We start from the raw sequence: 57,671 nt of genomic DNA on the forward strand, positions 1-57,671 counted from the left end.
TATCGCTGGGTGGAAGTCACGCTGAATCCCCAGGCGCGTTACCAGGACGGTTCATCCATCACCGCAGAAGATGTTGCTTTTACCTTTAATAAATTTATGCAGCAGGGCGTACCGCAGTTTCGGGTGTTCTACAAAGGCGTCACGGTCAAAGCCATTGCGCAGCTGACGGTGCGCTTTGAGCTGCCGGTCGGCAACAAAGATATGATGCTTTCGCTGCTTACGCTGCCCGTTTTCCCGCAGAGCTTCTGGAAGGATCATAATCTCAGCGAGCCGTTACCTGCGCCGCCACCCGGCAGCGGGCCGTATCGCGTGTCGGCCTATAAAGTCGGTCAGTCCGTGACCTGGTCACGGGTCAAAGATTATTGGGCCGCTAATTTGCCTGTCAATAAAGGCCGTTTTAATTTCGATACGCTGCGCTACGACTACTATCTGGATGACAATGTGGCTTTCGAGGCGTTTAAAGCGGGCGCGTTTGACTTTCGTGCCGAAGGCTCCGCCAAAAAGTGGGCCACCCAGTATCGCGGCCGGAATTTCGACAGCCATTACATCGTGAAAGACGCAAAGCCGAATACCGTGGCTACCTCCTCAAACTGGCTGGCGTTTAACGTACAGAAACCCCTGTTTGCCGATCGCCGCGTGCGCGAAGCAGTTTCGCTGGCGTTCGATTTTGAGTGGATGAATAAGGCGTTATTTTACGGCGCTTATAAGCGCACCCGCAGCTATTTTCAGAACACGGACTATGCCGCTACCGACTATCCCGACGCTAAAGAACTGGAAATTCTGGCGCCCTTTAAGGGCAAAATTCCTGATGAGGTTTTCTCGCAGATTTATCAGCCGCCTCACACCGACGGCAGCGGGTACGATCGCGCCAATCTGCTGAAGGCCACGGCGCTGCTGGAGCAGGCCGGCTGGACGTTGAAAAATCAGCGCCTGGTCAACGCCAGCGGCCAGCCTTTCACCTTTGAACTGCTGCTGCGCAGCGGCGGCAACGATCAGTGGGTGCTGCCTTTTCAGCACAATCTGGCGCGCCTGGGCATCAACCTGGTCATCCGGCAGGTAGACAGCTCGCAATATCTGGCCCGCATGCGCAAAAGCGACTTTGATATGCTGGTTTCCCCCTACCCGGCTATCCCCTACCCCGACAGCAACCTGCAAATTTACTGGTCAAGCGCCTATGTAAATTCCACCTACAACCGGCCGCATGTCGCCAGCCCGGTAATCGACCAGCTGATTGAAAAGATAAATCAGCATCAGAGCGATGAAGCCGCGCTGCTGCCGCTGGGTCGCGCGCTGGATCGGGTGCTGCTGTGGAACTATTACATGATACCGATGTGGTATGGTGCCAGCGATCGCTATGCCTGGTGGGATAAATTTTCGATGCCCGCCACGCGACCGACTTATTCTTTAGGCTTCGACAGCTGGTGGTATGACGTTAATAAAGCCGCGCAGCTGCCGGCCCAGCGTCGTTAAGGAGAGCAGTTTGGGCGCCTATTTGCTACGCAGACTTCTATTAATCATTCCCACGCTGTGGGCGATTATTACGATTAACTTTTTTATCGTGCAGATTGCGCCGGGCGGCCCGGTCGATCAGGCGCTGGCCAATATCGAATTCGGCCAGACTACCGGAATGCCGGGCGCCGGCAATACGCCGCAGGCGCAGGGACGCAGCGCGCTGCATGCTCAGCCCGGTGACAGCCAATATCGCGGGTCGCGCGGGCTGGATCCGGAAGTGGTGGCGGAAATCACCAAACGTTACGGTTTCGACAAGCCGATGTATCAGCGCTACCTGGATATGCTGTGGAACTATGTGCGCTTCGATTTTGGCGACAGCCTGTTCCGCAGCAGCTCGGTTGTGCAGCTGATTAAAGAGAGCCTGCCGGTTTCCGTCTCGCTGGGGCTGTGGAGCACGCTGATTATCTATCTGGTCTCTATCCCGCTTGGCATCCGCAAAGCCGTGCATAACGGCAGCGCCTTCGATATCTGGAGCAGCTCGCTGATTATCATCGGCTACGCCATTCCCTCGTTCCTGTTCGCCACGCTGCTGATCGTGCTGTTTGCAGGCGGCAGCTATCTGGACTGGTTTCCGCTGCGCGGGCTGGTGTCGGCGCAGTTCGACTCGCTGCCCTGGTACGGCAAAATCACGGACTATCTCTGGCATATTACCCTGCCGGTGCTGGCGACGGTGATCGGCGGCTTCGCCACGCTGACTATGCTGACCAAAAACTCGTTTCTTGATGAAATCCGCAAGCAGTACGTGGTCACGGCGCGGGCCAAAGGACTGGACGAGAGCAAAATTCTCTACCGTCATGTTTTCCGCAACGCCATGCTGCTGGTGATCGCCGGTTTCCCGGCCACCTTTATCAGCATGTTCTTTACCGGATCGCTGCTGATTGAGGTGATGTTCTCTCTGAACGGGCTGGGCCTGCTGGGCTACGACGCCACCATTCAGCGTGACTATCCGGTTATGTTCGGCACGCTTTATATTTTCACCCTGATCGGCCTGCTGCTGAATATCCTCAGCGATATCACCTATACGCTGGTCGATCCGCGCATTGATTTTGAAGGTCGCTGATGAGCCGATTAAGCCCCGTTAATCACGCGCGCTGGCAGCGTTTTCGACATAACCGTCGTGGCTACTGGTCGCTGTGGATTTTTGCCGTTCTGTTTGTGCTCTGCCTTGGCTCCGAGCTGCTGGCTAACGATAAGCCGCTGCTGGTGCGCTACGATCATCGCTTCTATTTTCCGCTGCTGGTGGACTACAGCGAAACCGATTTTGGCGGCCAGCTGGCGACCAAAGCCGACTATCAGGATCCGTGGCTGAAATCTCGCCTGGATAAGGAAGGCTGGGCCATCTGGGCGCCGATCAAATTTGGCGACGGCACCATCAATTTCGCCTCCAGCGTCCCCTTCCCTTCGCCACCCTCGCTGCAAAACTGGCTGGGCACCGATGCTAACGGCGGCGACGTGCTGGCAAGGATCCTCTACGGCGCGCGTATTTCGCTGCTGTTTGGCCTGATGCTGACGCTGATGTCCAGCGTAGTCGGCATCATCGTCGGCGCCTGTCAGGGCTATTATGGCGGGCGGGTAGATTTGTGGGGCCAGCGCTTTATCGAAGTCTGGTCGGGTATGCCTACGCTGTTTCTGATTATTTTGTTGTCGAGCGTGGTGCAGCCCGGCTTCTGGTGGCTGCTGGCCATTAACGTGCTGTTTGGCTGGATGCAGCTGGTCGGCGTGGTGCGCGCTGAATTCTTACGCGCGCGCAACTTTGACTATATTCGCGCCGCGCAGGCGCTGGGCGTCGGCGACCGGACTATTATGCTGCGCCATATGCTGCCGAATGCGATGGTGGCGACGCTGACCTATCTGCCCTTTATTCTGTGCGGCTCTATTACTACGCTGACCTCGCTGGATTTCCTCGGCTTCGGGCTGCCGATGGGGTCGCCTTCGCTGGGCGAGCTGCTGCTACAGGGCAAAAATAACCTTCAGGCGCCCTGGCTCGGCATGGCGGCCTTTTTCTCGCTGGCGATCCTGCTGTCGCTGTTGATCTTTATCGGTGAGGCGGTTCGTGACGCCTTCGATCCCAGTAAGGTGCACTGATGTCGTTGCTGACCGTCAAAAACTTAAGCATTGCCTTTCGCCAGGCCGGCGTTGAGCGTCAGGTTGTCGATAATTTGTCGCTGAGCGTCGCAGCGGGCGAGACGCTGGCGCTGGTGGGCGAATCCGGCTCGGGCAAAAGCGTGACCGCCCTGTCGATGATGCGCCTGCTGCCCACGCCGCCGGTGGTCTATCCGCAGGGCGAAATTCTGTTCGCCGGTCAGGATGTACTGAAGGCCGATGAGCGCACGCTGCGCGGCCTGCGCGGCAACCGTATGGCGATGATTTTTCAGGAGCCGATGGTGTCGCTGAATCCGCTGCACAGCATTGAAAAACAGCTGTATGAGGTGTTATCGCTGCACCGTGGCATGCGCGCGGCGGCGGCGAAGGCCGAGATCCTTAGCTGTCTGGATCGCGTGGGCATTCGGCAGCCCGCCAGGCGAATGGGCGATTTTCCGCATCAGCTTTCCGGCGGCGAACGGCAGCGGGTAATGATTGCGATGGCGCTGCTGACGCGGCCTCAGCTGCTGATTGCCGATGAGCCGACCACCGCGCTGGACGTTACCGTGCAGGCGCAGATCCTGGTTCTGCTGAAGGAGCTGAAGCAGGAGATGAATATGGGCCTGCTGTTTATCACCCACAACCTGAATATTGTGCGGCAGCTGGCCGACAACGTGCTGGTGATGCGTAACGGCCAGGGCGTGGAGCGCAATACCAGTCGCCAGCTGTTCAGCGCGCCCGAACATCCCTATACCCGCACGCTGCTGGATGCGGAGCCGGAAGGCAGCCCCGATCCTGTTGACAGCGCGGCGCCACCACTGCTGAAGGTCAGCAACCTCAGCGTCGCTTTTTCCCTGAAAAAGGGTCTGATGCGCCGCGTAGTGGGTGCGCATCAGGCGCTGAAGTCGCTGAGTTTTGAGCTACGTCCGGGCGAAAGCCTGGGGCTGGTCGGGGAATCCGGCTCGGGCAAAAGCACCACCGGCCTGGCGCTGCTGCGGCTAATCGAGGCCAAAGGCGAAATCTGGCTGGGCGACAGACCGCTGCACCAGTGGGATCGCAGGCAAATGCTGCCGGTACGTCGGGAAATGCAGGTGGTTTTTCAGGATCCGAATTCTGCGCTCAATCCCCGGCTGAACGTGCAGCAGATCATTGCGGAAGGCTTGCAGGTGCACCAGCCTGAACTGAGCGCGGAACAGCGCGAGGCGCTGGTGATCCAGGCAATGCAGGAAGTGGGACTGGATGCGGAAACCCGTCATCGTTACCCATCGGAGTTTTCCGGCGGACAGCGGCAGCGCATCGCCATCGCGCGCGCGCTGATCCTTCAGCCGCAGCTGATCGTGCTGGATGAACCAACCTCTTCACTGGATCGTTCCGTACAAAAACAGATCCTGGCGCTGCTGAAAAAGCTCCAACGGGATCGTCAGCTGGCCTATATTTTTATCAGCCACGATCTGCGCGTAGTCAGATCGCTGTGCCACCAGGTGGTGGTGCTGCGCCAGGGAGAAGTCGTGGAGCAAGGCGATTGCGAAACTATTTTTACCGCGCCGAAAGCGCGCTATACGCAGGAGCTAATTGCGCTTGCCTGAGGCCTGGCTCAGGCAGGTATATTTTTAAAGGCTTCAGCAATGCCGACGCCAAAGTTTTTCAGGCGGCAGGTAGTGGCGCATTCATCATTACGCGCCACGAACAGGCACGGCTCGCCTTCCCACTCGACCACGGCGCAGTCGAGCTGAATTTCCGCCAGCGCCTCTTTCAGCATCTGCATGATATCCCAGGCCTGTACGCCCTGATGACTGAGCAGGCTCAGGCCTACCAGGTCATCCTCCGCCTCTGTACCACTGAGCGCACGCGGCTCCAGCCGCTTTCCGGCTCCCCAGCGATAGCTTTGCGGCAGGCGATGCACCACCGAATGTTGTAATCTGTTCACCCCTACTCCCCAGCCCGTAGCCATCATCATTTCTGCCTGTTTCTGGTCGTGGACATACCCCATCTGCGAGGGCTTAGTACCGCCAGTTCGTGATTTTGTTCTCATTTTTACCGCGTCGGCGCCGTAATAACAATCAATTTTGTTGCACAAAAGTAATTTAAGCTTAGTTATTTTTACAATAAGGCAACATTATAGCGTGTATCAGCAGAAAAGCCGGGAAGCAAGGCTTCAGAAAAGCCGGGAAGCAAGGCTTCCCGTTTTGGCGAGGATTAAGCGGGTCAGGCTATTACGCGGATGCGGGCGTCGATGTTATGGCAAGCTGCGCTGACGGCTTTTACGCGGGCGCGTGGCGTAGATAAACAGCAGCACGGAAAACGCGGCGCAGATAAAAATGGAGCCAACCATCGGCCAGGCGCTGGTAAAGGTCATGGTGGAGAGCAGCGCGCCGACCAGCGCGCCCACGCCAAAGCGCAGCGTGCCCGCCAGCGAGGAAGCGGTGCCCGCCATATGCGGAAACTCTTCCAGGATCACCGCCATGGCGTTAGAAGAAACCATCGCCACGCAGCCGATAAACATTGCCACGCCAAACACCAGCGGCAGGAAACCGAGGTTCAGTGCGCTGACCACCACCAGCCAGATGCCCATCGTAAACTGGATCAGCAGCCCCAGACGGAACATCGCCAGCGGGCCGAAGCGGCGCACGCAGCGGCTGTTCAGCAGCGTCATCAGGAACAGGAAAACCACGTTCAGCGCAAAGTAGTAGCCAAAATCCTGCGGCGAAATATGGTTCAGCTCGATATACACAAAGGGGCCGGCGTTAAGGAAAGAGAACATCCCGGCAAAGGAAAAGCCGCTGGCCAGCATATAGCTGAACACGCGCTTGTGGCGAAACAGCGACAGAAAGTTGCGCAGCGTGGTGCGCATATTGAATTTTTGCCGCTTATCGTGCGGCAGCGTCTCTTTGATCTGCGTGACCACCAGCAGCGTGGTGACCACGGCGGCCAGCGAGATAGCCCAGAAGATGGCGTGCCAGTTCCACAGCAGCAGCATCCAGCCGCCCAGGATAGGCGCCAGCAGCGGCGCGATGGTGGTGACCAGCATGACAAAGGACATCATGCGCGAGAACTCCTCTTTCGAGTAGCTGTCGCGCATCAGGGCGCTGATCACCACGCTGCCCGCCGCCGCCGACAGGCCGTGCAGCAAACGCATAAAGATCAGCTGATCGATGGTTTGCGCCAGCGCGCAGGCCGCCGCCGCGACGGCGAAAATCAGCGTGCCCACGGCTATCACTGGCTTGCGGCCAAAGCTGTCGGCCAGCGGGCCGTAGATTAACTGCCCCAGCGCAAAGCCCAGGATATAGAGGTTCAGCGTCATCTGCACGCTGCCGGCCGACACGCCAAATTCGCGGGCGATTTGCGGAAGCGCAGGCAAATACATGTCGATCGACAACGGCATTAGCATAGCCAGCAGGCCAAGAATAACGACCAGTCCCGCCGACGAGTTCTTTTCCTTACGCATCCCTGTTTCCTTATTTTAATTCTGCGGGCAGTCTCACGCTGGCGATCTCTTCCGCCGTCAGGGCGCGATACTCGCCCGGCTCCAGTTCCTCATCGAGCACGATATCGCCAATACGCTCGCGATGCAGCGCCACCACGTGGTTACCCACCGCAGCGAACATCCGTTTTACCTGGTGATAGCGCCCTTCGCTGATGGTCAGCCGCACCTGATTTTCACTGATGACTTCCAGGCTGGCTGGCTTAGTGAGGTCTTTTTCGTTATGCAGCTGCACGCCTGCGGCGAACTGCTCCGCCGTATCCTCGGCCAGCGCGTTTTCCAGCGTCACCAGGTAGGTTTTTTCACAGTGATGGCGCGGCGAGGTGATGCGGTGCGACCACTGGCCATCATCGGTCATCAGCACCAGGCCGGTGGTGTCGATATCAAGCCGCCCTGCCGCGTGCAGTTTATACGCGGTGGGCTCTTCCAGAAAATAGAGCACCGTTGGGTGATCCGGATCGTCGGTGGAGCAGACGTAGCCCTGCGGCTTGTTCAGCATAAAATAGCGCGGGCCGATCTGCAGCCGTAACGGATTGCCGTCATATTCCACTTCGCTTTCCGGGCTGAGCTTAAAAGAACCTTCGCGCACCACTTCCCCATCAACCGTCACCTTACGCGCGCGCAGCTCGCGAGCGGCAATCGCCCGGCTGACTTCCAGTTGCTGAGATAAAAATTTATCAAGTCGCATTAAATCTGCACTGCCTGTTTCAATGAATGAATTCACCGTTCCTGTAGGGAACGTCAGAAGAGAGTAACAGCAGAAGTATATCGGGAGTTGCGGCTCAGGCACAGAGGCGCGCGCGCACGGAGCGGACTTTCGTGGCATAATGCGGCTTTGCTCGCGGATTTAATCATGTCCTTTACCCTGCGCCCCTACCAACAGGAAGCCGTTGACGCCACGCTCAGCTACTTCCGTCGCTCTCACCAGCCCGCCGTGATTGTCCTGCCGACCGGCGCGGGCAAAAGCCTGGTGATCGCCGAACTGGCGCGGCTGGCGCGCGGACGCGTGCTGGTGCTGGCGCACGTCAAAGAGCTGGTGGCGCAGAACCACAGCAAATATCAGGCTTACGGCCTGCAGGCCGATATCTTTGCCGCCGGTCTGCAAAAGAAAGAGAGCCGCAGCAAGGTGGTGTTCGGCAGCGTACAGTCGGTGGCCCGCAATCTGGCGCAGTTCGACAGCGAGTTTTCGCTGCTGATTGTGGATGAGTGTCACCGCATTGGCGACGCCGAAGACAGCCAGTACCAGCAGATCCTCAACCATCTGCGCCAGCGCAATCCGCAGCTGCGCCTGCTGGGCCTGACCGCCACGCCCTATCGCCTGGGCAAGGGCTGGATCTATCAGTTCCACTATCACGGCATGGTGCGCGGCGACGAGCGGGCGCTGTTTCGCGACTGCATCTACGAGCTGCCGCTGCGCTATATGATCAAACACGGCTTTCTGGTGCCGCCGGAAAGGCTGGATATGCCGGTGGTGCAGTACGATTTCAGCCGCCTGACCGCCAGGGAAAACGGCCTGTTCAGCGAGGCGGATCTCAACCTGGAGCTGAAGCAGCAGCAGCGCATTACGCCGCATATTATTCAGCAGATCGTTGAGTTTGCGCAGGATCGCCAGGGCGTGATGATTTTTGCCGCCACGGTCGAGCATGCCAAAGAGGTGCTGGGCCTGCTGCCCGACAGCAAGGCGCTGATCAGTGCCACCACGCCCGCCGCCGAGCGCGATGCCCTTATTACCGCCTTTAAAGCGCGCGAGCTGCGCTACATGGTTAACGTGGCGGTCTTGACTACCGGCTTTGACGCGCCGCACGTCGATCTTATCGCCATCCTTCGCCCTACGGAATCGGTCAGCCTGTATCAGCAGATTGTCGGACGCGGGCTGCGGCTGTGCCCTGGCAAAACCGACTGCCTGATCCTGGACTACGCGGGTAATCCGCACGATATCTTTACGCCGGAAGTGGGCGCGCCCAAGGGCAAAAGCGACAATAAACCGGTGCAGGTTTTCTGCCCGGCCTGCGGCTTTGCCAATACGTTCTGGGGCAAAACCACCGCCGACGGCACCATCATTGAGCACTTTGGCCGCCGTTGTCAGGGCGTGATGGAAGACGACGACGGCGAACGCGAGCAGTGCGACTTCCGCTTCCGCTTTAAAAGCTGCCCGCACTGCAACGCCGAGAACGATATCGCCGCCCGCCGCTGCCATCAGTGCGACGCGGTGCTGGTCGATCCCGACGATATGCTGAAAGCGGCGCTAAAGCTGAAGGATGCGCTGGTGCTGCGCTGCGCTGCGATGGTGCTGGAAAACGGTCGTGATGAGAAAGGCGAGTGGCTGAAGGCGCGCTATTTCGATGAGGAAGCAACCGAAGTGAGTGAGCGCTTCCGCCTGAGCACGCCCGCGCAGCGCAAAGCCTTCGAGCAGCTGTTCATGCGGCCGCATCAGCGAGCGCCCGGCGTGCCGCTCGGCTGGGAAAACGCGGCGGATATCGTAGCGATGCAGCCGCTGCTACGCCATCCCGATTTTGTGGTGGCCCGCAAACAGCGCAATTTCTGGCAGATCCGTGAAAAAGTGTTCGATTATCAGGGCCGTTTTCGACGCGCTAATGAGATCCGTTAGGGCACACGGTGTTTAATGCGTTGCCCGCACCGGCCTTGCCTGCTACAATGCGCCCCGCTTTTGCCGCTGGCGAAAGCTGAACAATCCAACCTGTTGCTGGGTCGCCTGTAGCAGGATAATTACTTAGAAAGAGACTGAACAATGTTCACTATCAATGCAGAAGAACGTAAAGAGCAGGGTAAGGGTGCGAGCCGCCGCCTGCGTACAGCTAACAAATTCCCGGCCATCATCTATGGCGGTAACGAAGCAGCTGTAGCTATCGAACTGGATCACGACTACGTGATGAACATGCAGGTTAAGCCTGAGTTCTACACCGACGTGCTGACTCTGGTTGTTGACGGTAAAGAAACTAAGGTAAAAGTGCAGGCTGTACAGCGTCACCCGTTCAAGCCAAAACTGCACCACATCGACTTCGTTCGCGCTTAATCGCCGACCGATCTCTGTGTGAAGAAAACGCCGCTTAATGCGGCGTTTTTTTATGGGCGTTTGTCAGCAGCGGGCATCCCTGCCGCTGCGCTTATTTGCCGCCGCTGCGACGCTGTAGCTGGTCGCGCAGATTAGGCGGCGTGCCTTTGATGGTCAGCGTATCGGTAGCCGGATCCCAGAAAATGCGCTCGCCCAGCAGCATGGCGTCAAAGTTAATGGTCAGCCCGCCGCCGCTGCCGGCGAACTTCGTCAGCTGGCGCAGCGTGCTGCGATCCGCCGGGAAGCTCTCTTCCAGCTCGTAGCCCTGCTCCTGGGTGAAATCCTGAAAGGTTTTTTCGCCCAGCGGCGCCAGCTCTTTCGACAGGCCTTCCAGCTCAATCTCTTCGCCCGACTGCAGCTGTTCGTTACAGTAGCTGTAAACCTGCTGGCGATAGTTCTGACGCTCGTTTTTATCCAGCGCCGCCTCGGCACAGTAGTCGTCCACCGCCTGGAGCAGACCACGGTTTTGCGCTTTGGTATCCAGGCCCACGCTGGCACCAAGGAAATCCATAAAGAAGTCGGCGACCTTGCGCCCTACTCTGCCACGCAGGAAGGTCAGGTAGCGAGTTGATTCCGTATTGGTTTCCCATTCGGTCAGATCGATACGCGCCACGATATCCGCATGGTTGATATCCAGATAGTGCGTGGTGCTGATATCCAGCTCTTCGTTAACGCGCATGCTGTTCTGGCTGTTCAGCACCGCAACCAGCAAATACTCCACCGCCAGATAGCGATAGTGGGCAAACAGCACGACGCCGCCGTCCGCAAAGGGATACTTAGCGAGTTCGTCGCGTAAACGTCCGGTCGCCGCGCGGCTGAAGGCCAGAAAATCATCCTGGCCCTTCCGGCAGTTGCGCAGCGCGTCGGCCAGCTCGCTCTCTTCATTAAACAGGCCGTAAGCCTTGCTTTTGGCGCTGTAGACGCGATGCAGCTCCTCCATCATCGCCGTAACCGGGCCAGTGGCCGGCAGCAGCGACTCCCGCAGCACCAGCTCCAGCGTCTGCTCGTCACGCTTAATCATCTGATGAAGGGCAATCTGCTCGATATCCAGACTCATGTAAACTCTCCTTTAAACTTAAGCGCGTATTCAATCACCGAGCGTGGTCGGGATCAACAGGCAACAACATTAACCTTTTCCACATGATAAAATTGCAGAAAGAATCGCGCTTTTACGGTAAGATGCCGCCTTTTAATACTCGATAAATTTGACGCTATGCCACAATCATCCCGTTACAGCGACGACCGCGTGGAAAAACTCCTCGCCGAAATGGTCAACGTGCTTGAAAAAGACAAGGCGCCCACCGATCTCTCTTTGATGGTGCTGGGCAATATGGTGACTAACCTGCTGAACACCAGCGTTGCTCCGGAGCAACGCCGCGCGCTTGCGCGTTCATTTGCCGAGGCGCTTCAGGCTTCGGTACGTGAAGATAAAGCACACTGATGTGATCCCGCTATGGTAACAAGTCAGCCGCGCTACCGTGATAAAGTCTCCCAGATGATTGGCTGGGGGCACTGGTTCGCCCTGTTTAACATTATCTTTGCCCTTATCCTGGGTAGTCGCTATCTGATTGTTGCCGACTGGCCTGCCTCGCTGGTCGGGCGTATCTATGCGTTTACCAGCTGGACAGGCCATTTTAGCTTTATTGTTTTCGCCGCCTATCTGCTGATTGTTTTTCCCCTGACGTTTGTGGTGATGTCGCAAAGACTGCTGCGCTTTCTTTCCGCCATCATCGCTACCACCGGGTTGACGCTGCTGCTTATTGACAGCGCGGTGTTCGCCCGCTTCCACCTGCACCTTAACCCGGTCGTCTGGGAGCTGGTGGTCAATCCCGATCAAAGCGAAATGGCGCGTGACTGGCAGCTGATGTTTATCAGCGTACCGGCTATTTTCCTGGTCGAGATGCTGTTCGCTACCTGGAGCTGGCAAAAGCTGCGCAGCCTGAACCGCCGCAGCTTTGGCAAGCCGCTGGCCGTGCTGTTTATCGTAACGTTCTTTGCCAGCCATTTGATGTATATCTGGGCCGATGCGAATTTCTATCGGCCTGTCACCATGCAGCGTTCCAACCTGCCGCTCTCTTATCCAATGACGGCCCGCCGCTTTCTGGAGCGCCACGGCCTGCTGGATGCGCAGGAGTATCAGCGCAGGCTGGTGCAGCAGGGTAATCCGGAGGCGCTTTCGGTCGCCTATCCGCTGAACGATATTACTTTCCGCGATGGCGGCGCCCGCAGCAATCTGCTGATCGTCACCGTGGACGGCCTGAACGAGGCCACGATGCCGAAACAGCTGCCGCATCTGGCCCGGTTCGCTCAGGACAACGTGCGTTTTACGCAGCATTTCAGCGCGGGCAGCCAGGCCGACAGCGGTCTGTTCGGCCTCTTTTACGGTATTTCGGCAGGCTATATGGACGGCGTGCTCTCTTCGCGCGTGCCTTCGGCGCTGACGGAGGCGCTGGCGAAACAGGGTTACCAGTTTGGCCTGTTTGCCAGCGACGGCTTTGCCTCGCCGCTCTATCGTCAGGCGCTGCTGGCGGACTATTCGCTGCCCACTTCAGAAAGCCAGTCCGATGCACAAACCGTTGCGCAGTGGCAACGCTGGCTGGAGACGCAGAAAGCGAAAAGCGCGCCCTGGTTCTCCTATCTTTCTTTGTCCGGCGGCAAAAACGCTGGCGTGGCGAAAGAAGCGGCACGGCGCTACGCGCGCAGTGCGGCAGAGGTGGATGGGCAAATCCAGAACGTGCTCGCCACGTTACAGGAGAAAGGCCTGCTGGATAATACGGTGGTGGTGATCACGGCGCAGCACGGCGTGGCGTTGAACGACGATGACGATATGGGCAACCGTGCAAACCTACAGGTGCCGCTGGTGATCCACTGGCCGAATACGCCATCGCAGCAGATTGATAAGCTGACCAGCCATCAGGATATTATGACTACGCTGATGCAGCGGCTGCTGCACGTGCGTACGCCAGCTTCTGATTATTCGCAGGGCGAAGATCTGTTTGCCGTGCGCCGCAGCCATAACTGGATAACCAGTATGCATGACGGCCAGCTGGTGGTGACTACGCCGAACCTGACGCTGGAGCTGAACAGCAACGGCAGCTATACCGCCTGGGATGCTCAGGGCCAGCGGTTGAAAGATCACAAGCCGCAGCTGACGCTGCTGTTGCAGGTGCTGACGGAAGAGAAACGCTTTATCGCTAACTGAGGCGTGGGTTTTAAAGATTATTTCCCGCGCCCTGCTCTGCGTAAACCAGACGGCAACGTTGGCTATTTTCATAGCAGTCAACGTGTTAGCCGCTTGCAATCGTAGCGAATTTGCGTACTATTAGCTCACGCGTCGGCACGTAGCGCAGCCTGGTAGCGCACCGTCATGGGGTGTCGGGGGTCGGAGGTTCAAATCCTCTCGTGCCGACCAAATACCTATTCTGTCAGTACCGGTTACTGATGGAAACCCCGCAAGAACCCGCATTCTCTTTGAGTTTGCGGGTTTTTTGTTGCCTGTAGGTAGCGGGATTTAACGTATACAAATGGATTTTTTAAGATTGGTCTGGAGAGGCTCACAACTCTGTCCGACCGGGCAACGAACTGTTCCTGACAGGTGTAAGTCGCTTCGTTAATAATCACTATATGTACACTCATCGCCACGCTGTAAGGATTTATTTGCATTGTGATGCACAAAAAGTAAGCCTTATTTGCGGTCAATCCACAGTAGTTATGGCCTGGCAAAGGCATCACTACTGAGTCTGTCAGTCAGGGACTCATTTTGGGATCAGGATAGTACAGAGCGCTTGATAAGCCTGTCCTCGTATGATGTACATTTCCCCAAATGCCCCATAAAAAAGAGGCTCATCAGCCCTTCCTGGTCAGCTTTTCTTCAAATAGCCTACAAACTGCCCTTGCTTCATCAAAGCGACTTTACCGCTCTTATAGATGATCACACTAAACAGCCCTTGCTGATAGGCTGTAGCCTTCTCTGTGATTTCATCCACAGCCGCTGGTTTTCCGTCAACAGTGACAATCCCTAAGCTGTCCCTCTTAACAATGACATCATACCCTTTCCACTGCGCAACCTTACCAGCAGGAACGGTGTGATTGGGTGTAGGAGACGCACAGGCAAAGTTAACTATATTCATGGAAATAGCGACTATAAGTAAAAGTTTCTTCATTTTTTATCCATCCACTCTCTGACAAGATGAGAAGCAGCAAAGCCAGCAATACCACATACGGCAAAAGCTATCCAACAGAAGCTAAGATCCGCGCTGCCCTCTCAACAATAGACAGATCCTGTCCTCACGCTGAAACCTGTCCGCAGGCCTACGGACTGATGCCCCGGGCTGGCTATGATACCGGGCCTGATTTCAGAGCACTTCAATGTAATCGAAGATATCGGCGCGGGCCAGATCGCGAGTTTTGTAGATCCTTTTCTTATACGCTCTTTTTTCAGTAAATCGAAGAACGACTCGGCCACCACATTATCCCAAATATTGTCATGCCGGCTCATACCCGGTGCAAGGCTGTTAGCCCGGCGGCGCTCTGTGTTATGAGAAAATCCTGACATATTAATTTCATTAACTGAATGATATCTTTGAGAATCCCTGAGCCAACGTGACTGATAGCAATGGCCAGCTATACGGGCGGTTACAACAGTGGCCGGGCACAGGGAAAACTAAAGCGGTTTTAACTCTCATTCTTTCAGGAAAACTGACTATGACGGTGAATATAAGCGGCAAGAATACCCAACGGCACGTGGCCATTTTTAACTGCGCTGAACAAGGACACGTCAACCCGACCCTCGGGCTGGTCAAGGCACTGGTCGTGCGGGGCTACAGGGTCAGCTATACCACCTCGCCAGAGTTTTCCTCTCTTGTCGCTTCCTGCGGCGCCACGCCGGTTCTGTTTGAACCCACTTTTACTAAAGAGCAGCCACGACCAGAGGAGATGGGCTACGTTGTCCGCGAGCTGGCACGGGAAGCACAGGCGACCTGTCGCCCTTTGCTGGCGGCCTTTGAGAACGACCGGCCCGACATTATCGCCTACGGCCCGCTTAGCTGGCTGGGCAAGATATTCGCCCATCTTTGGCAAGTTCCGGCCATCAGCCTTAATCCCACCCACGTCAGCTATCAGGGGCAGTCCGAGGAGTGGCTGGGCCTGTCGGGCGAAGAGTGGCCCTGCATACCGATTCTGGAAAAAATGCTGCACGACAATAATTTGAACGTGGATCTTCGTGCCATCCTGGCTGCCCGCGATACTGCCATTGCCTTTATTCCGCGCTCTTTTCAGGAAAAACCAGACACTATTCCCCCTGGCGTAACCTTTGTCGGGCCCGAAATCAGGCCACTGGCCGCGCAGCCTGGCTGGCGACTAAAAACAGCAGGACGGCCGGTTGTCGTCATCTCGCTGGGCTCGGTTTATACGCATCAGACCGCTTTTTTCCGCACCTGCATTCAGGCTTTCACCAATAGCGAGTGGCATGTCGTAATGGCTATTGGCCGCTATGTCGATTCTGCCCAGCTGGGAGAGCTGCCCGCCAATATTGAAATTCACCGTCAGATACCCCAGCTTGATGTGCTACAGGCGGCAAGCCTGTTTATCACCCATGCCGGAATGAACAGCCTGATGGAGGCCGTTTATTTCGGGGTGCCGATGATAGCCGTACCGCAGCAGGCCGAACAACGCCTCAATGCCCGGCGGATTCAGGCGCTGGGCATAGGAAAATATTTGCCTCGGGAAACCCTTTCTGCAACCAGTCTGCTTATGGCATCGCAGGAGATAAGCGCCGATCCGGCCTGTCAGAGAAACCTGGCCGTCTTACAGCAAGAAATCTCTCAGGCAGGCGGTGCCAGCGCTGCCGTAGACGTGTTCGATCGGATCATGGCAGCAGGTCAACACGCCGCCTGACTGGCTTTTAAACCGCTGGTGATGGCCCGCAACGGTGTGAGGGCCTGAACTGATGGGCAGACGTCAGGCTTTTATAGATAGATCAAAGCCCCTCACAGGGCTGTTTTATCGCAAATGCATTCAGGGGCTGAAAATGACCAGAAGGGAAAAGCCAAAAGCGTGCGGCTGATATCAACGAGGTGGTAAACGCAGCGTAACCAAGACTGTCCTCGGCCCCCCCGTTAGCGCCTCTCTTTATGCTTATCTGTTTCCTCCTTTGCTGAACATCTACGCCTGACCGCATGCTGCTACCTGCCCGCAAATAACTCCCCAGGTCTGTTGGCCAGCGACGTCGTAGCAGGATATAGCCTTTTCTAAACCTTCAAACTATGTAAAAAGTGTGATGACGATCACTTTCGGATTGAATTTTATGCGGCCGGCTCTAGAATGACGCGTTTTGAGTTTTGCGGAGCAGAAGCCTATGACTGATATGAACACCGTTACCGTTTCACGCAAAGTTGCCTGGTCACGCGTTCTGGCTTTGGCTGTTGCTGCGTTTATCTTTAATACCACGGAATATATGCCTGTCGGCCTGCTGTCCGATATCGGCCATAGCTTCGGCATGGAATCGGCGCAGGCGGGCATTATGCTGACCATCTATGCGTGGATTGTGGCGCTAATGTCGCTGCCGCTGATGCTGATGACCAGCAATACCGATCGGCGCGTGCTGCTGATTGCGATCTTTGGCCTGTTTACCTTTAGCCATGTATTGGCCTTTTTCGCCTGGAGTTTCGACGTGCTGCTGCTGAGCCGCGCGGGCGTAGCGCTGGCCCATGCGCTGTTCTGGTCTATCACCGCATCGCTGGCGGTCAGGCTGGCCCCGCCGGGTAAAAGAGCGCAGGCGCTGAGCCTGATTGCGACCGCTACCGCGCTGGCTTCCGTGCTGGGCCTGCCGTTGGGCAGAATTATCGGTCAGGCATTCGGCTGGCGCAGCACCTTCCTGGCCATTGGCGTCGGGGCTTTAGTGCTGCTGGGTCTGATTTTAAAAATTATGCCGCGCGTGCCGTCGGAGCATACCGGTTCGCTGAAAAGCCTGCCGGACCTGCTGCGCCGCCCTGCGCTGGTAGGCCTTTACGTGCTGGCCGTCGCCGTGGTGACCGCGCACTTTACCGCGTTTACCTACATTGAACCTTTTGTCGAGAAAGTAGCCGGATTTGACCAAAGCTTCGCCACGCTTCTGCTGCTGATTTTCGGCATTGCGGGCATTACCGGCAGCATTATTTTTGGCAAGAGCGGCGAAAAACGCCTGTCGCCGCTGCTGACCGGCTCTATCGCACTGCTGTCGATCTGCCTGCTGCTGCTGGCGTCGGTAGCGGCCAGCAAGGCCGGCCTGATTGTGCTGGGGCTGTTCTGGGGCATGGCCTTTATGATGATCGGCATGGGGATGCAGATGAAAGTGCTGACGCTGGCACCGGACGCCACCGATGTTGCTATGGCGATGTTCTCCGGTATTTTCAATATTGGCATCGGCGCGGGCGCGCTGCTGGGCAATAAGGTTAGCCTGGATCTTTCCATGTCCTCGGTGGGCTATATCGGCGCTATACCTGCCGTCGCGGCGCTGGTGCTGGCGGTGGCGATCTTCCGCAAGACAAAAGAGCAGCCGTCCACCCATGAAGGCAGCGTGATTACCGAAGTGAAATAAACTCAGGGCGCAGTCATCTGCGCCCTTTTTTTTACGGCTTTACGGCCGCTGTGCCCTCTCTGCCAGCAACCGCCCTGCCCGTTCGCGCTTAGCCGTTGGGCAGTGCCTTCTTTTTCCCTCGGAACAGAATAAGGTTCCTCAGCGTATCTCTGACGGCCGGTTCAATGTATTTAGTGATCAGCCAGGCAACCAGGTAAAGCGCGGCGACTACCGCTATCGGCATAAAGACCATCACGTAATCGCTGCTGATATGGCGCTCCAGCTTCCTTAACGTAGCGATCAGCATGTTTTCATGCAGCAGATAGATGGTGTAGCTGATAAAGCCGGTGAGCGTCAGGAACTTTCCTGACAGCAGTCGTTCCACGAGCCGGCTGTAAAAGCTGACGATAAACAGCGCCAGCATCAGCAGCAGCGGTAAAATAACGATATAGCCATTGTTTTTGATGTAATAACTGAAGTTAATCAACACCGCCACCAGCACCAGTGCGTAATGGAATTTGGCGTCGCGCTGATGCAGCCGCTCATACACCAGGCAACCGATCATAAACCATGAGTAGTGGATAAAGCCGAACTTGGAGATAAAATCCGCAATGGCCGGATGACCAATCATTTTGAAGGCGGAGGCGCCCGCCACCAGAAACATCGGCACCAGCAGCGAAGGCAGGCAGTATTTTCTGCCCAGCGTAAAGTAGACGGCACCGATAAAGATATAAAACGCGGCTTCAACGTAAAGCGACCAGAACGATCCTTCCAGCGGTTTAAAGGTCACACCGGTCAAATACTGGAGTATCTCCGGACTGATAAAAGTCAGGCCCGGAATGGCATTGGCCGGATGCGGGACGCCGAGCGGTCTTTCGCTAAATAAGCTGGCCGTAGCGAAGATCAGCAGCGTTACTATCAGCATGGCCGGGAAGAGCCGCAGCCAGCGCTTAAACATAAAATTTATAAAGCTTTTTGATTTATCCAGGGTCATAAAAATAACGAACCCGGAAATCATAAAGAACAGCGGCACGCCCAGATAGCCCCAGGCGAATAAAGGAAAATCCTTAGTAAACGAAACGTACCCCAGGTATTCAGGCCATCTGGCCCAGGCATGAAAGCCGATCACCAGCAGTATTGCCAGTCCCCGCATTCCATCCAGGTGTTTTATTCGCGTTTCCATGGTGACCTCTGATAGCCTAAAACAACAAAAGCGGCAACATAGCACTCATAAACAACACTTCACACATGGGAGGAATCTTAGAAAAGGATGCGGCATAAAAGCTGGCCGCCAGAGAAGCAGGGTTGTAAAAAAATCACCTTAATTTTAAATAACTTACAAAGTATAACGAAAACGAGCATAAGGTGACGTCTCTTACCGGAAAGTTCTGAAAAAGCTTTGCCTGTCTGTAAACGTTTACAATTCAGCCTTTTTGCCCGCCGCCCAGCTTATTCAGATAGTGAAAGTAACCATTTTCCACACTTGAATATCGCGCTAATTAATTATTATCAGAAATTATCAGCCAGTGGTTACTGAGATATCAGCCAGATCAAGGCGGTATGGTGGTTTAGCGCTGACTGGCCAACAGCCTGATACAGCCGCGTATAATTCCTTACAGCCTTCGGGGCTCAGGCTCAGGCTCAGGCTCAGGAGTCAGGTGTCAGGTGTCAGGTGTCAGGCGTCAGGCGTCAGGCGTCAGGCGTCAGGTGTCAGGTGTCAGGTGTCAGGTGTCAGGTGTCAGGTGTCAGGTGTCAGGTGTCAGGTGTCAGGTGTCAGGTGTCAGGTGTCAGGTGTCAGGTGTCAGGTGTCAGGTGTCAGGTGTCAGGCCAGCATTTTCAGCGCGCTGCGATCCTGAGGCCAATTATAAATCATTAAAAAGTCGCTAATTTATCTTCAATGCGTTGACCAGAAAGCCTCTACGAAAGTGCTTCCGTCATAAAGCACACTTCTTGCCGGCCCGGTTGGCATTAGCCTTAATCTTAAAGCCAGACGCTGCAACAAAACTGTCATCTTCTTGACATAGGCTGACCCTACACTTTTTGAGGCAGTAACAGGTAACCCAATGGCAATCATTAAGGCAAGAAATTACAGGGACGCTGAAGAGATGCTGCAGTCCGGTATCAGCAAGGTTGAACTGGCCTATGACATTGACAGCGATGATTTTTTTCGATTCGCCAGCCACTGGTGCGATCGCGGCGCGAAGATTTCCCGCGGCAATAAGCACTTTGTCGTTTCACTGAAAGGGCTGCACATTCCTCCCAACAAGTAACCTGCGCCGCGCTTTACTCTCGGTACGCTAACCTGCTTAAATCCTCTTTTTGATTAACAGGCAGAAGAAATGCGTTCTGATTGGCTCAACAGACCGGCACAGGGCGAACCGGCGCTTTTGTCGGGCGCCACCTTACCCAAAGATCGGTTTTTAACCGCGCCCGTCAGTTCCCGACTGGCAGAACATCCTGATGTTCTGCTGGTACAGGCCCGCTACGATCTGGCTTATTACAGCGACCAACTGTTCACCGACTATCGCCTGCCCTTCCCTGCTCACCTGAATAAAGCCGTGGCGAAACGCCGGGCGGAATACCTTGCCAGCCGCTTGTGCGTGCGTGCAGCGCTGCGTCAGTTTGGCTTTGACGACTTCCTGTTGACTAACGATGCCGACCGCGCGCCGGTCTGGCCAGAAGGAATAGCGGGTTCCCTTTCGCATACCCGCGCCTGCATCAGCCTCCTGCTGGCCGATAAGGTGACGGGAAAGCAGCCCGGCGTGGATTGCGAAGAGATTATGCGGCCCGAAGCGGCGGAAGAGATGCGTGAGATGATTATTAACGAGCGCGAACACGGCATTTTACAGAGCAGCGGCGTGCCGTTCGCGACCGCGCTCACCGCCGCTTTTTCCCTCAAGGAGAGTCTGTATAAGGCGGTGTTCCCGCTTTTCCGCCAGTTTATGCATTTCAACGAGGCGGAAATCATCGCTTGCCGGGCCGGCCTGACCAACGTCACGCTGCGGTTGAACCGGGCCTTATCGCCAGGCTTTCCCGTCGGCACGCTGTTTACCGGCCGCGTGGCGCTGGCTGAAGGGCAGCTGACCAGCTGGGTCATCGTCACGCAGGCGGCCGATACGCCCACTGGCCCTTATTAAGCCATAGCCTCAGGCTGGCTTATCCATTTTTTAGCCAGCCTGAGTGACGGCAAGCCGGCGTCGGCAGGCTAGTCGGTGCCGGTGCGTTTTACCGCATCCAGCGTAGCCTGATCGCGCGCTTCGCCGATCAGCTCGCTTAGTTTGCCTTCACGCATTTCCAGCAGCCTGTCGGCGTGCAGAAAATAGTGGTCGTCATGGCTGATGGCAACAACGGTTTTGCCCATCTCTTTCAGCCACGGCAGCAGCTCGCGGTAGAAGATGCGGCGGAAATGCGGATCCTGATCGGCGGCCCATTCGTCCAGCAGCAGAATGTCGCGCTGCTCCGCCGTAGCAAGCAGCATCGCCAGACGCTTGCTCTGCCCTTTCGACAGTTTAAGGTTCAGCACCCGGTTGCCTTCCAGCTTGAGTTTATCCTGCATATGCAGGCGCTCCAGCCACAGCTGTACCTGAGCCGGATCGGCCGGCTCGCCGCTGGCGTCGATCAGGCGGTCAAACAGGTGAACATCGGTAAAGACGGCGGAGAAAAGGCGTCGATAGTCCGCCATCTCCGTTGCCGCCACCGGCACGCCGTCCAGCAGGATCTGCCCGGATACCGGCTGATAAAGGCCGGTCAGCAGCATCGCCAGCGTGGATTTACCGCTGCCGTTGCCGCCGATCAGAAAGACCAGCTCGCCGCGTTTCAGCGTCATGTCGATCGGGCCGACGGCAAAGCCGCCGTCGCCATAATGAAACACCACGTCACGCAGCTCCAGCGTTTGCCACGCACGCGCGGCGGCGGGCTGCGCAAAGCTTTCCTGGTAAGCCGCCAGCCTGAAGGTGTGGAGCTTGTTAAAGGCAACCTGGGCGCTCAGCAGCGTAGGCAGCGCGCCGACGGCGGAAAGCAGCGGCGTGCGCAGGAACAGCAGCGTCAGCGAATAGGTCGCCGCTACCGCCGTATTCGCCCAGCCCAGACCGTTAGCCATAAAGAAGACCAGCCCGATGGCGCCCAGCATCATGATATTCGACCAGTTCACCGCGCTGAGATGGAAAGTATCGGCGCGCACAATATGGTGACGATATGCTCGAGCGTCTTCCTGATAAACCGTCTCGTAAATTTGCTGCGCGCGCTGGCGGTTAAGCGCCAGCTCTTTGCGCCCTTCGATAATGGTTTGATAGTCGGCGTAAAGCGCGTCTTCAAGCTCGCGCAGCTTCGCCAGATGGCGATAGACTCTGGAGACCAGCAGCCAGCCGCCGACGATGGTGATGGTCAGCCAGAGGGTAGTGATCAGCAGCATTTTCGGCGACAGCCACGCCAGGTAAGCGGCCGAACCTAAAGTCAGGATCACGCCTTGGATCAGCTCGGGCAGGCGCACAAAGGCAAGGGTAATGCTGCGGACGTCGCTGGTCAGCGCGGCCAGCAGCTGGGCGCTGCCGATCTGTTCGATACGTTCGATCTGCGTATCCAGAATGCGTCGAATAAACTCACCGCGCAGCCGATAAACAAAATGGTGGCCAAGCAGCGTCAGCGCCAGCTGCGAGGCCAGGGTCACCGCCATCAGCAGCAGCAGCAGCCCAAGGAAAGACGGCAGCAGCCAGGTACCGGCGTTCAGCGAAACAATCAGCTCGCGGTTGATAAAAGCGATCAGCCCGATACCGAGCGCGGCGCTCAGCAAACTGAGGCCAATAACCAGCACAAAAGGCCAGCGATACTGGCGGTAAACGACGCGAAGCAACTCCATGACACTATCCCATTATTCTGAGCAGCCTGCAGTTTAATGAGAAGCGGGACGATAGCAATAATAATTCTCGTTTACCGAAAAGCGCGCCGGAAGGTCAGATTATAGCGAAATGCGCCGGTGGCCGGATGGCTGCCCGCTTTTAACGGCAGGATGCCGTGATAGCGCAGGCGCGACGGCCCGCCCCATACCACCACGTCGCCATGCTCCAGCAGCACGCGCTGCACCGCGTCGCCTCGCTCGAAGCCGCCAAACTGAAACACGGCGGGCAGGCCCAGCGAAACAGAGACGATAGGCTGGCGCATATCCTGTTCGTCCTTGTCCTGATGCAGGCTGAGCTTCGCCTCCGGCGCATAGCGGTTAATCAGGCAGGCATCGGGCTGAAAATGGGGAAAGCCGGCCTCTTCCGCGCAGGCCACCGCCAGCTGACGAAAGCGATCCGGCATGGCCGGCCAGCGCTGGCCGCTGACGCTGTCGTATTCGCTGTACTGATAGCCGCGCGCGTCCGTCGACCAGCCGAAATCGCCGCAGTTGGTCATCGCCACCGACATGCGGTGTCCGCCCGGCGTAATGCGGTGATGAAAAGGATTCTGCGCGGCGATATCGTCAACCAGCGCCAGCAGCGCTGCCGCCTCGTCCCGCGCGCGTCGACGCAGGATAGCCGCGCCTTCCGCCAGCGGCTCCAGCCAGGGCGCTTCTTCACTAAATAAGTCCAGCATAATGGCTCCTTAGCGGGCCGTTGCCCGTGAGTAAATGCCGCTATTGCGCTTCCGGCAGCAGGAAGGCGCTGAACTGCGGCGACATCCAGCTGCTAAAGCCGTTGCCCTGCTTCACGATCAGATAAACCGCCAGCTGTTCGCGCAGCGCCAGCGCCTTCGCCTGCTCTTCGCCAAGCACCATCAGGCCGGTATCCCAACCGTCTGCTTCCAGCGCGGTGGTCGCGATCACCGTTGCGGAAACCAGCTTGTGCTGGATCGGCTCGCCGGTGGTCGGATCGATCACATGCGAAATGCGTTTGCCGTTCAGCTCATAATAGTTGCGATAGCTGCCGGAGGTACTGATACCGTGCCCCTGCAGATCCACTACCGCCTGCACCGCGTTTTCTTTATCGGTAGGCTTCTGGATCGCTACTTTCCACGCCTTGCCTTCGGCGTTTTGGCCGCGCGTCAGCACCGCGCCGCCAACGGAAACCAGGTAATTATTGATCCCTTCTTTTTCCAGCAGGCGCGCCAGATGATCGGTGGCGAACCCTTCTCCCATGGTGGACAGATCGACATAAAGATCCGGCAGATCCTTTTGCAGATAAGCCCCTTCGCTGCGCTGGATAACGCGCAGATGTTGCAGGCCGGTCAGCGCGCGCGCCGCCGCAATCTGCGCCTGCGTCGGCACGGTGGCAGGCTGCTTAACCGGCCCAAATCCCCACAAATTGACCAGCGGCCCGACGGTGATGTCCATTTTGCCGTGCGTTTTCTGGCCGATGCGCAGCGCCAGAGTGACGATGTCCGCCATGTTGTCGCTGACCGGCTGCGGGTCGCTGCCGCGATACTGATTAAAGCGCGAAAGCACCGAATCGGCTTTCCAGGTCGACAGCTCCCGATCGTCATTGTCCAGCTGCTGCTGTACCGCTTTTTGCAGATTTTCTTTCAGGCCGGGGTCAACGTTGGCGAGGCTAACCCTCCAGAATGTTCCCATAGTGCGTCCTTCCAGCACCATGGCTGACGCACCAACGGTTTCACGATGACGGTCACAGCCGGAAAGCAGGATAAATGCTGCCATAACAGGATAGTACAGCCATTTCTTCTTCATATTACGCAAATTTCCCTGCAATAGTTTTGGTCCTGAAAGCGTGAAAATGCAGCATGGCGCCGGACCAGGCGGGGTTGATCTTCTGACGGATGCTACTCAGTATACCCATTGAACCCACTTTACCGCGGCGCTTTGCCGCAATAATGGAGGTCTTTATGATCTACTTTCTGCTGCCTTTCGTCTGTCTCGCGCTGATTATCTTTTCAGGCTACAAGCATTACAAGCAGACGCATACCAGACAGCTCAATCGTCCACGTTTTCGCTGAGAAAGTGGTCAGGGAGGTACGCTAAGCGCAGGGAAACGGCGAAGAGTTAAGAAGCGGGAGCGCATGGCGCGCTCCCGCGTAAATCAGAACTGGTATACTAAGCCCAGCGCCACTACGTCATCGGTGTTGATGCCGGCAGCGTCGGTAAAGTTGTTGTCATCAAGCAGGTTGATCTGGTAGTCAACGTAGGTAGACATGTTTTTGTTAAAGTAGTAAGTCGCGCCTACATCCACATATTTTTTCAGGTTCTGCGTGCCGTATCCTTCGATATCGGAGCCGCGAGAGCTGACGAACGCCAGAGACGGACGCAGGCCGAAGTCGAACTGATACTGCGCCACCACTTCCCAGTTATCCGCCGTGTTGGCGTAACCGTAGATGCTGTCGTCGCTTCTGCTGTCGCCAAAGCGGGTTGCGTTGTAAGAACGGGTATACATCGCCGCCAGGTAGATGTTGTTAGCATCATATTTCAGACCGCCGGTATAGGCTGTTGCCTTGTCGCCGTTACCCAGAATGCCGTTGGTGTTATTGTTCTGTTCGTTGGTGCGGTCAGAGCTGAACATCGCCGCGCCGATACCGAAGCCGGAACCCAGATCGTAAGTGGTGGACAAACCCCAGCCGTCGCCGTTGCGCGCCAGCACGTCACGTCCGTCCAGCTCGGTGCCGCTGTTGTTTTTGCCCTGATACTGGATAGCGAAGTTCAGGCCTTCAACCGCACCGAAGAAATTATTGTTGCGGTAGGTCGCCAGGCCGCTGGAGCGCTGGAACATAAAGTTGTCCGCGCCGTAGGTGTCGCCGCCGAACTCCGGCAGCACGTCGGTCCATGCGCCGATATCGTAAGCCACGCCGTAATTACGACCATAGTCCAGAGAGCCCGCATCGCCGAATTTCAGACCGGCAAAGCCAACACGCGTGTAGCTGTCTGCGGTGCCTTCATTTTCCGTGGTGTTCAGCGCCGCCTGGTATTCCCACTGGCCGTAACCGGTCAGCTCGTTGCTGACTTGGGTTTCGCCCTTGAAGCCGAAGCGCAGATAAGACTGGTCGCCATCGGAGCCATCGTTATCAGAGAAATAGTGCAGGCCGTCTACTTTGCCAAACAGGTCGAGCTTGTTCCCGTCTTTATTGTAGATTTCTGCCGCGCCGGCAGAACCTGCGATCAGCATGGCCGGAACGACCAGGGAGAGAACGCGAAGTTTCATTTTGTATTACCCTCTTGTTATATGCCTTATTTACCACTGCGTGCTGAACGTCGAAAATTCAGTCGGCACCCTCATGGTAGAGCGCGGACAGTAATAATCTATAAAGAAAATGCTACTAAATTTCCGAATGTGTTTCATTTTGTAATTCAAATATTACAAAATGATAATAACCGGGAACTTTATGGCCGCACGCAGTGATAAAAAATAACGCACTTAATGTCAAGTAATAGCTAATCTTTGAAGATTCATATGGTTATGTAATGTTACTTGTGTGAGCACTGAATGATAAAAAGGCGTAGCATTTTGGTTTATAATAACCGGGCTATCATCATTTTATTTCATTATTACCTTCATTCACCCCGAATGTTTTGTTTTACCCTATTTTTCGGCCGAACCTTGTGTTCGGCTTTTTTTATGGCCGCTATCTGCAGAACGCCTCGCTGTTTCTACGGTTATAATTAAGGCCAAAAAAAACCGCTGAACGGCGAATGATAAAAGTTTATTTCATTCACTATTCAGCGGCGTAAGTAATTATCTTTCGCGCAGCGACTCTTTAACCTTATTCAGCGGCTTAACCAGGTAATCCATGACGGATTTCTGGCCGGTTTTAATTTCAACGTTTGCCACCATGCCGGGCACGATAGGGAATTTTCTGCCGGCCTTATTGACCAGCTCCGCTTTCTGCGTACGTACGTAAACGCGATAGTAATACTGGTCGCGTTTAACCTCGTCCTGCAGCGTATCCGGCGAAACCGTCTCCACTTCGCCATCCAGATTGCCGTAGATAGAAGAGTCGTAGGCGGTGATTTTGACCACCGCAGGCAAGCCCGGACGGATATAGGCGATATCGCGCGGGTTGATGCGGGTTTCAATCAGCAGCTGATCCTCCAGCGGAACAATCTCCATCAGCTTACCGCCCGGTTGCAGCACACCGCCGACGGTGGTGACCTGGATATCTTTGACGATGCCGCGCACCGGCGAATAGAGCGTGGCGCGCGTCAGCTGATCCTCTTTACCGGTCAGTACCTGGAGCTGAGCATCCAGATCGGCATTGTTTTTAACCTGTTCCTCGCGCGCGCGTACCGCGTAGTCATTTTTTGCCTCGTCGATCTTACCGCGCAGATCGCTAATCTGCCGACGCAGCCGGATCACCTCCACCTGCCCCGCCGCGCCTTTCGCCACCAGCGGCTCGGTCATGCGCAGCTCGTCCTGCACCAGCTTCATCGACTGGGTAAGGTTGCTGACCGTTTCCGTGAGGTTGCGCCGACGCGACTGGAAAAGCTGCGTCTCGCGCGCCACCAGCTCCGGCTCCTTGAGCGTTTCAGCGCTGAACGCCAGCGGCGCGCCGGTCAGTTCAGCACGCAGTCGTTCCGCCGAGGCGCGCAGCGTGCGGGCTTTAGCTGCCGCCTCGCCAAAATTGGACTGAAAGCGCGTGGGGTCGAGACGGCCCAGCACCTGGCCCTTTTCGACGATATCGCCTTCATGCACGTTCAGCTGATTGACGATGCCGCCGTCCAGGCTGTCGATAATCTGCGCGCGGCTGGACGGCGTGACTTTACCGGTGCCGACCGTGACCTCGTCCAGAATGGCGAAATGCGCCCAGACAAAAAAGATCACCAGCGCGGCGGTACAGAGCCAGATAATAGCCGAGGTGCGCTTTTCGTTACGTTTCAGGCTGCGGTCGATCAGTATCAGGCTCATGCTGCGTCCCCCTGTCCGCCGGTTTGCTTCGCCGTCTGCGCGGCGGCGGCGCGTAAAATGTCATCGCGCGGGCCGTCCGCCACGATGCGCCCGTTATCCATAACGATAATTCTGTCCACCAGCTTCAGCAGCGCCGGACGGTGCGTGACCAGCACCAGCGTGCGGCCCGACAGCCAGCCCTGCATCTGCCGGATCACATACTCTTCCAGCGCTTCATCCATCGAGGCGGTCGGCTCGTCCATCAGCACCACCTGCGGCTGCCGCAGGATCATGCGGCTGAGCATCACCATCTGCCGCTGCCCGCCGGACAGGCCACGCCCGCCCTCGTTGATAATACGGTCAAGGCTGGACGCATCCTGCTGCACCAGGCTCAGCGCGCCGCTGACCTTCAGGGCCTGGAGCATTTCCTGCTCGCTGGCGTGCGGATTGCCCAGCATCAGGTTTTGCCGCAGCGTGCCGAAAAACAGGCGCGAGTCCTGCGATAGCCAGCCCAGCTGACGACGCAGATCTACCGGATCGATGCGCTGAACGTCCACGCCGTCGACGATCACTTTGCCCTGCGTTGCCCGCGCCTGGCCGGCCAGCAGCTTCAGCAGCGTGGATTTCCCCGCGCCGACCTTACCGAGGATCGCCACGCGCTCGCCCGGCTTGATTTGCAGCTGGTTGATGGTCACCACGTTTTTGACGTTTTCCTCATCGTAGCTGTATTGCACGCCGCGCAGATCGTAATGGCCGGTCAGCGTCGGACAGTGCGCCATTTCGCCCTCTTCCGGCTGATCCAGCGGTTTTTTCAGCAGCTCATCCAGACCCGCCATCGCGGTTTTGGCATGTTGCCAGCGCGAAAACACCATGGTCAGCTGCATCAGCGGCGCGATAGTGCGCGACGAGAGCAGACTGCTGGCGACCAGCGTCCCGGTGGTGATATCGCCGTTCAGCACCAGGTAAACGCCGAACACCAACATGCTGGCATAGGTCAGCTGCTGCACCGTCGAGGCCCAGCCGGTCAGCCTCGCGCCCCACAGCCTTTGCTGCATGCCGATGGTGGCGCTGACCTCATGCGTCTGCTCCCACTGCCGCTGGAAATAGGGTTCCGCCTGTAAAGATTTGATATCTTCGATGCCTTCGATGGTTTCCACCAGCACCGCGTTGCGCAGCGCGCCCTCACGTAGCCCCTCTTTCGCCAGCTTCGCCATCGGGAACTGTACCAGCAGCCCCGGAATAACGATCAGCGGGATCGCCAGCAGCGGAATAATCACCAGCGGGCCGCCGATAAAGCCCATCAGGCATAAAAACAGGATCACAAAAGGCATATCCGCCGCCGCGCCAACGGTGGTCGAGGTCAGCAGCTCGCGAACCTGATCGATTTCACGCAGCTGCGAGATAAAAGACCCGGTGGATTTTGGCCGCGCTTCGTTGCGAATATTCATCGCACGCGCGAACAGCATGGAGGAAACTTTCAGATCGATGCGCTTTCCCATCAGATCCGAAACCTGGGTGCGCATCAAACGAATCACATATTCGATGGCGGCGGCAATCAGCACGCCGGCGAACAGTACCCACAGCGTCGGCTCCGACTGCGCCGGGATCACGCGGTCATAAACCTGCATGGAGAAAAGGATGCCGGCCAGCGCCAGCACGTTGCCGACCACCGAAGCCAGCGAAATCTCCATGATGCGGCGGCCCATGCCGCGAAAGTTTTCCCAGAACCAGTGCTTTTTGTACGGCTGCACAAATTCGTCGATGCGCGCGTCGCGTCCGCGCGCCGCCACGCCGACAATGCCGACCTGCTCCTGGCTTTGCGCCAGCAGCAGCGCCAGCTCGCTTTCCCGCACCACGTCGCCGCCGTCGCTCAGCCAGTAGCGCGCTTTGCCCTCCGTATCGATGGTTTCCACCACCACCACGCTGCCGTTTTCCATAATCAGCACCACCGGCGTCACCTCCTGCCGCCAGCGAATTTTATCGCGCGGCATCATGGTCAGATGCAGGCCCAGCAGGCCCGCCAGCCGTTCCAGCTGCTGCGCGGGCGTCAGATGCTCGAACCAGCGCATCTGCTGACGCAGCGTGGAGCCATCCGCCGGTTTGCCAAAGCGCGCCGCCACGCGCAGCATCGCGTCAATCCAGTTTTCAGTACTAGCGGTTTTGGTCATAAGTACGGCCTTATCTTGTTTGGCATCAGAGCGATGGCAGGGTTTGTCCGCTGGTGGCTTCACGATCGATGCCCATAATATCCAGCAGGTTGTCGACGGCGGAAGCGTAGCGCACGGTGGCGTCCCAGCCGTCGTAAAGCGCGGTCAGACGGCTGCTGTCAGCCTGAAAGACATCCTGCTCAACGCTCAGTAAATCGTTGAGGCTGCGCTTATTTAATTTGTATTCGTCGGCGTAAACCGAGCGGGTGTGAGCGGCGCTGCTCAGCTGCTGCTCGCCTGCCGTCTGGCGCTGCTGCGCGCCAATCATGTCGGCATAGGCGGTGGAGGCGCTCTGATTGATATCCAGCTTGGACTGTTCGACGGCGGCCTGGGCCGCTTCGCGGTCGCCTTCCGCCGCGCGGGTTCTGGCGTTGACCAGACCGCCCTGATAAAGCGGCGCTTCTACCTGAAGCTGTAGCTCATCGTCCCAATAGGATCGGGTGGCGTTTTCATAACGCGTGCGGCCCGCCTGCACTTTGATGGTCGGCCAGTGGTTAGAGGACGCCTGGCGAACGCGTTCGATCGCCGCTTCCTGTTTGGCCTGCGCGCTGCGCACCGCCGCGCTTTTTTCGTAGGCGATCCTGTCCAGCGTGATCTGCTGATTCAACAGCGACTGCGGCAGCTCCGGCAGCGCGCTGGGCACCACGCCGGTCAGCACCGTCAGCTGCGCCAGCGCAGAGCGTTCTGAAGCGCGGTACTGCTCCATCGTCGCGTGCATCCCGGCGATGCGGGTTTCCGCCTGTAGCACGTCCGACTGCGAGCTTAACCCCGCGTCGGCGCGCATATGGGCGATGTCCTTGACATGTTCCAGCGAGGCGACGTTGTTTTTGGCCGCCTCCACCAGCGCCCGGTAGCGTTTGACCTGCAAATAGGCCTGTAGCGTATCCTGCGCCACCGTGGTCATGGTGTCGTAAAGGGCGAAGCGATAGGCTTCAGAGAGGTGATGCTGTTCGTCAATAGCGCCGCCGGTGCGGCCAAAGTCATACAGCAGCTGGCTGAGGGTAATGCCGCCAGAGCCGTTGTTGTTGAGGCTGCCGGAGGAGTCGGTGGTGTGCGATCGTCCACCGGTCGCCGCCAGGGAAATTTGCGGATACCAGGCGCTTTCGGCGGCATCCAGATCGGCCTCGCCCACGCGGATTTGCGCGGCGGCCTCGGAGATTTTTGGGTTGCGGGCAAAGGCCCGGAGGATAGCTTCACGTAGCGTCAGCGTTGAGATTTGCTCCTCGGTGGGAGCGGCACGCCAGTTAAATTCCACTTTCTGCTGCTTTGCTGCCAGCGCATTCTGTCCCACGGTGCCGCACAGCGCGGCCAGGCACAAAGATACCCACACTTTCTTCATCCTGGTCCTCTCTTCCTTCTTCCTTTTTGGTGAAAAAACGGCCGGTGCGGCAACCCCGCGCCGGCCTGTTACGTCAGGCAGTCTGTACCTGTAGATTATGTTGAATTAAGACATCCGCCAGCGTGCCTTCATGGCTTGCGGAGGAATTGTGATAGAGATCAAACTGCTGACCGGCGATCGTCTGCATACCGGCCTCGTTCCAGACGCTGCCTTCGGCGGTGCTCAGCGTCACCGCGCTGCCGTCCGCGCCTTTGATGGTCAGCGCCTCGCTGGCGTTGTCGGTCAGCGCCAGCAGATCCTGTTGCCCCAGCGTAAGGCTGTTGCTGCCGGAGGTGCCGAGGTCGATCGTTTCAACGCTGCCAATCTTCAGGCCCAGCGAGGCGAAATCCAGCGCTTCGTGCGCGCCGTTCAGCACCAGCGTGTCGTGACCGGCGCCGCCGTTCAGATTGCTGAGCAGATTCAACGTGGAGAGCGTAAAGGTGTCATTGCCCTCGGTGCCAGCGGTGGGAGCAACGCTTTCGACGTGGCTGGCTACGGCCGGTTCGCCGCCGGTAGCGCCGCTTTCCGTTACGGCTGCCGCGCTGCTCTCGTGCGCATCCGTGGCGCTGGCGTGACTAACGTCATCCAGGGGATTAGCCTCCGCAAGCAGGCTAAACGTACTTTGATCGGCCGTTTCTACTGTGGCTGGCGCATCCGGCAGAGTGACGCTATCCCGCGTCTCATACCAATGGCCCGCCGCGTCCTGATAGGAGACGTAGAAGCCAGGCGTAGAAGAAATGGAGGTATATTCGCTTACCGGCACCTCGGAGGTGAAAGTGCCGTCCGCCGCCACGTTGATATCATAGTAATTAAGCAGCTCGCCGCCATAAAACGACAGCTTGTCTACGGGGAGCGGTTCGGTCACCGTGCCGCTGATAAGGTAGTAAGCATTATCGTCGTGATAAACAACATCTTCTGGCGTCAGCGCGTTAAACGTCAGCACGGGATCGCTACTGTGAAAATGCGACAGCAGCAGGACGTCGCGGCTGGCGCTGGCATTGCCGCCCGCGCTTTCAACGCTGACCTTAAGGTTATAGTAGCCGTCCGCCGTCGCCTCTATATCCGCTGAAGGGATCGTGGCCATCCAGTGATTGGCGTAGACATAGCCAGTATAGGTTTTGTCGGCCAGGGTAATGGTGACTTCGGTGTCCGTATGCAGACCCCAGCTGTCGCCGTGCAGCTGGACATCATTCTGATAGTTGGCGTAATCAACGATATCGTTGATTTCCACCGTATCCATGGTCAGCGTTGGCTGCACGTCCGCCGCATAAAGCTCCACGCTTAGCGACGCGCTGTGTTCATGCCCGGCCGACTCCTGCACGCTGGCGAGTATCGTGGTATTACCGGCGGTCAGCTGCTTAGCGTCGTTCTCGTACAGCCAGGTTGTCCATTCGCCGTTCTGCCCTACGATAACCGAGCCGAGTGCAAGCGAGCCGATGGACACGGTAACCCTGGCCCCCACCTCGCCGGTTCCCCTGATGGCGTAATCATCGGTAAGGGTGTTGAGATTGACGCGGTTGTCGTCGGAGAGGCTGTTAATGGTGACGGTCGGCGACGTGCTGCCGCTGTAAAAGTCCAGCGCCAGCGAACTGGAGCCGACGTTTTTCGCCATGTCCGAAATCGTGGCCTGTAGCGTGTAGTCGCCCGCGGTCAGCTGCTGCGCCTGCTGCGGCGTCAGCGCCGCCTGCCAGGTTCCGTCAAAGCCGACCGTGGTGTGCCAGGTCAGCGCGCCCAGCGTCAGGGTCAGCGCATCGCCCGCATCGCCCGTGCCGGTAAAGAGATAATTTTCGGCGATCTGGTTGAGATTGATGTGCGTCCCGTCAGCAGGGGTGTCGATAGCCGTTTGCGGCGTGCTGACGTCGGTAAAGAAGTAAGCCTGGGTGCTACCCGTTTCGCCTTCCGCGTTGCTGGCGGTCACGGTGATCCAGCGCTTGCCGGTATTAAATTCGCTGTGCAGCAGCGTTTCGGTATTCAGATCCAGACGCCAGTTCCCATCGTTGGTCACCGCGGCCTGGTAGTCCACGCCGTTGATATTCACCGTAACCGTCTGGCCGCTGCCGATCGCGCCGGTCGTGCCGACCAGGGCCTGACCGTCAAGCTTTTCACTGCGATTCAGCCAGCCATCGCCAAAAGGCGTATTGATAGTGGGATGCGGCACGGCGGTGGCGGCCAGCAGCACGCCGCTACTGTCTGCTTCAGGCTGGGCAGCGGGGATCGCCTGCCCGGCGGTCGCGGCTGCGGCTGCGGCGGCATCGTCGGCGGAAACACTGTCAACAGCCGCAGCGGGCGTCACCGCGCCGTTGTAAAACGTAATATCCTGCGTCTCCGTGCCAACGTTTTTCGCCGGATCGGTCACGCTGGCTTTCAGCGTATAGTTGCCCAATTGCAGCTGCTGCGCCTGCTGCGGCGTGATGTCTACCCGCCAGGTGCCGTCGAAGCCGACCAGCGTCTGCCAGGTCTGGGTGCCCAGCGTCAGCGTCAGTCCGTCGCCCGCATCGCCCGTGCCGGTAAAGGCCAGGCCGTTTTGCCGGGCGCTATTCAGGTTGATATCCGTGTTCGACAGCGTATCGACGCTGACATGCGGCGTACTGATATCGGTAAAGAAGTAGGCGCCGGTCTTCCCGCTTTCGCCTTCGGCATTAGTGGCGTAGACGTTAATCCAGTGCTTGCCGGTAGAGAAATCAGTGCCCATCAGCTGGGCGGAGGTCAGCGCCAGGCTCCATTTACCGTCGTCCGCCACCGTCGCCTGATAGCGGCTGCCGCTGATATTGATCGCTACCTGTTGACCGCTGCCCGTCACGCCCGTGGTGCCGCTCAGCGTTTCGCTATGGGTTTTCTCATCGTGATTCAGCCAGCCATCGCCGAAAGGTACGGCAATAGTTGGCTTCGGCGTAGCGGTCGCGCCGCCGCCCGTTTCCGGCGGCGTGGTGCCTGGGTTATCCGGCGGCGTACCGTCCGTTGGGTTTTCTACCGGCGGAACAGGAACCGGCACTTCCGCGCCACCGCCGCCCGTGCCGACCGGCGTCTCCAAATCGGTGGTAACATAAATCTGCTGCTCGAACCAGTTGCCCGCGCCGTCCTGCACGCCCAGCACCAGCGCGTTTTGCCCATGCTGAGTATGGATATCCTGGGAAGTGAGCTGCACGCTCCAGCTGCCGTCCGCATTCAGCGTGCCGGTACGATAGCTCTCGATCTCACCTTTAACGGCAAACATGGTCAGCGGAAAAGGCGTTTGCATCGTACCGGTCACGGTGTAGATCGGCTCGCCGTTTTGATAAGTCACGTCGGCCAGCGTCAGCTCATCGGTGGTGACCAGCGGGATGCTGCTGTTGTAGTGGCTGATAAGCAGCAGATCGCGCGTGGCGCTGACGCTGTTGCCGCTGGCGTCGGTGGCGCTGACGGAAAAGGTGTAGCTGCCGTCTTTGATCGCCGCCAGATCGCTGTCGCCAACCTGCACCGACCAGACGTTGTTATTGACGTAGCCGGACCAGGTTTTACCATCCAGCGTCAGCTCTACCCGCGTGCCGGAGGCCAGCTGCGTGCTGGTGCCGGTAATTTCGACGCCGTAAACGCCCTCTTTATAGTTAACCGCGTCATCGCCAGAAACCGGATTGATGGTCAGCGTCGGCAGTGTGGTCGAGGCTTCTGCGGTAACAGCGCTGGTGCCAGGCGTTGGCGAAGGCGTTGTGGGAGTGGTGGTGACGGCCGCTGCTACGCTATCAACAGGCACGGCCATATTGTTAACAATCAGCGTGGAATCCACTGTTTCGACGGCTGCCGGCACCGCAGCCAGCGTCGGCGTCAGTGTGACGGTTGTTTCAGCCTCATCTGCTTCGTTTGCGAACAGCGCCTGCTGCTGCGTAGCGCCATCCTGAAAAATCAGCTGGCTTTGCGATTGTGGATCGGTACTAAAAAACTGCTGAAAACGCGAGACGCCGCCATCCTGATGCAGGATCAAATCGCTGCCCTGCCTCTGCCAGGCAGAAACCTGAGAAGGCGCGCCCTGTAAGGTGACGATACTGGGTTCGCTGAGGGTGTAAGCCTGTGAATCGTTTTCGACGAGCAGTGTTTCACCGCTTGCCAGCGACACGATATTGACGCGGCCTGAGCCTGAATACGCCATAAAAATCCCCTTGTGCACCAGTTAAATGAGTAAAGTGACGCCGCGTAAAAGTAAAGATTTACTTTACTTAAAGCGGACATGCAGCGGCCAGCGCCTCAAAAAAGGTGCCAGGCCAGACCCGGTGCTTTCTGGATTTACAAAATAATCCACAACAAGGCTAATGGTAAAAAAAATTTCCAAAAAAAATGCTAACGACAAGGCGAGGATTTTATTTCGCCGGCAAAAAAAAACAGTACCACTCTTTGCCATAACCGAGATTCGGCCCGACTTACCACTTTTTACCTCAATAACTTATCGTCAAAAAAAGGCGAGCAGTCGACGCTGGATAGTGGATAACCTAGTCCGCTAATACACACTTTACTACTGGCGTAAATCTGGAAAGTGGTTCCAAACGGCAATTTTTTCTTATTAATGTCTTTAACGTCACTTTACGCAAAAATGACAAAACCTCGCCATTCTTTATTTTCGTTTATGCTTTTTTTGTTGTTACAAATGATAAACCCTCCTTAACGTTAACCTCCCTGCGCGAGCCATACCGCCCTCGCGCAGGGAAGGTCTTGTTATACCAGATGAACCTGAAGATTATGCTGGATCAGCACATCGCCCAGGGTGTTTGCCGCATCCAGCGCCGAGTTGTGGTAAACGTCGAATACCTGCCCGTCTACCGTACGCTGCGCAGTGGCAGCCCAGGTGCCGCCGTCGCCGTTGGCCAGCGTAACCTGATCGCCGGTTACCCCCTTGATCATCAGATCGTCGGTCTGTTTATCGGTAATATTCAGCGCCTCGTTGAGATCCAGCTTGACGCTGTTGGTGCCGCTTTGCCCTAAGTTGATGATTTCGATATGCTCCACCTTCAGCCCGAGCGTGGTGAGATCCAGCGTCATATGCTCGCCGTTGAGCACCAGCGTATCGGTACCCGCACCGCCATCAATATGCGTAAAGTTCAGCGTATTAAGCGTTACGGTATCTTCGCCGCTGCTGCCCGCGACCGACGCACCCTCTACCGTCTGACCATCCGCCAGCGCCGCGATTAACCCACCGATGCTGTAGCTGCCGTCATCGGCTACGGCGGTCGTAGCGGATGCATCCGCTGTAGCCGTAGTCTCTGTCGTGGTGGTCGCCGCCGCCGTGGTGGTGGCATCTGTCGTGGTGGTGGCATCCGCCGTACTGCTGGCCGTCGCGCTGTCTGACTCGCTGTGTGCCGCGTTCGCCGTCGCCACCTGTGCGGAAGCCGTAGCCACAGAGGCGTTGCCGGCGTCGCTGGTATCCGCAGAGGCGATAGCCGTGGCATCATCCGCCGCCATTGCCAACAGCGCCGTTGCCGCCGCCGCAGAAGAGGTGCCCGCAGCCGGCAACAGCGATCCCAGCAGCAGGGTATTGCTGGTGGTGGCGCGGTTGCCTGCCACATCTGCTGCGGTTACGGTAACGATAGAGTTCAGGCTTATAGAGGTTAACAGGCCGCCGGTGAACTTCACGCTATAGCGGCCAAGCGCATCCGTGGTGGTGGTCTGCGTTGAACCGTTCAGCGTGACGCTCAGCGTAGTGCCCTGCGGCAGGTTCAGCGTGCCGCCGGTCACGGTCAGCCCTGTTACCAGCACGCTGACCAGGCTCAGCACCGGATCGACGCCAATCGCCGGCAGGTTATGGGTAATGGCCGTAAAGGTATTACTGCCTGTGGCGGTGTTGCCTACCACATCGGACACGGTAGCCGTGACGGTATAGCTGCCGTCGGCGATGCCTTTCAGCGTGGCGGAAGGCACCGTGACGCTCCATGCGCCTGTAGAACCCACGGTTGTGGTGTAAAGGTTGCCCGCAATATTAACCGTCACCGTACTGCCGACCGCATTAACCGAGCTGCCGCTGATGGTGGCCGGCGTGTTGGCCTCGCTCAGATTGAGGTAGTGGTCGCCGCCAAACATGGTGCTGTTATTAATAGTCACGCTTGGCAGCGTATGGGTTTTCACCACCGCCGTATCAGTACCGGAACCGGTATTCCCTACCGCATTGGTTACGCTGGCGGTGACTGTCGCGTTGCCATCCGGCAGCGCGGCCAGCGTCGCGGCCGGCACCAGCACGCTCCAGGTGCCGTTCGCGCCGATGGTGGTGGTCAACGTCGAGGTGCCTACGCGCACGTTCAGGATCGAGCCTTCGGCATTGGTAGACGAACCGGTAATCGTCTGGGCGGTTTGCGCATCGACCGCGCTCAGCAGGCCATCGCCAAAGATGCTGGAGATAGTGACCGACGGCGGCGTCTGCGCAATCACAACCAGCTGTCCGGTATTGGTCGCCACGTTGCCGTAGCTGTCCGTTACCGAGGCGTTGACCGTCAGCACGCCGTTCGCCAGCGCGCTGAGATCGGCTTTCGGCACGTTCAGCGTCCAGCCGCCGCTGCTGTTAACCGGCGCCGTGTAGGTTTTACCGTTCAGCGTGACGGTCACAATGGAGCCAGCCGTAACGTTACGGGCTATACCGCTGATGGTCTGGACGGTGTTGATATCGTTGGCGCTGAGCACGCTGTCCCCGAATACCGTATTGACCGTCAGGGTTGGCGTAGTCTGGATGCCAACCCGCACGCCCGTGCTGGCGCTGGCGGTGTTGCCTACCGCATCGGTAACGGCGACGCCCACGGTAAGATTACCGTCCAGCAACGTGCTGAGCAGAGCAGGCGACACCTGGGCGCTATAGGAGCCGTTCGCACCGACCGTGGTGGTAACAATGGTGTTGCCGAGGTTGATGGTAACGGTCGATCCCGGCGCTACATTGCTGGCCGTCCCGCTGATGGTCTGCGTGACCAGCGATTCCACCAGGTTCAGCACGCCATCGCCGCCAAAGACCGGGTTTAGCGTCACGGTTGGCAGCGTATTGACGCCGACCGTCGCGCCGGCGTTAGCGGTAGTAGTGTTGCCTGCGCTGTCCGTTACGCTGACGCCCACGGTCAGGTTGCCGTCCAGCAGCCCTTTCAATAACGTCGGCGTCAGCGCCACGTTAAAGGTGCCGTCCGCTGCCGTGGCGGTCACAAATTGCGTCCCGGCTACGTTAACCACCACCCGCGATCCCGGCTCGGCATTGGTAATGGTACCGCCGATGGTCTGGCCCAGCGCCGCATCCGCCGCGTTAAGCAGGCCGTCGCCAAACAGCTGCGCGATATTGACTACCGGCGCGGTCAGCTTGGCCACCAGGTTGCCGGTGGTGGTGGCGATGTTGCCTGCCGCATCGGTCACGCTGGCGCCCACCGCCAGGGTGCCGCTGGTCAGCGTACCGAGAATGTCCGGCGTGACCGTGGCGGTAAAGGCGCCGTTCGGCCCTACCGCCGCCTGCACCGTAGAATTGCCCAGCGTCAGGTTAATGGTCGAACCGGCCGCTACGTTATTGACCGTGCCGCTGATGGTCTGGTTAACCAGCGCATCGGCGATATTCAGAATGCCGTCGCCAAAGATTGGGTTAAGCGTAATGGATGGCTGGGCGGTAAAGATGCCGATAGTGGCCGACGTTGACGAGGTGTTGCCCGCCGGATCGGTCACCGAGACACCCAGCGTCTGGTTGCCGGTGGTCAGCGCCGCCAGATCCAGCGGCGGAATAGTCACGTTCCATGCGCCGCCCGCCTGAAGCGTGGTCTGGTAGGTTTTGCTGCCCAGCGTCACGGTCACCGTGGAGCCGACCGCGCCGTCAATGGTGCCGCCAACCGTCTGCGCCAGCGCCGCTTCGGCGATGTTCAGCAGGTTGTCGCCGCCAAACAGGCCGGTGATGGCACTGATGGTCGGCGCTTCCAGAATGGCGGTGACGGTTTCACCCACGGTGCGGGTGTTGCCTGCGCCATCGGTCAGCACAATGTTCAGCGCGGTGTCGCCATCGCTTAACAAACCAAGCAGGCTTGGCGGTACGACCAACGCGAAGCGTCCATCCTGACCGACATCCGCCGTCAGCGTGGTGCCGCCCAGCGTCAGCGATACGGTCGCGCCAATCCCGGCGGAGCTGGCCAGACCGGTAATGGTTTGCGCTACCGTGGTGTCGACCGCGTTCAGGAAGCCGTCGCCGAAGACGGAATCCACCACCAGATTCAGCGCCGCGTTGACCACTTTATTTACCGTCAGCGTGGCGTCGGTGGCGTTGCCCGCGGCGTCGTTAACCCGCAGGCCGAACACCAGCGTGCCGTCGGTGAGGCTGCCCAACACCTCCGGCGTCAGATCAAGGCTGAAGGTGCCGTCGGCATTGACCAGCGCCGTGGCGATCGGCGCGCCGTCACCCAGATAGAGGCCGATAGTCTGGCCTTCGGCACCGCTAGCTGTTCCCGTCACTACCTGAGTGGTCAGGATATCCGCAGCGTTCAATACGTTATCGCCCACCAGCGCGTCCACCGCAATCAGCGGTGCGCCGGTGTCTACGGTAAAGTCGCGCGTAATGGTGCCGGTGTTGCCCGCCGCATCGGTCAGCGTGGCGGTCAGAGTTTGGCCCGCCTGGCCCAGCGCCTGCAAATCACCTGACGGCAGCGTGGCAGACCAGCTGCCGTCCGCCTGAACGATGGCCGTATAGGTCTTGTCATTCAGCGTGAGGGTTACCGCTCTGCCCGCCTCACTGGCGGACGCCGTCCCGCTAATTATCTGGGTAACCGCCGCTTCCGCGCCGTTCAGCACGTCGTCGCCGGCAAAGGCGTTGATGGTGACGACAGGCACGGAGCGATCCACCAGCACCTGGCTGCTTGCCTCCAGCGTAGTGTTCTGATCGGTGGTCAGCGTCGCGGTTACGGTGGCGATGCCGTCGGCGATATTCGCCGCCGTGTTCGGCACGGTGAGCGTCCAGGTACCGTCGACGCTATTGACCACGGCCGTTCCGGCCTGCGCCACGCCGTTGATGCTGACCGCTACGGTTCCCGTCACCGCGCCGCCGCCGTCGACAGGCAGATTAGCGAATGTTCCGCTCAGCGTCAGCGTCGCGCCGTCCGTGCTGTTGATGATGTTGTCGTCGGAAACCGGCGCCAGCGTCAGCAGCGGCGTTGGAGGCGGCGTCAGGTCGACCGTGACCGCAGCGGTCGCGGTGCCCGTATTGCCTGCGACATCCACGACCGAAGCGTTGATGGTGCCGGTATCGCCTGTCGTGCCCAGCTGCGCCAGCGCTTCCGGCGTCAGGTTAACCGACCAGCTACCGTCTGCGGCTACCACGCCGCTCACGGTCGCCGTGCCGATGGTGACCGTCACCACCTGGCCTTCGCCCGCGCCGGTCGTGGTGCCGCTCAGCGTCTGGGTGGTCAGGCTTTCCAGATAGTCCAGCGCCCCATCGCCGGTGAATGGCGTGATGGCGATGGTTGGCACGGACGTGTCGACGGTAAAGCTGCCCGTCGCCGTCGCCGTGTTACCACCGATATCTGCCGCCACCACGGTATAGTTTTGCAGCCCCTGATCCAGCGCGCCCAGCTGCGCCGTGGAGAGCGGCAGCGTCCAGTTGCCGTCTGCATCTACCGTTGCGTCGTAGTTAACGCCGCCCAGCGTGACCGTAACGGCCTGGCCCGCGCCTGCCAGCCCGGTAGTGCCGGTAAGCGCCACGCCCGCAGCCACGTCGGCCGCGTTAAGCCAGGTATCATCAAAAGGCACATCCAGCGTCGGCGTTGGTGCGGTCAGCGCGGCGGTGAAGCCGAGTGAACTGGTATTGATATTGCCCGCCGCGTCAATCACGGTAACATCTACGGTGTGCGCGCCGTCAGCCAACGCGCTCAGCGCCCCGGCTGGTAGCGCCACCGCCCAGTTGCCGTTGGCGTCCACGCTGCCGGTATAAGTAATACCAGCTACATCGATTTGCAGCTGCACGCCCTGATTCGCTCCGGTGACGCCCGTGGTGCCCGCCAGAGTGATAGCCGTTCCCGCCTCGGCAATATTCAGGATATCGTCAGTAAACAGCGGTGAACCGATGGTCGGCTGCGGCAGCGCCAGCAGCGCGTCAAAATCAAGCGTGGCCGTGCTGGCATTGCCTGCGGTATCGGTCGCGGTGACCGCAAAAGTATGGGTGCCGCTGCCCAGCGCGGTCAGCTGTGCCGAAGTCAGATCGAGCGTCCAGTTGCCGTTGGCGTTGACCGTCGCCGTTAGCGGCGCGCCGCCGTCGATAGCAACAGTGACCGTCTGCCCCGCCGCGACCAGCCCGGTGTTACCGCTCAGCGTCTGCGTGGTGGCAGCTTCAGCCACGTTGAGCAGGCCATCGGTAAATGGCAGATCGATGGTGACCGCCGGCAGCGCGTTAACGGCGACCAGTGCCGAATCGCCGGCCGTCCCGACGTTGCCCACGGCATCCGTGACCGTCACCGTAATCGGCAGCGTGCCGTCCGGCAGCGCAGAGAGCACGCCAGCCTCCAGAGGCAGCGTCCAGTCACCCGTAGCCGGATCGACGTTCGCCTGGTAAGCGGTGCCGTTGATATCCACGCTAACGGTTTGCGCACCGGTAATGCCGGTGGTGCCCGCCAGCGTCTGGCCCGCTGCCGCCTCAGCGGCGTTTAATATGCCATCGACGAAAGGCTGGGTCAGCGTCGGCGCCGGCAGTCCGGTAACGATAGCGGTATAGGCCAGCGAATCGGTGCTGCTGTTGCCCGCCACATCGGCAACCGTCACGTTAATGGTGTGCTCGCCGTTGCCCAGCGTGGCCGCCAGCGCAGGCGTCAACGTGGCCGTCCAGTTGCCGTTGTCGTCGACCGTAGTAGCAATGGCGTTGCCGTCGATATTCAACGTAACCGTCTGGCCCGCGCCGGTAATGCCGGTGGTGCCGTTAATTACCTGATCGACGCCCGCTTCGCCAGCGTTCAGCAGGCCGTCAATAAACGGCGTATTGATCGCGGCCGTCGGCAGCGTCGTGACCAGCACCTCTATGCTGGCTTCGGCCGTCGCCGGGTTGCCCGCCGCATCCGCGCTGGCGACCGTCAGCTGATAGAGCCCGTCGGTCAGGGCGGCAAGCGTGCCTGCCGGCACGGCGGCGCTCCATGTGCCGTCCGCATTGACCGCGCCGGTAAAGGTTTGATCGCCAAGCGTAACCGTTACCGCCGTGCCGACGGCAAGGTTGGTCGCCGTGCCGGTCAGCGTCTGTTCTGCCGCCGCTTCGGTCGCGTTGACCAGACCATCGACGAACGGCGTATTCAGCGTCAGCGCCGGCAGCGCATTGACCGCCACGGTCAGGTTGGTGACGCTGGTAGCGACGTTGCCGCTGGCGTCGGTTACCGCCACGCTGAGCGGAGTGGTGCCGTCGCCCAGCGCCGTCAGATCGCCACTGGCGATAGTCAGGCTCCAGTTGCCGTCCGCATCTGCCGTGGTTGCGTACACCTTGTCGTTAAGGGTGACGCTCACCGGCAGGCCCGCATCGGTGGTGCCGCTGACGACCAGACCGGCCGCCGCTTCCGCCGCGTTCAGCACGTTATCCACGCCCGCGCTTAACGCCACGTTCAGCACCGGCGCGGTGGTATCAACGGTAAAGTTATCCGCTGTCGTCGCCACGTTGCCCGCCACGTCGCTGCCGCTGGCGGTCAGCGTATTGGCGCCCGGCGTCAGCGCCTGTACCGCAGCCGCCGGCACAGTAGCGCTCCAGTTGCCGTCGGCGTCAACGGTGCCGGTATAGGTCGCGCCGTTCAGCGTTACCGTCACGGTGCCGCCTTCCGGGATGCGCTGGCTGGAGCCGGTGATCAGCACGTCGTTCTGCGCTTCCTGATTATTGACCACATCGTCGCTGGTGACCGGATCGATAGAGATAGTCGGCAGGCTGGCGGCCTGGGCGACCACGGTAAACTCCGCGAAATTGCTGCCCGTGTTGCCCGCCACATCGGCGACCGTGGCGGTCAGCGTTTGCGCGCCGTCGGTCAGCGCGGCAAGATCCGCCGCCGGAACCGTCGCGGACCAGCTGCCGTCCGCCTGCACCAGCGCCGTATAGGCGACGCCGTTAAGCGTGACGGTCACGGTCTGCCCTGCCGTCACGTTGGTGGTGGTGCCGGTAACGGCCAGATCCGCGCCCGCTTCGCTCTGATTAAGGTAGTTATCGCCGCTGATGGCATCCAGCGCCACGGTCGGCTGGCTTGCCAGGCTGGCATCGACCACGACCGTCAGCGCCTGAGTAGACACGTTGCCCGCCGCATCGGTCAGGCTGACGCTCACTGGATAAGTCCCGTCCGCAATGCCCTGAGTGACGCTGGCGGGCAGATTGACCGTCCAGTTGCCGTCGTCCTGCACCGACTGTTGATAGTCGACGCCGTTAAAGGTGACGGTCACCAGCTGGCCCGCTTCGCTGGCTGAAGCAGTGCCCGTAATGGTTACCGGCCCTACGCTTTCCGCCGCGTTGATAATGTTATCGCCCGCGACCGGATTGACCGTCAGCGTTGGCGCAGTCAGATCAACGCTAACAGAAGTCGTCGCGGTGCCCGTATTGCCGATGGCATCTGTGGCGGTCACGGTGATGCCCTGAACGCCTTCGCCCAGCGCCTGTAGCGTGGCGGCGCTGACCGGCAGCGTCCAGTTGCCGGCGTTATCCACCGTGGCGGTGTAGTCCGTTCCGGCAATATTGACCGTTACGGTCTGGCCTGCGCCGGTCGCGCCGGTCGTGCCGCTCAGCGTCTGATCGCTCTGCGACTCGGTAACGTTGATGTAGCTGTCGATAAATGGCGTATCCAGCGTTGGCTGTAGCGCCACGGTCGACAGCGTGATATCGGCAGCGGTTGAAGCCGTGTTGCCCGCCGCGTCGCTAAGGGAAACGGTAACAGGATAAGTGCCGTTCGGCGACGCCTGAAGCAGACCGGCCGGCAGCGCAAGGCTCCAGCTGCCGTCCGCCGCGATGGCGGTGGTGTAAGTCTGGCCGTTCAGCGAAACCGTGACCAGCTGACCTTCTTCCGCGCCGGTGCTGCCGCCGCTGACGGTGATATCCGCCGCTGCTTCGCTACCGTTGACCACGCCGTCGCCCGCCACCGGATTAAGCGTCAGGGTCGGCGCGACGGTATCCACGGTGACCGGCACCGCCACCGTGCTGGCGTTGCCGGCCGCATCGGCTACGGTAACCTGTAGCGCGTTTGCGCCCTGCGGCAACGCCTGAAGTTCAGCGGTCGGGATAGTGACGCTCCAGTTGCCGTTCGCGTCTACAGTGCCGGTATAGGTGGTATCGCCCACCGCCACGGCAACGGTTTGCCCGTCGCCCGTTACGCCAGTAGAACCGGTCAGCGTCTGATCCGTCGCCGCCTGTGCGCCGTTCAGCACGCCGCCGTTAAATGGCGTATCCGCCGCGACCGCAGGCAAATCGTTGACCTGGACGTTCAGCGTAGCGGTGCCGGTTGCCGTAGCACCGCTGGCATCGGTCGCGGTGACGGTCAGCGTGTTAGCACCGTCCGCCAGGCCAGCCAGCGAGGCGGCCGGGATCACGGCGTTCCAGGTGCCGCCGGTGCCGACCACGCCGGTAAAAGTTTGTCCGTTAAAGGTGACGGTCACCGGCGCGCCCTGCGCCAGGCCGGTGGTGGTGCCGGTAACAATCAGCGCATCCTGGGCTTCCGCAGCGTTCAGGTAGCCGTCAGTGCTGAGCGGATCGAGGCTGATGCCCGCCGCCGTGCTGTCCACGGTTACATCATGACTGACGGTGATCGGATTGCCCGCCGCGTCGCTGACCGCCACGCTGAAGGTCGCCGTGCCGTCAGCCAGCGTCGCCAGCACGGAAGAAGGGATCGCTACGCGCCATGCACCGCTGGCCAGCACGCGCGTGGTGTAAGCCACGCCGTTAAGCGTGGCGGTCAGCTGCTGCCCAGCCTCGACGTTAGTGGTCGTACCGCTGAGATATTGCGTAGTCTGCTGTTCGGCGCCGTTAAGCGTATCGTTGCCGGTGAAAGGATCGACAGAAAGGGTTGGCAGCGCGGCCGCGCTGGCTTTAACCGTCAGCGGGCTGTCGGCGGTTGCGCTGTTGCCTGCCGGATCGGTCACGGTAGTGGTGATCACATAGCTGCCGTCCGCCAGCGCGGCCAGATCGGCTGCCGGCACCGTTACCGTCCACTGGCCATCCGTGCCCACCGTAGTGGTGTAGTCGATGCCGTTCAGCGTCACCACGATAGCGGCATTAGCTTCACCTGTGCCGCTAACAGGCAGATCGCTGCCCTGTTCCGCCGCGTTAAGAATGTTGTCGCCAGCGATAGCGTTAACCGCAACCGCAGGCGGCAGCGTGTCCACGCTCAAGGTCAGCGGAGCAGTCGTCGAGTTGCCCGCCGCATCGCTGACGGCAACGGTCGCCAGGGTATCGCCCTGCGGCAGCGCCTGTAGCACTTCCGGCGACAGAACGATGCGCCAGTTGCCGTCGCCGTCAACGGTGCCGGCATAGGTGCTGCCGTTAATAGCGATGCTGACGTTCTGACCGTCGCCCGTGAGGCCGGTCGTACCGGTCAGCGTTTGCGCCGTTCCCGCCTCGCCTGCATTCAGCGCGCCGTCAGTAAACGGCGTCTCGATAGCCAGCGTCGGCAGCGTGGTCGCTACGTTCAGCGTCGCCTCGTTGGTCACGGCGTTGCCGTCCACGTCAGGCACGCTGGCGCTGACGGTCACCGGGCCTTCAGCCAGCGCCGCCAGATCCGCCGCCGGTACCGTCAGGCTCCACGTACCGCCCGTCGTTACCGTAGTGGTGTAGTCAATGCCGTTCAGGGTTACCGTCACGGTATTGCCTTCCGGCACGTTAGAAACCGCACCGCTCACGGTCAGATCGCCCTGCGCCTCCGTGGCGTTCAGGTAGCCGTCATCGCTAAGCGGGTTAATGGCTACCGAGCTGATATCAGTATTAACATCGAAGCTGCCGCCTGCCGTAACCCCATTGCCCGCCGCATCGCCCACGGAAACGCTATAGGTCTGCGTGCCCGCTGGCAGCGCTGCCAGTACCGCAGCAGGAATAGTGACGCTCCACGCGCCGCTGTCCTGCACCAGACTGCTGTAAACCGAGCCGTTCAGCGTCACCGTCACCACCTGGCCCGCCTGGACGTTAGTGGTGGTGCCGCTGATTGTCTGGCTGACCTGCTGCTCTGCGCCGTCCAGAATGTTGTTGCCCGCAAAATTGTCCAGCGTCAGCGTTGGCAGCGTAGCGGCATCGGCCACTACCGTCAGCGTGCTCTCCTGAGTCGTCACGTTGCCTGCCGCGTCGGCGGTCGCTACGGTCAGCGTGTAGTCGCCGTTGGCCAGCCCGGCCAGATCCGCAGCCGGAATAGCCAGCGACCACTGGCCGTTAGCGCCTGCCGTGGCGGTGTAGTCCGTGCCCTCCAGCGTGACGGTAACGGTTGAACCGTTCTCTGCCGTGCCGCTAACGGTCAGCGGCTGCGCCTGCTCTTCGGCGTTCAGGATACCGTCGCCGCTCAGCGGATTAACCGTCAGCACAGGCGTGCTGACATCCACAACCAGCGCGCTGGTTTGCGTGACGGCGTTGCCCGCCGGATCCGTCGCGGTGACGGTGACCGGATAGCTGCCGCCGGTTAAAGCAATAGTCGCCGTCGCGGGAACCGTAACCGTCCAGTTGCCGTCGCCGTCTACGGTGGCGGTATAGACGCTGCCGTTCAGTGCCACGCGCACGCTGTCGCCCGCTTCGCCGGTGCCGGTAATAGCCAGCGGCTGACCCTGTTCGGCGGCGTTCAGGAAGTTGTCTTCAGCGATAGCCGCGACGGTCAGAACTGGCGCAGCGGTATCTATGGTAATGGCGTGAGGCAGCGACAGGCTGCCGCCGCTGGCAGGCGAGGCGGTGACGGTCAGGGTGTAATCACCGTCCGCTACGCCCGCCAGCGCCGCGGCCGGGATCGCCGCGCTCCACAGGCCGTTTGCGCCCACGGTCGCCGGATAATCCGTGCCGTTAAAGCTTACGACTACCGTGCTGGTGTCATCAGGCACGCTGCCGGTCACGGTAAAGCCCTGGGCGGCTTCGGCGGCGTTGATTAAATCATCGCCGGAAACGGCATTGATAATCAGGGTCACGTCTACCGCCGTATCCAGCGTCAGCGTGGTGTCCTGGCTCGCGACGTTGCCCGCAGGCGAGGTCGCCGTTACGGTCAGCGTATTAGCGCCTTCCGTGAGGTTAGCCAGCGTGCTGGCCGGTACGCTAATCGTCCACTGTCCGCCAGTGCCGACGGTAGTGGTATAGGTAGCGCCGCCCAGCGTAACGGAGATAGTGTCGCCTTCGCTGCCGCTGCCGGTAATGTTCTGCGCCTGGCCCTGCTCGACCTGGTCAATGGTGTTGTCGCCGGTGACCGGATCCACCGTAAAGGCTGGCGTCGCGGTATCCACGGAAAGACCCAGGTTTTGCGTAGCGGTATTGCCAAAGGCATCGCTGGTGCTGACCTGAAGCGCATAAGGGCCGTCGGCCAGCGCCGCCAGATCGGTCGCCGGAACGGTTACGCTCCAGCTGCCGTCCGTATTGACCGTGGTGGTATAGGTTACGCCGTTCAGCGTAACGGTAACGTCATTGTCAGCCGTGCCCGTGCCGCTGATAGCCAGCGCTGCGCCCTGCTCGTCGGCGTTGATAATGTTATCGCCGCCTGCGACCGGATCCAGCGTCAGCGTTGGCAGCGCAGTGGCCACGGTGATAACTGGCGCTGGCGTAATGGCGGAAACGTTGCCCGCCACGTCGGTGACCGTCACCGTCACGGCAGACTGTCCCTGCGGCAGCGCCTGAAGCACCGCCGGCGCCAGATCCAGCGTCCAGACGCCGGAGCTGTTAACGGTGGCGGCATAATCGGTGCCGCCGATATTGACCGTTACGGTCTGACCAACGCCTTCCTGCCCCGTGGTGCCGGTCAGCGTCTGCGTGACGCCCGCTTCCTGGCCGGTCAGGGTGCCGTCAATAAACGGCGTTTGCAGCGTGGGATCCGGCACGCGATCGACGTATACGTTCAGCGTGTTTTCGCTGGTCACGGTATTGCCGTTCTGCGCGATAACGCTGGCCGTCGCGGTTTGCGGCCCTTCTGCCAGCGCCTGCAAATCTGCTGCCGGGATAGTCGCCGTCCAGCTGCCGTTTGCCGCTACGGTGCCGGTGTAGGTTTGGCCGCCGAGCGTAAAGGTGACCGTGCTGCCAGCCGCCACGTTCGCCGTAGAGCCGGTAACGGTCAGATCCGTCTGCGCCTCAAGCGCGTTCAGATAGCCGTCGCCGCTGAGCGGATCGAACGCCACGCTGCTGAGCGTACTGTCGACGGTAAAGGTTTTGGCAACGGTACTGCTGTTGCCTGCCAGATCGGCCACGGTGACGCTGAGCGTCTGCGTGCCGTTGGCCAGCGCGCTCAGATCGGCGGCCGGGATCGCCACCTGCCAGCCGCCGCCCGTTTGCACCGTGGTCACGTAATCGGCACCGTTAAGGGTCACGGTGACCGTTTGCCCCACTTCCGCATTGGTTACCGTCCCGCTGAGCAGCTGGTCGGTCTGCTGTTCCGCGCCGTCGATAATATTGTTAGCGGTCAGATCGTTAACGGCAATAACCGGCGCGCTGGTATCCACCACCAGCGGCGTGCTGGCGGTGGTCACGTTACCGGCCGCATCGCTGGCGGTAACGGCAAGCGTATAGTTACCTTCCGCCAGCGTATTTACCGCCGTGTTGGGCACGGTCAGCGTCCACTGACCGTTAGCGCCAACAATAGTGTTGTAAACGGTGCCGTTCAGCTCGACGGCGATAGTGTTGCCGGTTTCGCCCGTACCGCTGACCACCAGCGGCTGGCTGGTGTCGGCAGCGTTAAGATAGCCATCGCCAGAGACGGGGTTCACCGTCAACGCTGGCGGCGTCAGATCCACATCCAGCGTGCGGGTCAGCGCAGAGACGTTGCCTGCCGCATCAACCACGCTGACCGAAACAGGATAGCTGCCGTCGGTTAACGCCAGCAGCGCCGCCGCCGGCAGCTCAATGCTCCAGCTGCCGGTGCCGGTCACCGTCGCGGTATAGGTGGTGTTGTTCAGCACCAGCGTGACCACGTTGCCCGGCTCGCCGTCGCCCGTTACCGTCAGCGCCTGGCCCTGCTCCGCCAGGCTCAGGCGGTTATCTTCCGCCAGCGCATTCAGCGTCAGCGTCGGCGTTGAGGTATCTACGGTAAAGGTATTGGTCAGTGAAGAAGTATTGCCAGCCGGATCGGTGGCGGTCACGGTCAGCGTGTTATCGCCCTGCGGCAGGCCTTGCAGCACCGCATTGGGCAGCGTGACCGACCAGTTGCCGTCCGCATCCACGTTTGCCGTATAGGTGATGCCGTTCAGCAGCAGGCTAACGGCCTGGCCGCTGCCGGTAATGCCGGTCGAGCCGGAAAGGGACTGGTCGCTGAGCGCCTCTGTGCCGTTCAGCGCACCATCGATAAACGGCTCGTTCAGCGTCACGGTAAAGTCTGGATTAATAGCGGAATCCAGGCTCTGCGTGGTAGCGATCTGGTTGCCGTTAACGTCGGTCGCCGTCGCGGTGATCGTCTGGTTGCCGTTAGGCAGGCCGCTCAGCGCACTGGCCGGAACGGTCACGCTCCAGCTGCCGTCATTATTGGCGGTGGTTTCATAATCCGCATTGTTAAAGCGCACCAGGATGCGCGCACCAAAGGCGACAAAGCGGGTGCTGCCGTGGATCACCAGCGGGTTTTGCGCTTCAACGGTGTTGATAGCGTTATCATCGCTGATGACGCCAATAGCAATTGAGCTAAAGGTATTATCGATGGTATAGCCGCTGGTCGCCGTGGCCGGATTGCCCGCGACGTCGGCTACATCAACGGTAAAGGTTTGCGTGCCGTTGGCCAGTCCGTAATAGGCCGTAGCCGGCACCAGCACGCTGTAGCTGCCGTCCGCCTGTACGGTACCCGTATACTGCGCGCCGTTCATGGTCAGCGTAACGATCTGGCCTGCCTGAACGTTGGTCGTGGTGCCGGTAACCAGCTGATTGAGATCCTGCTCCGCGCCGTCCAGCACGCCGTCGCCCGTGAAGGCGTCTACGGCGATTGTTGGCTGCGCGCCCGCGCCCGCCACTACCGTCAGCGGTTGCAGGCTTGACGTAGCGTTGCCCGCGCTGTCCGTGGCCTGCACGCTCACCGCATAGGTGCCGTCCGTCAGCGCATTGACGTCGCCAGCAGGCACGCTGACGCTCCAGTTGCCGTTGGCGTCGGACACGGCGTTATAGGTAACGTTATTAAGCGTAACGACAATCGCCGATCCCGCATCGGCCGTGCCCGCTACGCTGAGCGCGGCGTCGTGTTCCGCCGCGTTCAGATAGCCGTCGCCGGAAACCGGCGCAATGGTCAATGCAGGCGTCGCGGTATCCAGGGTTACCGGCGTCAATGAGGTGGTCTGGTTACCGCCCGCGTCCGTAGCGGTCACGGTAATATCATATTTACCGTCCGGCAGCGACTGTAGTGCGGAAGGCGAAATCGCCAGGCTCCAGTTGCCGTCCGCATCTGCGCCGGTTAAATAAGTGACGCCCGCCAGCACTATGCTGAGCGTGCTGCCCGCTTCCGCCGTGCCGCTCACGGTCAGCGGCTGGTTCTGCGCCTGCGCGTTAATCACGCCGTTATCGCCCGGAATGGCGACGTCCAACGCTGGCGCGGCGGTATCGACCACGATTGGCGTGGTTGAGCTGGCCGTATTGCCCAGCGAATCCGTAACGGTAACGACAATATCTGCGGTGCCGTCCTGTAGCGAGGCCAACGCCGGCGGCAGCAGCGCCACGCTCCAGCTGCCGGTAAGGGTATCGACGGTAGCGGGATAACTTACGCCGTCAACGGTTACCGTTACCGCCTGATCCGGGAAGTTGACGCCGGTATTGCCCGTCAGCGTTTGCGCCGCCGTGCTTTCAGCCGCGTTCAGCACGCCGTCGCCAAACGGCGAGTTAAGGATAATTTCTGTCGGGAACGAAGTACGCACGTTCACGTCGCTGGTGCCGGCGATCGGATTGCTGTTGGCGTCCGTGCCCGTCACGGTAACGGCATAGCTGCCGTTGGCAATGCCGGTCAAGGCGGCGGCAGGCACGGTTACCGTCCAGCTGCCGTCCGGATTAACCGTAGAGGCGTAATCCACGCCGTTAAAGGTAACCGTCAGCGGCGTGGCGGCGGCAAGGCCAGCGCTGCTGCCGCTGATAACCAGATCCGCCTGCGCTTCTGTCGCGTTAATAGCGTTATCGCCGCTGACCGGCGCAATAGCCAGCGCGGCCACGGTGTTATCAACGGCCACCGCAAAACTGCCGGTGGCGTTGCCGGTATTGCCCGCCGCATCGCTGACGCTAACGGTATAGTTTTGCGTGCCGTTCGCCAGCGCCGTTAGCGTGGCCGCAGGAAGCGTGATATTCCAGTTGCCGCCCGGCTCAATGCTGCCGGTAAAGATTGTGCCGTCTGCCAGCTGCAGGGTCACGGGGCTGCCTGGGGCGACATTAGTGGCCGTCCCGGTCAGCACCTGATCGACCGTGACTTCTGCGCTGTTCAGCGAGCCGTCGGCGGTGAGTTCATTAACCGTCACGATCGGCGTGGTGGTTGCATAGGTTACAGTGGTATAGGTCTCGCTGGCGTTACCGGCCGCATCGGTGGTAACGACGGTGACGACGTAGGTGCCGTCAGCAATGGCGGCCTGGCTGTCCGGGCTTAACGTCGCCGTCCAGGCGCCGGTAACCGGGTCGACAGTGGCGGGCACGTCAACGCTGTCAAAACGCACCAGCACCGTGCTGCCCGGCTGGGTGGTGCCGGTAATAACCAGCGGCTGACCAACTTCGCCCGCATTCACATAGCCGTCACCGCCCAGCGGATTAACCGTCGCCGTCGGCGGCGTGGCGTCCACGGCCAGCGGAATATTTTGCGTGGTGCTGTTGCCGTAACCGTCGGTAGCGACCACGCCCAGCGTGTAATCACCATCGGCAAGCTGTTGCAGATCGGAAGCCGGAATATTCACGTTCCAGCTGCCGTCCGGGTTAACGGTGGTGTTATAGGTCACGCCGTTCAGCGTGACGGTGACGCTCTGACTGTCAGCGCTGACGCCGCTCAGGATCAGCGGCTGGGTTACATCGTCCTGGTTCAGCGTCGCATCCGGTGGCGTAACGGTAAGAGCTGGCGCGGCGGTCGCTACGTTTACCGGCGTGGTCGAGGTGCTGCTGTTGCCTGCCGGATCGGTAATCACTACGGTGATATCGTTGCTGCCCTGCGGCAGGTTTTGCAGCGAGCCGGCCGGCAGCGTCACGCTCCAGCTACCGTCGTTGTTGACCGTGCCGGTATAGTCCGTGCCGCCTATTGTCGCTGTGACCGACTGGCCTGCGCCCGCCACGCCGGTATTGCCGGTCAGCGTCTGATCGGCGCCCGCTTCACTGCCGCTGATAACGCTGTCGCCGAAGGGCACATTAAGCCCGGCGTTCGGTTCGGTGGTAATAACGTTAAGCGAAGCGGCAGAGCCATTTTGTACGACGGTGCCGTCCGCCAGGGTGGCTGACGCGATAATGAGATTCTGACCCTGCGACAGCTGTTGCAGATCGGCGGCGGGGATGGTGGCGCTCCAGCTGCCGTCTGCCGCCACGGTGGCAGTATATTCGCGCCCGCCCAGCGATACCCGGATAACCGTGCCGGCAGGAAGATCGGCTGAAGAGCCGGAAACGGTGAGATCGGACTGCGCTTCGGTAATACTGAGATAGCCGTCGCCGCCCGGCGCATTAACGCTAATGCTGCCGATGCCAAAGGCTGGTACGGTGAAATCGTGCGTGGTGGTTGCCGCCGCGCCCGCCGCATCGGTAACGGTGGCGGTAATGGTCGTGGTGCCCGCCGCCAGCGCCTGTAAGGCGCCAGCCGGAACGGTCACGCTCCACGCGCCGCTGCCGTCAACGGTGGCGGTGTAGGTTTGGCCGTTCAGGGTAACGGTAACGGTCTGGCCCTGCTGCACGTTGGTGGTGGTGCCGCTGATGATCTGCGCCTGCTGCTGCTCGCCGTTGTCCAGCACGTCGTCGCCCGCAAAGGCGGCGATGGTGATGGCCGGAGCGGTAGCCGGGGCGCTAACGGTGAAATCGTGCGTGGTGGTTGCCGCCGCGCCCGCCGCATCGGTAACGGTGGCGGTAATGGTCGTGGTGCCCGCCGCCAGCGCCTGCACGGCCGCAGCCGGAACGGCCACGCTCCACGCGCCGCTGCCGTCAACGGTGGCGGTGTAGGTTTGGCCGTTCAGGGTAACGGTAACGGTCTGGCCCTGCTGCACGTTGGTGGTGGTGCCGCTGATGATCTGCGCCTGCTGCTGCTCGCCGTTATCCAGCACGTCGTCACCTGCAAAAGCGGCGATAGCGATGGAAGGCGTGGTGGGCGTGACCGCACCGGCCTCTACCGTAAAGGTTTCAGCGGTGGTCGCCGTGGCGCCTGCATTGTTGGTCACGCTGATGGTCAGCGTATTGCTGCCTTCCGGCAACGTAGCCAGCGCGGCGGCCGGTAAGGTGATGCTCCAGCTGCCGTCTGCCCCGACCGTGGTGGTATAGGTCACGCCGTTGAGCACGACGGTAACGGTGTTGCCCGCTTCCGTGCCGCTGGTGGTGCCGTTCAGCGTCTGGTCAGAATTTTTTTCCGCCGTCGACAGGGTATTATCGCCGGTTAACGGATTGACGGTAAGGGATGGCGCTACTGTCACTGCATCATCACCGCCGCCACCGCCACCGCCGCCGCCCGCCAGTGCGGCGACGCCTGCTGCGCCAAGACCAAGCGCGCCAATACCTGCGGCGGTGATAACGCCGGTGGTAGCACCGGTATCAGCCAGCAGCAGCGGTTCCAGCGAGCCAAGCGACTCATACTGTGGCGTAATCGCTACCACCGCCTGCGCATCGGCGAATTCGTTGGTGACCGGGAAGAGTGCGTGCTCAGGCGGATTGACGCCGTCATCAAAAACCAGCTCGCTGTGATCGCCGTCAACGTCATCCAGGAAGAATTGCTGATAGCGTTTAACGCTGCCGTCACGCATGTGGACGATGAGATCGTTACCCTGGCGTTCGAACTCGGTCACCATGGCGCGGGTTCCATGAATGCGGACTACGCTGGGTTGATTCAGGAGGATGGTATTGTTGGAATTCCCTGCTGCGACCTGAGAAAGAATGCTGCCATCGTCGCGCGAAAGTATTTCCACGCTGCCATCAGTAAGCTGAGCCATAGTAACCTCGTGTACACCAGACATTGGATGTTTCGCACGTAAACATGAAGAAAACCTTCAGCTTTACGCGCAAAGTAATAGATCGCCTTACCCGAGGGCAGGCGGCTTTACCTGGTGCAACGACATTTCCGGACGGCGTAGAAATGTTAAAAACAATCTAAAAAGAGGCGCTGATACGCTATTTTTTTTAACTTTTATCTTTCTGATAGTATGAAAAACCCCGCCACTCGCCTTGATTAATATTTATCGACAGGATAAACATAATTTATAATTTGACTTAGTTTACAATTCTGGAAACTGTCAACTATCAAGTAAAATTGATGAAATAACGCATTAATAAATTGATTTAACTTAAGGAATTTTTTTAAGGAAGTGTAAAAAATGTAACAGCTTCCAGAAAACTTTCTGCCGCTGCTGCGGCTCGTTTTTTTTGACCGCGCGCAAATTTTCATATCAGCGTGCAGAAATCGGCAAAGGCAAACGGCAGGGGCAGTACAAAAAAACAGCAAGAGCGTAAAGCGGAGCTAAAGCGCGTCAAAACATTTTTTTTACCTCCAGCCAATGATTTGAGTTAAGCGAAGATCGCGCGCTATCCACCAGGAGTTATCTGTAAAATCACCTTTAGCCTCAATATTTGATTAACAGGGGCTTTTTTTCAGGTTATTTAACACAAACGCCCGCGTCGCTATGGTTTTGTCGCGATATAATATGCGCCTTGCCCGTGGCGCGTTCTTCTTTAATTTAGCGAAATGTGATAAAAAGTAGTGTTTACCGCGACAAGCTTTTAACGGAACCTATGACGATTCAGGATGCCAGACCCGCAAGCGCCTGCGCGCTGGCAGCACCCCACGCGATTTCTTTGTTTACGCGCGCGTGGCCGCACAACAGATCCGTGTGTTCCCATGAATCGCCAGGCAGCCACTGCCCGCCTTCCGTTGTCTCATCCGGCCTTTTGTTCGCGGCTTGCCTTTACCTGTGCCTGACTGATGGCTCGTTAACTGGGGTTCCACGGCTATGATGCCCTACAAATTTCCACTGACTTCCGGTAACGTCACCCGGTTTTTCGTGATGTTTATCCTGGTACTGCTGTTGGCATCCGGATTTATGATCCACAACGCCGTTAACGCCTGGCTGACCGATAAACGCTATGCGATGGCGGATATCGCTCACGTTATGCAGAAGCGTATCGACACCTACCGGTTCGCTACCTGGCAGATTTATGAAAATCTTGCGGCCAATGCCGCAGGCTCGCCGCCGAACAGCCTGCAGGAAACCCGCCTGCGTCCCGATGTCTATTATCTTGAGAAAACCCGCCGTAAAACCGAAGCGCTGATTTTTGGCTCGCACGACAGCAGCACGCTGGATATGACGCTGCGTATGTCTAACTATCTGGATACGCTATGGGGCGCCGAAAACAGCACCTGGTCAATGTATTTTCTCAACGGGCAGGATAACAGCCTGATTTTAATTTCGACGCTGCCGTTAAAAGATATGGCGACGCGTTATAAAGAGAGCGCCATCAGCACTATTGTCGATGCGCGCCGCGCGGAGATGCTCCAGCAGGCCAACGCGCTGGACGAGCGGGAAAGCTTCTCGCCGCTGCGCCGCTTTACCTGGCAGAATGACCACTATTTTACCGTGCGCACCACCTTTAACCAGCCGGGCCACCTGGCCACCGTGGTCGCCTTCGATTTGCCGATTAACGATCTGATCCCACTGAATATGCCGCTGGAAAATTTCCAGCTGAAGCAGGATATGGCCGGTACCGGCAGCAGCGCCAGCGTGGATGAAGACAGTACGCACAGCACTAAAGTCACGCTGCTGAATCCCAATGTAGAAATCGCCGCCTCGCTGTCCAGCACGCCGTTGCAGCTGGTTTATCGCGTGCCGATCCTCGGCCTGATCGCCGACACGCTGCGTAACCTGATGTGGCCGCTGCTGGCGAATTTTGTGCTGCTGCTGCTTTCGCTGGCCGGTCTGCTGCTGCTGCGCCAGCAGTCGCTGCGCCCCAGCGAAAACCAGAGCGCCGAACTGGAGTCGCTGCGCATCCTCAACGAAGAGATTGTGGCCAGCCTGCCGGTTGGCCTGCTGGTGTATGACTTTGCCAGCAACCGCACGATTATCAGCAACAAAATCGCCGAGCACCTGCTGCCGCATCTCAATCTGCAAAAGATCATCAATATGTCCGATCAGCATCAGGGCGTGTTGCAGGCTACCGTCAACAACGAAGTTTATGAGATCCGCCATGCGCGCAGTATGCTGGCGGCCAGCACCCAGCTGTTTATGATGCGCGATCAGGATCGCGAGCTGTTGGTGAATAAAAAGCTGCAAAAAGCGCAGCAGGTGCTGGATAAAAGCCACCAGACGCGTCAGCAGCTGTTGCAGAATCTGGGACACGCGCTGAACCGGCCGCTGGGCGATGTGATCGGCCATTTGCAGGCTATCGAATCCGCGCAGCCTGGCGAGCAGCTGGAAGACGCGCTGCAGGAAGCGCAGGCGCTGCGTCGGCTGGTGGATGATATCGTGCTGTTAAATCGTCTGGAAACGCACGACTGGGCGCCGGACGCCGAAGCCTTTAACCTGCAAAGCGTGCTTGATGAGCTGGTGACCGAGGCCCTGCCCTCGCTGCGGCGTAAGGGGCTGAAGCTGGTGGTCAGCAACCGTCTGAACAGCGACGAGAACCGTTTTGGCGATCGGCGCGCTATTTACAAAATCCTGACCACTCTGCTGCACTATTCCATTACCAGCACCAGCTGGGGCCGCATCTCTATTGAGGTCAGCCATCCTGCCGATCGGCCGGACAGGCTGGCGATTGAAATGGTGGATACCGGCGCCGGACTGACGGTGGACGAGATGGGCAACACCGATTTTCCTTTCCTCGGCGAAACCAGCTTTGACCGTTTTGGTCAGGCTTCGGGGCTGGCGTTTTTCCTTTGTAAGCAGCTGTGCAAACAGCTTGGCGGGCATCTTGAAATTGTCGCGCGTCCCGATATCGGCACCCGTTACAGCATCCAGGTTCATGCGCCGCAGGAACACCAGCAGGCTCAGGAAGAGAAGCTGCTGGAAGGTCTGACCGCGTTAATTGATATCAACGTGGATGAGGTCAGAAAAATTGTGGTGCACCAGTTAGAAAACTGGGGCGCCAGCTGTATTACGCCGGACGAGCGCTTTTCCGGACAGGATCACGATGTGCTGGTCACGGACGACCCGGCCAGCCTGACGGCCTGGTCGCTGCTGCTGACGGATGATGAGGCGGGCTACACCGCGCTTTCCCGCGATCGCTTCAGGGTGAATTTCAATATCAGCAGCGCTATGCAGGATGCGTTACTGCAGCTTATTGAGCTTCAGCTGGCCCTGGATGAGACCGAAGAAGAGGAGACGCCTGCGCAGCTGTTCGCGCCAGGCTATTTC

Annotated in this window: 28 protein-coding genes, 1 tRNA gene and 1 pseudogene (2 of these 30 running past the window's edge); 14 read left to right on the plus strand and 16 right to left on the minus strand. The window is 59.1% G+C overall.

Annotated elements, in window-relative coordinates:
- The 4 genes in view from ACA373_RS07975 to yejF are tightly spaced (at most 10 nt apart) and all read left to right on the plus strand, a layout consistent with a single transcriptional unit that may run on beyond the window.
- A protein-coding gene (locus ACA373_RS07975) for an extracellular solute-binding protein (protein ID WP_253459896.1) crosses the window boundary here: on the plus strand, positions 1 to 1,470 show its 3' portion. 336 nt of this gene lie to the left of the window's left edge; the window shows 1,470 of its 1,806 coding nt (coding positions 337-1,806); its start codon lies off the left edge, out of view; its stop codon occupies positions 1,468 to 1,470.
- Positions 1,471 to 1,480: 10 nt separating this feature from the next.
- Positions 1,481 to 2,572 (plus strand): microcin C ABC transporter permease YejB, encoded by a 1,092-nt coding sequence (locus ACA373_RS07980; protein ID WP_253459893.1) that lies wholly within the window; start codon positions 1,481 to 1,483, stop codon positions 2,570 to 2,572.
- A complete protein-coding gene (locus tag ACA373_RS07985; RefSeq protein WP_301251148.1) occupies positions 2,572 to 3,597 on the plus strand; it encodes a microcin C ABC transporter permease in 1,026 nt (341 codons plus the stop codon). Before ACA373_RS07980 ends, ACA373_RS07985 begins: the two co-directional genes overlap by 1 nt.
- The gene (gene yejF / locus ACA373_RS07990) at positions 3,597 to 5,180 is read left to right on the plus strand and encodes a microcin C ABC transporter ATP-binding protein YejF (protein ID WP_370734305.1); all 1,584 of its coding nucleotides are present in this window, start codon (positions 3,597 to 3,599) and stop codon (positions 5,178 to 5,180) included. The genes ACA373_RS07985 and yejF overlap by 1 nt, the downstream gene beginning before the upstream one ends.
- 8 nt (positions 5,181 to 5,188) lie before the next feature.
- Here the strand turns inward: yejF and ACA373_RS07995 are convergent, their stop codons facing one another.
- The 3 genes from ACA373_RS07995 to rsuA form a co-directional block, all read right to left on the minus strand.
- Complete coding sequence (locus ACA373_RS07995; RefSeq protein ID WP_253459886.1) at positions 5,189 to 5,521, minus strand: YejG family protein; 333 nt, start codon at positions 5,519 to 5,521, stop codon at positions 5,189 to 5,191.
- Between the two features lie 309 nt (positions 5,522 to 5,830).
- Positions 5,831 to 7,039, minus strand: coding sequence for a Bcr/CflA family multidrug efflux MFS transporter (locus ACA373_RS08000; RefSeq protein ID WP_370734306.1), 1,209 nt, complete (start codon positions 7,037 to 7,039; stop codon positions 5,831 to 5,833).
- 10 nt (positions 7,040 to 7,049) lie between these two features.
- A complete protein-coding gene (gene rsuA / locus ACA373_RS08005; protein ID WP_253459880.1) occupies positions 7,050 to 7,763 on the minus strand; it encodes a 16S rRNA pseudouridine(516) synthase RsuA in 714 nt (237 codons plus the stop codon).
- 165 nt (positions 7,764 to 7,928) lie between these two features.
- Between rsuA and ACA373_RS08010 the strand changes: the two genes are divergently transcribed.
- Complete coding sequence (locus ACA373_RS08010; protein ID WP_301251151.1) at positions 7,929 to 9,683, plus strand: DEAD/DEAH box helicase; 1,755 nt, start codon at positions 7,929 to 7,931, stop codon at positions 9,681 to 9,683.
- Between the two features lie 141 nt (positions 9,684 to 9,824).
- Entirely contained in the window at positions 9,825 to 10,109 is a 285-nt protein-coding gene (gene rplY, locus ACA373_RS08015) for a 50S ribosomal protein L25 (protein ID WP_125288207.1), read from the plus strand.
- Between the two features lie 91 nt (positions 10,110 to 10,200).
- Here rplY and yejK read toward each other — a convergent pair whose 3' ends face one another.
- A complete protein-coding gene (gene yejK / locus ACA373_RS08020; RefSeq protein WP_370734307.1) occupies positions 10,201 to 11,205 on the minus strand; it encodes a nucleoid-associated protein YejK in 1,005 nt (334 codons plus the stop codon).
- Between the two features lie 156 nt (positions 11,206 to 11,361).
- On the opposite strand from yejK, the gene ACA373_RS08025 reads away from it, so the two are divergent.
- From ACA373_RS08025 to ACA373_RS08035, 3 genes are all read left to right on the plus strand, one after another.
- Positions 11,362 to 11,589 (plus strand): YejL family protein, encoded by a 228-nt coding sequence (locus ACA373_RS08025; RefSeq protein ID WP_125288209.1) that lies wholly within the window; start codon positions 11,362 to 11,364, stop codon positions 11,587 to 11,589.
- A gap of 12 nt (positions 11,590 to 11,601) precedes the next feature.
- On the plus strand, positions 11,602 to 13,350 hold the full coding sequence (gene yejM, locus ACA373_RS08030; RefSeq protein WP_370734308.1) for an LPS biosynthesis-modulating metalloenzyme YejM: 1,749 nt from the start codon (positions 11,602 to 11,604) through the stop codon (positions 13,348 to 13,350).
- A gap of 133 nt (positions 13,351 to 13,483) precedes the next feature.
- Positions 13,484 to 13,560: transfer RNA gene (locus ACA373_RS08035), tRNA-Pro, on the plus strand.
- Positions 13,561 to 14,008: 448 nt separating this feature from the next.
- Here the strand turns inward: ACA373_RS08035 and ACA373_RS08040 are convergent.
- Together ACA373_RS08040 and ACA373_RS08045 are read right to left on the minus strand one after the other, a co-directional pair.
- A complete protein-coding gene (locus ACA373_RS08040) occupies positions 14,009 to 14,311 on the minus strand; it encodes a hypothetical protein (RefSeq protein WP_369895600.1) in 303 nt (100 codons plus the stop codon).
- Positions 14,312 to 14,509: 198 nt separating this feature from the next.
- Positions 14,510 to 14,664, minus strand: a pseudogene (locus ACA373_RS08045) (IS3 family transposase); the annotation flags it as partial.
- Positions 14,665 to 14,852: 188 nt separating this feature from the next.
- On the opposite strand from ACA373_RS08045, the gene ACA373_RS08050 reads away from it, so the two are divergent.
- Entirely contained in the window at positions 14,853 to 16,043 is a 1,191-nt protein-coding gene (locus ACA373_RS08050; RefSeq protein ID WP_370734309.1) for a macrolide family glycosyltransferase, read from the plus strand.
- Positions 16,044 to 16,512: 469 nt separating this feature from the next.
- The gene (locus tag ACA373_RS08055; protein ID WP_253461269.1) at positions 16,513 to 17,724 is read left to right on the plus strand and encodes a sugar transporter; all 1,212 of its coding nucleotides are present in this window, start codon (positions 16,513 to 16,515) and stop codon (positions 17,722 to 17,724) included.
- Between the two features lie 88 nt (positions 17,725 to 17,812).
- On the opposite strand, the gene ACA373_RS08060 is transcribed toward ACA373_RS08055, so the two are convergent.
- Positions 17,813 to 18,886 carry an acyltransferase gene (locus tag ACA373_RS08060; protein WP_301251153.1) on the minus strand — a complete coding sequence of 358 codons (1,074 nt, stop codon included), beginning with the start codon at positions 18,884 to 18,886 and terminating at the stop codon, positions 17,813 to 17,815.
- A gap of 880 nt (positions 18,887 to 19,766) precedes the next feature.
- Here ACA373_RS08060 and ACA373_RS08065 point away from each other — a divergent pair.
- Positions 19,767 to 19,973, plus strand: coding sequence for a hypothetical protein (locus ACA373_RS08065; protein WP_125288215.1), 207 nt, complete (start codon positions 19,767 to 19,769; stop codon positions 19,971 to 19,973).
- Positions 19,974 to 20,042: 69 nt separating this feature from the next.
- On the plus strand, positions 20,043 to 20,840 hold the full coding sequence (locus tag ACA373_RS08070) for a 4'-phosphopantetheinyl transferase (protein ID WP_370734310.1): 798 nt from the start codon (positions 20,043 to 20,045) through the stop codon (positions 20,838 to 20,840).
- Positions 20,841 to 20,908: 68 nt separating this feature from the next.
- Here the strand turns inward: ACA373_RS08070 and ACA373_RS08075 are convergent, their stop codons facing one another.
- The 9 genes from ACA373_RS08075 to ACA373_RS08115 form a co-directional block, all read right to left on the minus strand.
- Positions 20,909 to 22,558: a multidrug ABC transporter permease/ATP-binding protein gene (locus tag ACA373_RS08075; protein WP_253459866.1), complete on the minus strand. Its 1,650-nt coding sequence runs from the start codon at positions 22,556 to 22,558 to the stop codon at positions 20,909 to 20,911.
- Between the two features lie 71 nt (positions 22,559 to 22,629).
- Positions 22,630 to 23,274, minus strand: a complete 645-nt coding sequence (gene alkB, locus ACA373_RS08080) for a DNA oxidative demethylase AlkB (RefSeq protein WP_301251903.1) — start codon at positions 23,272 to 23,274, stop codon at positions 22,630 to 22,632.
- Between the two features lie 40 nt (positions 23,275 to 23,314).
- Positions 23,315 to 24,361: an FAD:protein FMN transferase ApbE gene (gene apbE / locus ACA373_RS08085; RefSeq protein ID WP_370734311.1), complete on the minus strand. Its 1,047-nt coding sequence runs from the start codon at positions 24,359 to 24,361 to the stop codon at positions 23,315 to 23,317.
- 349 nt (positions 24,362 to 24,710) lie between these two features.
- A complete protein-coding gene (gene ompC, locus ACA373_RS08090; RefSeq protein WP_370734312.1) occupies positions 24,711 to 25,823 on the minus strand; it encodes a porin OmpC in 1,113 nt (370 codons plus the stop codon).
- A gap of 531 nt (positions 25,824 to 26,354) precedes the next feature.
- Entirely contained in the window at positions 26,355 to 27,524 is a 1,170-nt protein-coding gene (locus tag ACA373_RS08095; protein ID WP_253459854.1) for an HlyD family efflux transporter periplasmic adaptor subunit, read from the minus strand.
- On the minus strand, positions 27,521 to 29,671 hold the full coding sequence (locus ACA373_RS08100; protein ID WP_301730493.1) for a type I secretion system permease/ATPase: 2,151 nt from the start codon (positions 29,669 to 29,671) through the stop codon (positions 27,521 to 27,523). The genes ACA373_RS08095 and ACA373_RS08100 overlap by 4 nt, the downstream gene beginning before the upstream one ends.
- A gap of 25 nt (positions 29,672 to 29,696) precedes the next feature.
- On the minus strand, positions 29,697 to 31,049 hold the full coding sequence (locus tag ACA373_RS08105; protein ID WP_253459848.1) for a TolC family outer membrane protein: 1,353 nt from the start codon (positions 31,047 to 31,049) through the stop codon (positions 29,697 to 29,699).
- A gap of 73 nt (positions 31,050 to 31,122) precedes the next feature.
- Positions 31,123 to 35,211, minus strand: a complete 4,089-nt coding sequence (locus ACA373_RS08110) for a BapA prefix-like domain-containing protein (RefSeq protein WP_370734313.1) — start codon at positions 35,209 to 35,211, stop codon at positions 31,123 to 31,125.
- A gap of 560 nt (positions 35,212 to 35,771) precedes the next feature.
- Entirely contained in the window at positions 35,772 to 54,260 is an 18,489-nt protein-coding gene (locus ACA373_RS08115) for an Ig-like domain-containing protein (RefSeq protein WP_370734314.1), read from the minus strand.
- A gap of 1,014 nt (positions 54,261 to 55,274) precedes the next feature.
- Here ACA373_RS08115 and rcsD point away from each other — a divergent pair.
- Positions 55,275 to 57,671, plus strand: the 5' portion of a protein-coding gene (gene rcsD, locus ACA373_RS08120; protein ID WP_253459839.1) for a phosphotransferase RcsD. 255 nt of this gene lie beyond the right edge of the window; only the first 2,397 of its 2,652 coding nucleotides appear in the window; the start codon lies at positions 55,275 to 55,277; its stop codon lies beyond the right edge, outside the window.

The organism is Erwinia sp. STN24 (genome assembly GCF_041320675.1).
In the GTDB taxonomy this organism is placed as follows: domain Bacteria; phylum Pseudomonadota; class Gammaproteobacteria; order Enterobacterales; family Enterobacteriaceae; genus Erwinia; species Erwinia aeris.

What these genes read in the sequence shown, in the direction of transcription:
- ACA373_RS07985 (WP_301251148.1), top strand. Translation starts at nt 2,572, where the DNA reads ATGAGCCGATTAAGCCCCGTTAATCACGCGCGCTGGCAGCGTTTTCGA.
- yejF (WP_370734305.1), top strand. Translation starts at nt 3,597, where the DNA reads ATGTCGTTGCTGACCGTCAAAAACTTAAGCATTGCCTTTCGCCAGGCC.
- ACA373_RS08000 (WP_370734306.1), bottom strand. Translation starts at nt 7,039, where the DNA reads ATGCGTAAGGAAAAGAACTCGTCGGCGGGACTGGTCGTTATTCTTGGC.
- rsuA (WP_253459880.1), bottom strand. Translation starts at nt 7,763, where the DNA reads ATGCGACTTGATAAATTTTTATCTCAGCAACTGGAAGTCAGCCGGGCG.
- ACA373_RS08010 (WP_301251151.1), top strand. Translation starts at nt 7,929, where the DNA reads ATGTCCTTTACCCTGCGCCCCTACCAACAGGAAGCCGTTGACGCCACG.
- rplY (WP_125288207.1), top strand. Translation starts at nt 9,825, where the DNA reads ATGTTCACTATCAATGCAGAAGAACGTAAAGAGCAGGGTAAGGGTGCG.
- yejK (WP_370734307.1), bottom strand. Translation starts at nt 11,205, where the DNA reads ATGAGTCTGGATATCGAGCAGATTGCCCTTCATCAGATGATTAAGCGT.
- ACA373_RS08025 (WP_125288209.1), top strand. Translation starts at nt 11,362, where the DNA reads ATGCCACAATCATCCCGTTACAGCGACGACCGCGTGGAAAAACTCCTC.
- yejM (WP_370734308.1), top strand. Translation starts at nt 11,602, where the DNA reads ATGGTAACAAGTCAGCCGCGCTACCGTGATAAAGTCTCCCAGATGATT.
- ACA373_RS08040 (WP_369895600.1), bottom strand. Translation starts at nt 14,311, where the DNA reads ATGAAGAAACTTTTACTTATAGTCGCTATTTCCATGAATATAGTTAAC.
- ACA373_RS08050 (WP_370734309.1), top strand. Translation starts at nt 14,853, where the DNA reads ATGACGGTGAATATAAGCGGCAAGAATACCCAACGGCACGTGGCCATT.
- ACA373_RS08055 (WP_253461269.1), top strand. Translation starts at nt 16,513, where the DNA reads ATGAACACCGTTACCGTTTCACGCAAAGTTGCCTGGTCACGCGTTCTG.
- ACA373_RS08060 (WP_301251153.1), bottom strand. Translation starts at nt 18,886, where the DNA reads ATGGAAACGCGAATAAAACACCTGGATGGAATGCGGGGACTGGCAATA.
- ACA373_RS08065 (WP_125288215.1), top strand. Translation starts at nt 19,767, where the DNA reads ATGGCAATCATTAAGGCAAGAAATTACAGGGACGCTGAAGAGATGCTG.
- ACA373_RS08070 (WP_370734310.1), top strand. Translation starts at nt 20,043, where the DNA reads ATGCGTTCTGATTGGCTCAACAGACCGGCACAGGGCGAACCGGCGCTT.
- ACA373_RS08075 (WP_253459866.1), bottom strand. Translation starts at nt 22,558, where the DNA reads ATGGAGTTGCTTCGCGTCGTTTACCGCCAGTATCGCTGGCCTTTTGTG.
- alkB (WP_301251903.1), bottom strand. Translation starts at nt 23,274, where the DNA reads ATGCTGGACTTATTTAGTGAAGAAGCGCCCTGGCTGGAGCCGCTGGCG.
- apbE (WP_370734311.1), bottom strand. Translation starts at nt 24,361, where the DNA reads ATGAAGAAGAAATGGCTGTACTATCCTGTTATGGCAGCATTTATCCTG.
- ompC (WP_370734312.1), bottom strand. Translation starts at nt 25,823, where the DNA reads ATGAAACTTCGCGTTCTCTCCCTGGTCGTTCCGGCCATGCTGATCGCA.
- ACA373_RS08095 (WP_253459854.1), bottom strand. Translation starts at nt 27,524, where the DNA reads ATGAGCCTGATACTGATCGACCGCAGCCTGAAACGTAACGAAAAGCGC.
- ACA373_RS08100 (WP_301730493.1), bottom strand. Translation starts at nt 29,671, where the DNA reads ATGACCAAAACCGCTAGTACTGAAAACTGGATTGACGCGATGCTGCGC.
- ACA373_RS08105 (WP_253459848.1), bottom strand. Translation starts at nt 31,049, where the DNA reads ATGAAGAAAGTGTGGGTATCTTTGTGCCTGGCCGCGCTGTGCGGCACC.
- ACA373_RS08110 (WP_370734313.1), bottom strand. Translation starts at nt 35,211, where the DNA reads ATGGCGTATTCAGGCTCAGGCCGCGTCAATATCGTGTCGCTGGCAAGC.
- ACA373_RS08115 (WP_370734314.1), bottom strand. Translation starts at nt 54,260, where the DNA reads ATGGCTCAGCTTACTGATGGCAGCGTGGAAATACTTTCGCGCGACGAT.